General features: G+C 36.8%; 54 protein-coding genes, 5 tRNA genes, 1 pseudogene and 1 other annotated feature (2 of these 61 only partly in view). Of the genes and pseudogenes, 52 read left to right on the top strand and 8 right to left on the bottom strand.

Features of this window, described 5'->3' with window-relative positions:
* On the top strand, window positions 1-2298 hold the 3' portion of the coding sequence (locus DLJ74_RS08390) for a lamin tail domain-containing metallophosphoesterase family protein (protein WP_109984134.1). 3600 nt of this gene lie to the left of the window's left edge; the window shows 2298 of its 5898 coding nt (coding positions 3601-5898); its start codon lies beyond the left edge, outside the window; it ends in the stop codon at window positions 2296-2298.
* 66 nt (window positions 2299-2364) lie between these two features.
* On the opposite strand, the gene DLJ74_RS08395 is transcribed toward DLJ74_RS08390, so the two are convergent.
* On the bottom strand, window positions 2365-2721 hold the full coding sequence (locus DLJ74_RS08395; protein WP_109984135.1) for a hypothetical protein: 357 nt from the start codon (window positions 2719-2721) through the stop codon (window positions 2365-2367).
* A 155-nt stretch (window positions 2722-2876) separates the two neighbouring features.
* Window positions 2877-4634 carry a DNA ligase D gene (ligD, locus tag DLJ74_RS08400; protein WP_245902320.1) on the bottom strand — a complete coding sequence of 586 codons (1758 nt, stop codon included), beginning with the start codon at window positions 4632-4634 and terminating at the stop codon, window positions 2877-2879.
* 92 nt (window positions 4635-4726) lie between these two features.
* On the opposite strand from ligD, the gene ku reads away from it, so the two are divergent.
* Window positions 4727-5569 carry a non-homologous end joining protein Ku gene (ku, locus tag DLJ74_RS08405; protein ID WP_109984137.1) on the top strand — a complete coding sequence of 281 codons (843 nt, stop codon included), beginning with the start codon at window positions 4727-4729 and terminating at the stop codon, window positions 5567-5569.
* 18 nt (window positions 5570-5587) lie between these two features.
* Window positions 5588-5767, top strand: a complete 180-nt coding sequence (locus DLJ74_RS08410; protein WP_054859251.1) for an H-type small acid-soluble spore protein — start codon at window positions 5588-5590, stop codon at window positions 5765-5767.
* Window positions 5768-5860: 93 nt separating this feature from the next.
* Here DLJ74_RS08410 and comER read toward each other — a convergent pair whose 3' ends face one another.
* Complete coding sequence (comER, locus tag DLJ74_RS08415; protein ID WP_109984138.1) at window positions 5861-6685, bottom strand: late competence protein ComER; 825 nt, start codon at window positions 6683-6685, stop codon at window positions 5861-5863.
* A gap of 105 nt (window positions 6686-6790) precedes the next feature.
* Between comER and DLJ74_RS08420 the strand changes: the two genes are divergently transcribed.
* From DLJ74_RS08420 to DLJ74_RS08430, 3 genes and pseudogenes are all read left to right on the top strand, one after another.
* Window positions 6791-7381: a helix-hairpin-helix domain-containing protein gene (locus tag DLJ74_RS08420; protein ID WP_109984139.1), complete on the top strand. Its 591-nt coding sequence runs from the start codon at window positions 6791-6793 to the stop codon at window positions 7379-7381.
* Between the two features lie 73 nt (window positions 7382-7454).
* Window positions 7455-7898 (top strand): annotated as a pseudogene (locus DLJ74_RS08425) (ComE operon protein 2); the annotation flags it as partial.
* A 39-nt stretch (window positions 7899-7937) separates the two neighbouring features.
* Window positions 7938-10229 carry a DNA internalization-related competence protein ComEC/Rec2 gene (locus tag DLJ74_RS08430; RefSeq protein ID WP_109984141.1) on the top strand — a complete coding sequence of 764 codons (2292 nt, stop codon included), beginning with the start codon at window positions 7938-7940 and terminating at the stop codon, window positions 10227-10229.
* A 153-nt stretch (window positions 10230-10382) separates the two neighbouring features.
* Here the strand turns inward: DLJ74_RS08430 and DLJ74_RS08435 are convergent, their stop codons facing one another.
* The gene (locus DLJ74_RS08435; protein WP_109984142.1) at window positions 10383-10517 is read right to left on the bottom strand and encodes a YqzM family protein; all 135 of its coding nucleotides are present in this window, start codon (window positions 10515-10517) and stop codon (window positions 10383-10385) included.
* A 429-nt stretch (window positions 10518-10946) separates the two neighbouring features.
* Here DLJ74_RS08435 and holA point away from each other — a divergent pair, with 429 nt between their 5' ends.
* Window positions 10947-11987 carry a DNA polymerase III subunit delta gene (holA, locus tag DLJ74_RS08440; RefSeq protein ID WP_109984143.1) on the top strand — a complete coding sequence of 347 codons (1041 nt, stop codon included), beginning with the start codon at window positions 10947-10949 and terminating at the stop codon, window positions 11985-11987.
* 58 nt (window positions 11988-12045) lie between these two features.
* On the opposite strand, the gene rpsT is transcribed toward holA, so the two are convergent.
* Entirely contained in the window at window positions 12046-12312 is a 267-nt protein-coding gene (rpsT, locus tag DLJ74_RS08445; protein WP_109984144.1) for a 30S ribosomal protein S20, read from the bottom strand.
* A gap of 172 nt (window positions 12313-12484) precedes the next feature.
* On the opposite strand from rpsT, the gene gpr reads away from it, so the two are divergent.
* The 35 genes from gpr (at window position 12485) to DLJ74_RS08620 (ending at window position 48917) form a co-directional block, all read left to right on the top strand.
* Entirely contained in the window at window positions 12485-13576 is a 1092-nt protein-coding gene (gpr, locus tag DLJ74_RS08450) for a GPR endopeptidase (RefSeq protein ID WP_109984145.1), read from the top strand.
* A gap of 122 nt (window positions 13577-13698) precedes the next feature.
* On the top strand, window positions 13699-14880 hold the full coding sequence (spoIIP, locus tag DLJ74_RS08455; protein WP_109984146.1) for a stage II sporulation protein P: 1182 nt from the start codon (window positions 13699-13701) through the stop codon (window positions 14878-14880).
* An 11-nt stretch (window positions 14881-14891) separates the two neighbouring features.
* Entirely contained in the window at window positions 14892-15200 is a 309-nt protein-coding gene (locus tag DLJ74_RS08460) for a hypothetical protein (RefSeq protein ID WP_054787732.1), read from the top strand.
* A gap of 86 nt (window positions 15201-15286) precedes the next feature.
* Complete coding sequence (lepA, locus tag DLJ74_RS08465) at window positions 15287-17107, top strand: translation elongation factor 4 (protein ID WP_109984147.1); 1821 nt, start codon at window positions 15287-15289, stop codon at window positions 17105-17107.
* A 60-nt stretch (window positions 17108-17167) separates the two neighbouring features.
* Window positions 17168-18325: a radical SAM family heme chaperone HemW gene (gene hemW / locus DLJ74_RS08470; protein WP_109984148.1), complete on the top strand. Its 1158-nt coding sequence runs from the start codon at window positions 17168-17170 to the stop codon at window positions 18323-18325.
* Between the two features lie 77 nt (window positions 18326-18402).
* Entirely contained in the window at window positions 18403-19425 is a 1023-nt protein-coding gene (hrcA, locus tag DLJ74_RS08475) for a heat-inducible transcriptional repressor HrcA (protein ID WP_109984149.1), read from the top strand.
* Between the two features lie 129 nt (window positions 19426-19554).
* Window positions 19555-20136 (top strand): nucleotide exchange factor GrpE, encoded by a 582-nt coding sequence (grpE, locus tag DLJ74_RS08480; protein ID WP_054859258.1) that lies wholly within the window; start codon window positions 19555-19557, stop codon window positions 20134-20136.
* Between the two features lie 29 nt (window positions 20137-20165).
* A complete protein-coding gene (dnaK, locus tag DLJ74_RS08485) occupies window positions 20166-21998 on the top strand; it encodes a molecular chaperone DnaK (RefSeq protein WP_109984150.1) in 1833 nt (610 codons plus the stop codon).
* A 230-nt stretch (window positions 21999-22228) separates the two neighbouring features.
* On the top strand, window positions 22229-23350 hold the full coding sequence (gene dnaJ, locus DLJ74_RS08490; RefSeq protein WP_054787731.1) for a molecular chaperone DnaJ: 1122 nt from the start codon (window positions 22229-22231) through the stop codon (window positions 23348-23350).
* 47 nt (window positions 23351-23397) lie between these two features.
* Window positions 23398-24348 (top strand): 50S ribosomal protein L11 methyltransferase, encoded by a 951-nt coding sequence (gene prmA, locus DLJ74_RS08495; protein ID WP_109984151.1) that lies wholly within the window; start codon window positions 23398-23400, stop codon window positions 24346-24348.
* Between the two features lie 3 nt (window positions 24349-24351).
* Window positions 24352-25104, top strand: coding sequence for a 16S rRNA (uracil(1498)-N(3))-methyltransferase (locus DLJ74_RS08500; protein WP_109984152.1), 753 nt, complete (start codon window positions 24352-24354; stop codon window positions 25102-25104).
* 4 nt (window positions 25105-25108) lie between these two features.
* Window positions 25109-26446: a tRNA (N(6)-L-threonylcarbamoyladenosine(37)-C(2))-methylthiotransferase MtaB gene (gene mtaB / locus DLJ74_RS08505; RefSeq protein WP_109984153.1), complete on the top strand. Its 1338-nt coding sequence runs from the start codon at window positions 25109-25111 to the stop codon at window positions 26444-26446.
* A 129-nt stretch (window positions 26447-26575) separates the two neighbouring features.
* A complete protein-coding gene (gene rpsU, locus DLJ74_RS08510; RefSeq protein ID WP_018931586.1) occupies window positions 26576-26752 on the top strand; it encodes a 30S ribosomal protein S21 in 177 nt (58 codons plus the stop codon).
* Between the two features lie 17 nt (window positions 26753-26769).
* Window positions 26770-27216, top strand: a complete 447-nt coding sequence (locus DLJ74_RS08515) for a GatB/YqeY domain-containing protein (RefSeq protein ID WP_054859261.1) — start codon at window positions 26770-26772, stop codon at window positions 27214-27216.
* A gap of 393 nt (window positions 27217-27609) precedes the next feature.
* Complete coding sequence (locus DLJ74_RS08520; RefSeq protein ID WP_109984592.1) at window positions 27610-28908, top strand: NfeD family protein; 1299 nt, start codon at window positions 27610-27612, stop codon at window positions 28906-28908.
* Between the two features lie 12 nt (window positions 28909-28920).
* Complete coding sequence (floA, locus tag DLJ74_RS08525; protein WP_054787729.1) at window positions 28921-29922, top strand: flotillin-like protein FloA; 1002 nt, start codon at window positions 28921-28923, stop codon at window positions 29920-29922.
* Window positions 29923-29967: 45 nt separating this feature from the next.
* Window positions 29968-30462 (top strand): hypothetical protein, encoded by a 495-nt coding sequence (locus DLJ74_RS08530; RefSeq protein WP_109984154.1) that lies wholly within the window; start codon window positions 29968-29970, stop codon window positions 30460-30462.
* Between the two features lie 132 nt (window positions 30463-30594).
* Window positions 30595-30894 carry a sporulation protein YqfC gene (gene yqfC, locus DLJ74_RS08535; RefSeq protein WP_054787727.1) on the top strand — a complete coding sequence of 100 codons (300 nt, stop codon included), beginning with the start codon at window positions 30595-30597 and terminating at the stop codon, window positions 30892-30894.
* Window positions 30895-32109 (top strand): sporulation protein YqfD, encoded by a 1215-nt coding sequence (gene yqfD, locus DLJ74_RS08540; RefSeq protein ID WP_109984155.1) that lies wholly within the window; start codon window positions 30895-30897, stop codon window positions 32107-32109.
* Between the two features lie 2 nt (window positions 32110-32111).
* Complete coding sequence (locus DLJ74_RS08545; RefSeq protein WP_109984156.1) at window positions 32112-33068, top strand: PhoH family protein; 957 nt, start codon at window positions 32112-32114, stop codon at window positions 33066-33068.
* Between the two features lie 79 nt (window positions 33069-33147).
* The gene (locus DLJ74_RS08550; RefSeq protein ID WP_109984157.1) at window positions 33148-35283 is read left to right on the top strand and encodes an HD family phosphohydrolase; all 2136 of its coding nucleotides are present in this window, start codon (window positions 33148-33150) and stop codon (window positions 35281-35283) included.
* 1 nt (window position 35284) lies between these two features.
* A complete protein-coding gene (gene ybeY, locus DLJ74_RS08555) occupies window positions 35285-35749 on the top strand; it encodes an rRNA maturation RNase YbeY (RefSeq protein WP_054787724.1) in 465 nt (154 codons plus the stop codon).
* Window positions 35727-36107, top strand: a complete 381-nt coding sequence (locus tag DLJ74_RS08560; RefSeq protein WP_109984158.1) for a diacylglycerol kinase family protein — start codon at window positions 35727-35729, stop codon at window positions 36105-36107. The genes ybeY and DLJ74_RS08560 overlap by 23 nt, the downstream gene beginning before the upstream one ends.
* A 325-nt stretch (window positions 36108-36432) precedes the next feature.
* Window positions 36433-37338, top strand: a complete 906-nt coding sequence (gene era / locus DLJ74_RS08565; RefSeq protein ID WP_054859266.1) for a GTPase Era — start codon at window positions 36433-36435, stop codon at window positions 37336-37338.
* Between the two features lie 155 nt (window positions 37339-37493).
* Window positions 37494-37643: a YqzL family protein gene (locus tag DLJ74_RS08570; RefSeq protein WP_109984159.1), complete on the top strand. Its 150-nt coding sequence runs from the start codon at window positions 37494-37496 to the stop codon at window positions 37641-37643.
* Window positions 37644-37668: 25 nt separating this feature from the next.
* Window positions 37669-38418 carry a DNA repair protein RecO gene (gene recO / locus DLJ74_RS08575; protein WP_054859682.1) on the top strand — a complete coding sequence of 250 codons (750 nt, stop codon included), beginning with the start codon at window positions 37669-37671 and terminating at the stop codon, window positions 38416-38418.
* A 50-nt stretch (window positions 38419-38468) separates the two neighbouring features.
* Window positions 38469-38645, top strand: a binding site (T-box leader).
* Window positions 38646-38717: 72 nt separating this feature from the next.
* The gene (gene glyQ / locus DLJ74_RS08580; RefSeq protein ID WP_054859267.1) at window positions 38718-39611 is read left to right on the top strand and encodes a glycine--tRNA ligase subunit alpha; all 894 of its coding nucleotides are present in this window, start codon (window positions 38718-38720) and stop codon (window positions 39609-39611) included.
* Window positions 39598-41676, top strand: a complete 2079-nt coding sequence (gene glyS, locus DLJ74_RS08585) for a glycine--tRNA ligase subunit beta (RefSeq protein ID WP_109984160.1) — start codon at window positions 39598-39600, stop codon at window positions 41674-41676. Before glyQ ends, glyS begins: the two co-directional genes overlap by 14 nt.
* 25 nt (window positions 41677-41701) lie before the next feature.
* Complete coding sequence (locus DLJ74_RS08590; RefSeq protein ID WP_109984161.1) at window positions 41702-42553, top strand: pyruvate, water dikinase regulatory protein; 852 nt, start codon at window positions 41702-41704, stop codon at window positions 42551-42553.
* Window positions 42554-42915: 362 nt separating this feature from the next.
* Window positions 42916-44739 (top strand): DNA primase, encoded by a 1824-nt coding sequence (gene dnaG, locus DLJ74_RS08595; protein WP_109984162.1) that lies wholly within the window; start codon window positions 42916-42918, stop codon window positions 44737-44739.
* Window positions 44740-44753: 14 nt separating this feature from the next.
* Window positions 44754-45869, top strand: a complete 1116-nt coding sequence (gene rpoD / locus DLJ74_RS08600) for an RNA polymerase sigma factor RpoD (RefSeq protein ID WP_054787787.1) — start codon at window positions 44754-44756, stop codon at window positions 45867-45869.
* 165 nt (window positions 45870-46034) lie between these two features.
* A complete protein-coding gene (locus tag DLJ74_RS08605; RefSeq protein WP_109984163.1) occupies window positions 46035-46565 on the top strand; it encodes a hypothetical protein in 531 nt (176 codons plus the stop codon).
* Between the two features lie 129 nt (window positions 46566-46694).
* Window positions 46695-47048 (top strand): cytochrome c550, encoded by a 354-nt coding sequence (gene cccA / locus DLJ74_RS08610; RefSeq protein ID WP_054859272.1) that lies wholly within the window; start codon window positions 46695-46697, stop codon window positions 47046-47048.
* Window positions 47049-47122: 74 nt separating this feature from the next.
* Window positions 47123-47818, top strand: a complete 696-nt coding sequence (locus tag DLJ74_RS08615; protein WP_109984164.1) for a tRNA (adenine(22)-N(1))-methyltransferase — start codon at window positions 47123-47125, stop codon at window positions 47816-47818.
* Window positions 47802-48917 (top strand): Nif3-like dinuclear metal center hexameric protein, encoded by a 1116-nt coding sequence (locus DLJ74_RS08620; protein WP_109984593.1) that lies wholly within the window; start codon window positions 47802-47804, stop codon window positions 48915-48917. Before DLJ74_RS08615 ends, DLJ74_RS08620 begins: the two co-directional genes overlap by 17 nt.
* Window positions 48918-48956: 39 nt before the next feature.
* Here DLJ74_RS08620 and DLJ74_RS08625 read toward each other — a convergent pair whose 3' ends face one another.
* A complete protein-coding gene (locus DLJ74_RS08625) occupies window positions 48957-49907 on the bottom strand; it encodes a 4-hydroxy-3-methylbut-2-enyl diphosphate reductase (RefSeq protein WP_109984165.1) in 951 nt (316 codons plus the stop codon).
* Window positions 49908-50042: 135 nt separating this feature from the next.
* Between DLJ74_RS08625 and DLJ74_RS08630 the strand changes: the two genes are divergently transcribed.
* Together DLJ74_RS08630 and DLJ74_RS08635 are read left to right on the top strand one after the other, a co-directional pair.
* On the top strand, window positions 50043-51350 hold the full coding sequence (locus tag DLJ74_RS08630; RefSeq protein WP_109984166.1) for a DEAD/DEAH box helicase: 1308 nt from the start codon (window positions 50043-50045) through the stop codon (window positions 51348-51350).
* A 16-nt stretch (window positions 51351-51366) separates the two neighbouring features.
* A complete protein-coding gene (locus DLJ74_RS08635) occupies window positions 51367-52260 on the top strand; it encodes a deoxyribonuclease IV (RefSeq protein WP_109984167.1) in 894 nt (297 codons plus the stop codon).
* 33 nt (window positions 52261-52293) lie between these two features.
* Here DLJ74_RS08635 and DLJ74_RS08640 read toward each other — a convergent pair whose 3' ends face one another.
* Window positions 52294-52575: a DUF2624 family protein gene (locus DLJ74_RS08640; protein ID WP_054859275.1), complete on the bottom strand. Its 282-nt coding sequence runs from the start codon at window positions 52573-52575 to the stop codon at window positions 52294-52296.
* A 212-nt stretch (window positions 52576-52787) separates the two neighbouring features.
* Here DLJ74_RS08640 and DLJ74_RS08645 point away from each other — a divergent pair, with 212 nt between their 5' ends.
* Complete coding sequence (locus tag DLJ74_RS08645) at window positions 52788-53174, top strand: hypothetical protein (RefSeq protein WP_054859276.1); 387 nt, start codon at window positions 52788-52790, stop codon at window positions 53172-53174.
* A 37-nt stretch (window positions 53175-53211) separates the two neighbouring features.
* Here DLJ74_RS08645 and ispG read toward each other — a convergent pair whose 3' ends face one another.
* Window positions 53212-54315 carry a flavodoxin-dependent (E)-4-hydroxy-3-methylbut-2-enyl-diphosphate synthase gene (ispG, locus tag DLJ74_RS08650; protein ID WP_109984594.1) on the bottom strand — a complete coding sequence of 368 codons (1104 nt, stop codon included), beginning with the start codon at window positions 54313-54315 and terminating at the stop codon, window positions 53212-53214.
* A 222-nt stretch (window positions 54316-54537) separates the two neighbouring features.
* On the opposite strand from ispG, the gene DLJ74_RS08655 reads away from it, so the two are divergent.
* The 7 genes from DLJ74_RS08655 to DLJ74_RS08685 all read left to right on the top strand — a co-directional run.
* Complete coding sequence (locus DLJ74_RS08655) at window positions 54538-55167, top strand: NfeD family protein (protein WP_054859277.1); 630 nt, start codon at window positions 54538-54540, stop codon at window positions 55165-55167.
* A gap of 281 nt (window positions 55168-55448) precedes the next feature.
* Window positions 55449-57083, top strand: coding sequence for a Na/Pi cotransporter family protein (locus DLJ74_RS08660; RefSeq protein ID WP_054859278.1), 1635 nt, complete (start codon window positions 55449-55451; stop codon window positions 57081-57083).
* Window positions 57084-57227: 144 nt separating this feature from the next.
* Window positions 57228-57302, top strand: a tRNA-Asn gene (locus DLJ74_RS08665).
* A gap of 1 nt (window position 57303) precedes the next feature.
* A tRNA-Met gene (locus DLJ74_RS08670) sits at window positions 57304-57380 on the top strand.
* Window positions 57381-57395: 15 nt separating this feature from the next.
* A tRNA-His gene (locus tag DLJ74_RS08675) sits at window positions 57396-57471 on the top strand.
* Between the two features lie 22 nt (window positions 57472-57493).
* Window positions 57494-57570, top strand: a tRNA-Ile gene (locus tag DLJ74_RS08680).
* An 11-nt stretch (window positions 57571-57581) separates the two neighbouring features.
* Window positions 57582-57671 (top strand) — tRNA-Ser (locus DLJ74_RS08685); it runs 3 nt beyond the window's last position.

The following is a 57671-nucleotide window of genomic DNA, read 5'->3' on the forward strand; positions in this document are numbered from 1 at the left end:
GAAGATGGTTCTCATCGCGTACAAATTCTTCAAAATACTAAATTAATCGAAAGAAAGGTATTTGTCGATAACACGGCACCAATCATCAGCCCCAATATGGAAGAAAATAGGTCCTATAAAGGTGAGTTTGAGATCAATGCAGAAATAACGGACGAAATAGCTGGAGTGGACAGTTATCAAGCATGGTTAGATAACGAAGAAATCACCCTTCCATATATGACATCGTCTGGCTCCTTAGCACCTGGAGAGCACGTGTTGAAAATCAAAGCGATTGATAAAGTTGGAAACGCAAAAATCGAAGAAATAATGTTCCATACAGTAGAGGAAAATCCAACAGAACCAAACAACCAAACGGATACTCAAATTGGTGATCCGAAACTACGAGTCAAAGTCAAGGACCCAATGGGAGATCAATTAGATGTTGGTTTTTATCAGGCATTTCAATATAAACCATCCGATAAAAGCTCCGTTATATCCTATCAAAGTACAGCTAAAACGGAGCCACCTGCAACCAAGAAGATCTCCGCTCAGGCTGAATTGTCGGATCAAGAATTGAAGCTTGCTTCCGAACAAGATGGGAAATACTTAGTAACAGATTCTACGACTGAATTTCCTTATCATCGCTTTGATGTCACTTTAGATGAATCGGTTAATAACGATGATCAAGTAGAATTAGTATGGAATGGTCATTCATTAGAAGGTAGGAAGGTCTCCATGTATGCATGGAACATCGAAAAAGCGCAATGGGATTTGATCGACTACCAAATTGCAGGCACTGATGACTTTACGTTAAGTGGTTATGTGGAAGTGACTAAGTATGCAGACAACCATACCATTCATGTTATCATTCAGGATGAAATTCCTGCAAATCCAAATCAATATGATTATACCTTTGTTTGGATGTCTGATACACAATATTATTCGGAAAGCTATCCGCATATTTATGATAGACAAACTCAATGGATTGCCGAAAATCAAGAAAAAATGAACATCGAATATGTCTTTCATAGTGGTGATTTAGTCGATGAAGCAGACCAAGAATACCAGTGGTTACATGCGGATGAGTATATGAAGACATTGGACGATGCTAATATTCCATATGGGGTGCTTGCAGGAAATCATGATGTATTGCAAAAAGATAATGACTACACAGAATATTATAAATACTTTGGTGAGGATCGTTTTATGGAAAAACCGTACTATGGTGGTTCCTATCTCAATAACAGAGGACATTATGATTTAATTTCGGTTAATGGCAATGACTTTATTATGATGTATTTAGGCTGGGGTATTGATGAGGAGGGAATTGCGTGGATGAATGAGATACTAGCTCAATATCCCGATCGCATGGCGATATTAACCTTTCATGAATATTTACAAGCAACTGGAACACGCCATCCTTTAGGTGAAAAACTGTACAATGAAGTCGTTATTCCAAATGAAAATGTAATGGCAGTCTTGTCTGGTCATTATCATGAAGCTCAAACCTTGATAGATGAAATCGATGATGATGGAGACGGAACGCCCGACCGAACTGTTTATCAGATGTTAGCAGATTATCAAGCAGGACCTGAAGGTGGTCAAGGGTATATGCGTTTGTTACATTTTGATTCAACGAATAACCGAATTTTTGTTAATACGTATTCACCATATATGGACGATTACAATTACTATGATACAGATGAGTATCCGAACAAGGATGAATTTATGATTGATCTAGATCTAACACCAAAGGAAAAACGTGTAGCTACAGATTCCTTTGTGGTTAATGTGTACACCAATTCTGAGATAGGTACTGTTCAAAATGTTGCAAGTGGAGATACCGCAGAAATAACATGGTCTGGGTTAGAAGAGGGGAAGACCTACTACTGGTATACCCGAATTACAGATCAGTATTCTGGCTCTACAAGATCGTCTATTTGGTCTCTTATAAAAGGAAGGGATGATGTATCTGAAGGCGAGCATGATGAAAATAATCAAGATGAAGGTACAGGTACGGGGGATAATGATCAAGAGCAACCTCCAACCAAGCCAGAAGTTAATCCAATACAAGATGAAAAAGGGAATGAAATCGACAATCAGGATGAAATAGAGAAACATTCGGAATCAGATAAAATAATTCGAGTGAATAAAAATCAAGACAAAGAGCCTCTGACTAGTAAGCAGGGTATTTCGCTACCAGATACTGCGACAAACATATATAATCTTTTGTTAGGCAGTATGGTTCTACTCGTAATGGGAATAATCCTTTTCATATGGCAAAGACAGAAGCGGCAGAAGCAAAAGTATTCTAACTAAAATGGAGTAGAAATTTGTAAGAAAAAAGGAGCTTGCATTTCAAGTCAAGCTCCTTTTTACATTCAGCTAAAGGCCCCAATAAATGATAATGACGATTATTTCAAAAACTAGTGAAATAAATATTATCCAAATTATTTCTAACCTTAAAAAAGCATTCATTACGGTCCATTCTTTTATTTTTGCTAAGCGTCTAGCAACTTTCCAGTTGATAGGCACAAAAAACAATGAAAACAATAATCCAACGGAGAGTGAAATAGAAGAATGGATAACTCCTAAATTAGCAGTTAAATCAGCTACGGTATTGCCGATTATGTATATGGGAATACCTACCCATATAAAAAAGGTTAAGACCAATAATGGGATTACCATTATAACAATCATAAAATTCTTCTTCAGAACATCAAGATAAATTTTAGTATACATATATTCCCCCATAAGATTTATCCAAGTAACAACCACTCTTGCTATAAAACAGCCTGCTATCTAATCAGATGAAGTCCCACTAATATTTTAGCAAATTGTCGTAATAGGAGGAAATAAAGTAGACTTTCCTCACAGTATTATCAGAAAATGGTGTATTAATCCATCTTACTTGGAGGTGACATAAGAAAAGGGCAGCCTTTTTTTACAAGACGCTCAGGAACTGTATTTACCGTATAATCTCTCGGATCTAACTTCTCATCTACTTCCTCCCAAAACAAAGGTGTTGCGACAGTAGCTTCCTTGGTGGCTCGAGTAGAATAGGGAGCAATTATTGTCTTTCCCTCAGCGTGTTGTACATAGTCAATATAAAGACGATTTTTGCGTTTCTTTTTTAATCGTTCTATCGTAAAACAATCTGGATATTGTTGAACAAGCACTTCTGCTACAGCTCGCATAAAATCTCTCGTCTCCTCAAATGTCATCATTTTCTCTCGCAATGGTAAATGAATTTGTAGACCTGTCCTACCTGATGTTTTTATTAATGGAGTAAAACCTTCTCCTTCCACCATATCCTTAATCAAATGGGCGGCCATTACAGCATACGAAAAATACTCTAGACTTGGTGGATCGAGATCAAATACCATTTCATCAGGGTAAGCAGAGTGAACCGTTTGAAAAGGAATATGAAATTCTAATCCTCCATGATTACCGAACCATAACAAACTTTCAAGTGTATTACACAATAAATCCTTTTCCCCATCCTCAGATAAAATATAATCGATAAACTCAGGAGCATAATCAGGTAAATGCTTTTGATAAAAGGAATGTTGATCGATTCCATCAGGATAGCGGATCATCGTTAAACGTTTGTTTTGTAATCTAGGTAGTAAGAAAGGGGCGACATTCCTCAAATAGACAAGATAATCAAGTTTCGTGATCTGGGGAAATAGTTCTTTATTGGGCTTAGTTAAGTCAATTTCTTTAGGTAGCTGGGCTAACCCTAACCGAACCATCTCCACCGTACAATCTGTTGGAGATAGATCAAACCGAAAAGATCGAAAAACTGGTTCTCTTATCTCTCCGTCCTTCACATCTAAACAATTAATATCTATGCAAACACTAGGTGTTACGTACCAATGCGTGCCCTGTTTACGACCATTTGCTTGGATGAAATTAGTTAAGGTTTTTTTATCTTCTTGAGCAAAGCCATGTTTGATTTTTCCTAGTTCTTCATTCTTGTCTAATTTTACATCAAAATAATCATTTGTCAGATTCCATCCACTTATTACACCTTGTACAGTTCGATAATTTTTCCATTTTATCCATTGTCTCGTTCTTTTTCCTTCGATATAGGTTGAATGGATATTTTTTGCGACAATTCCCTCTGCTTGATGGAAGAAACTGATTTCTTCTATTTCATTGAGCTTCTTAAAGGAGTGAATGAGAAGTAGCTGCCTCTGCTCCACCGTGAATTGCTTAAATAATTGCTCTAATTGTTTTCTTCGGTCTAAAAGTGTTTGTGATTGAAGGGTTTGATCATTCAGCAGTAATAGGTCAAAACAGAGGAAGCTTACTGGTCGCTGTTTGCTTAATTGTTGTATTTTTACTTTAGAACGAGTTCTTCCTCTTGTCTGAATAGAAGAGAAGTTAGCTTGATATGGCGTTCTTAGGATAACAAGCTCTCCATCTAAAAAAATCGGAAGTTGCTTTTCAATATTCTTTTGGAGAATTAAACAAGTAGAGACGATTTCAGGAAATTGAAAGGTGAGATCCTTGCCATTACGGCTCCATAATGTGATCTTCTCTGCAGTCCACTCAATTCCGCAACGAAAGCCATCATATTTTATTTCATAGATCCAATCCTTCTGCTTATTTATTTCCTCAACAAGCGTCGGTAACATTGGTTTCCACATTGTCAACACCCTTTCTCCTTATATATTTGCTTATTTTTGAATTTTTATTAAGACATTGCAAATGCTAGGAATACAAGAGGAGTGATGAATGCATGCATACGATGTGGAAAGGTACGATAAGCTTCGGTTTAGTTAATATTCCGGTTAGTCTTCATTCCGCAACAGAGAACAAGGATATTTCTCTACGAAATCTTCATAAGGAATGTCATTCCCCATTAAAATATGAGAAAGTTTGTCCTGTTTGTGATAAGGAAGTAGGGAATGAAGATATTGTGAAGGGCTTTGAGTACACAACCAATAAATTTGTTATTTTAGAGGAAGAAGATTTAAAGGCGATTAAGGACGAAAAACAGGATAAAACTGTTGAAATCATGGATTTTATAAAATTAGAAGAAATTGATCCGATTTATTTTGATAGGAGTTATTATCTTTCACCAAATGAAGGTGGTACCAAAGCATATGCGTTATTACGAGAAGCTTTAAAAGATACGAAGAAAATCGGATTAGCTAAAATCACGATTCGTTCAAAGGAGCATTTAGCGATCATTCGTTTTTATCAAAACACACTTGTGATGGAAACCATTTATTTTCCTGATGAAGTGAGAGATTTTAAAGAGGTACCAAATGTTCCGGAAGAAACCGATGTAGCCGGAAAAGAACTTGATACGGCTAAAATGCTTATAGATCAATTAACAACAGAATTTGAACCGACCAAATATAAGGATGAATATCGTTCTGCATTACTTGAACTGATCGAGCGCAAGAAGAATGGTGAGGAGATCTCAACAGCGAAGGAACCGAAGAAAAAGGACAATGTAACAGATCTTATGGAAGCATTGGAGAAATCATTAAAGAAAACGAAAACTACTCAGAAGAAAGGTACAAAACGGAAGACAACCACCAAAAAGAAAAAATCGACGACAAAGACAGGATAATAAGAAGGAGGTTAGACGATGGATGCCAAAAGAGCACAAGAAATTGCGAATGCAAGCGAAATGTGTCAAGTTACTTATAATGGGACAAATGTCTATATTGAACATGTCGACCAAAATAGTGGAAAAGCGACTGTTCATCCATTAAATAATAAAACAAGCAAATGGAGTGTAACAGTAGACGAGCTATTAGAACAATAAAAAAGAAAACTCGGCATTACAAAAACTTAACAAAACTAATGCCGAGTTTTTTATATAGAAATACTATCCATATCTAGTAAACTGTAGTATAATTTAGGAGTAGTGAATGGAAGATTGTATATGTGCTTTTTCTGTGTGAAACTTTTCATGTGTTCCCTTAATTAAATGATGAAAAGGATTATCTGTATGAGCCTCTATCGCTGCTATACCAACCCCTGTAATACCACCCTTTACACAAACCTTTTCGATTAATTCCGGTAATGTAAATTGTTCTGTTGCTAGAAGCTTTCCAAAGCCAATAAACATTTTCTCCATTAGCAATGTGGCATCTTCTTTTGTGATTTCCGTTAATTCATTTGCATTCTCAATAAAACTTTGAGCTAAAAAGGCGAAAAATGCTGGTCCACAAGAAACAATATCAGAAGAAATCCTCACAATATCTTCCTTTATCTCCAGTGGTTCCGAAAAACTTCGACATCTCTTGATAAAAAGTTGCTTACGATCATGATCGATCTTTTCACTAAATGTTAGAAGTGAGACACCAGCAAGGGCTTGATTTGTAATGCTCGGAATCATTCTGGCTACCTGACAATCGACAAGGCTTTCAATCTCCTGAACAGATACCGGGCTTGTAATGGACACTAACAAATGATGTTGATTGAGTCGATGACTGATCTCTTTTAATAATGGAACCATATCCACTGGCTTTACACAGATAAATACAGTATCTACTGAGTCAATCAGTGTAAACGGATCATCTTTCACCTGGATATGAGGATATGTTTCCTTCAGCTCATATGCTCGCTCAACTGTTCGATTGGTTACAAATAAGTCTCTTTGATCCAATAACTTAGATTGTAGAAAGGCATGTATTAATACCTTTCCCATATTTCCCGTTCCGATGATTCCCCATTTCAATGTATTCGCCTCCCGCTTTTGTTTCAGTTTCCCACTTAGTGAAGGAAACAATCTTACCTTATTTTTATGATTAACTATACCATTCTATGATAAGGGGCTGATAATATGTATTGGTTAAAAAAATACTGGTATTTTGCTGTAATCATATTGGTTGTAGCTATTTGGATATACGTCAATCCTAGTGATACAAACCAATCAGAGAATTTTATAATGACAGAAAATACCGAAACAACTGTTGAAGAAATCGATCGTATAGAAAAGGGGAATGAAGAGCAAGTAGTCATGGTCGATGTGAAGGGTGAAATAGCAAAACCAGGCGTTTATCAAATGGAAGCAGTAGACAGAGTTCAGGATGTGATAAAGATCGCAGGAGGTTTAACTAAAAAAGGAGATCCGTCCGCAATAAACATGGCTGAACGTGTTTATGATGAGATGGTGATCATAATACCAAAGAAGGGAGAAGAGGGGAGTATTGGAGCTCAATCGGCAGTTCAATCAGACGGGAAAATTAAAATCAATACGGCTACAAAGGAAGAAATCATGCAAATACCAGGTATTGGGGAGGTAAAGGCAAATGCGATGATCGATTTCCGTGAGACGAATGGAAGGTTTGAAAAAATAGAGGACCTAACAAAGGTTAATGGTATTGGTGAAAAAACACTAGATAACATTCGCGATTTTGTTCAAATTCCTTAGCTCTTATTGACGCTTGTACAAGGAATCGGTACACTTTAAAAGATAGAAGTTTGAAAAACGAGGAGTGTAACCAATGGAAAGAATCTCATGGCATCAATATTTTATGGCACAAAGCCATTTGCTAGCATTAAGAAGTACGTGTGAGCGTTTAATGGTAGGGGCAACAATCGTTAGAGATAAACGTATTATTGCTGGAGGATACAATGGTAGTGTGTCAGGTAGTGTCCATTGCATTGATGAAGGCTGTTATGTGATTGATGGACATTGTGTGAGAACGGTTCATGCAGAAATGAATGCCCTTCTTCAATGTGCTAAATTCGGAGCACCGACTGAAGGTGCTGAGATTTATGTGACACATTTTCCTTGTCTTAATTGTTGTAAAGCAATTATTCAAAGTGGCATCAAAACCGTTTACTATGCAGCCGATTATAAAAATCATCCTTATGCTATTGAACTTTTTGAAGAGGCAAATGTAAAGGTGGAAAAAGTAGAGCTTGATCATCATACTATTGAGCTTATTCCAACTGTAAAATAAAATCTGATAGGAGGAGAAGGTTTGCTTGCTTGGATTCATTGGTTTGTGATTATTTATGTAATAGCGGTTTTTGCTAGAATGGATCAGAGTCCTTGGATCGTCCTCCTTCTTATCCCTCCTTTGATCTATTTTGTACGAACCCACAGAATGCCTCTCTGGTTAGTCTTTTCCTTACTCCTATGCTTTATTTTCTTCTATAATCAAACTCCTTCAACGGATAGACAAAATCTGGATTCCTCCCATAAGTCAATGATTCAGGGTGATATTATTTCTGAAGTCAACAAAACAGATACATATGTTTCTTTTTTGCTTAAAGAATATAGAAGCACCAACAAAGTGAAGGTTCAACTATTTCATCAAAACGAAAGAGCAGAAGATTTATTTATCCAAAAATTAAATAGGGGAAGTAGATGTCAACTAGTCGGTACATTTCAGGAGATGATAACAGCTACAAATCCTGGTCAGTTTGATTATCAACACTATTTGCATAATCAAGGCATAAGTAGTCAATTTCTAATTAATGATAGTACGGCATCGAATTGTAGCGAATCATCCTTTTATCAAATGCTTTATAATGCTCGAAATCAACTTTTGGAGCATCTGGGGGGTTACGTCAATCCTTTCACTTTTTCTTGGATCAATGCACTTCTATTTGGCAACAAAGATTTGTTATCAGATGAAACGATTACGTTGTTTCAAGATTGGAATCTTTCTCACTTATTAGCAATCTCTGGATTGCATGTTGGATTACTGATGACCTGTCTCTACTTTTTTGGCTTGTATATCGTAAAACTATCCGTAGAACGTATGCAGCTTATCCTCTTCTTATTTCTACCAATATATCCTCTTCTCTCTGGAGCTGCGCCTTCTGTATGGCGGGCAAGCCTTTTAGCATTGTTCCTGCTCGTGCTTCGAAAACTAAAGATAAAGCTCCCTACAACCAGTATACTAAGCATCGTCTTTTTTGTTATGGTGCTGACAAATCCTTATCATGTGTATTCTATTGCGTTTCAATTTAGTTTTATTGTTACGTATGCGATTTTGTTCTCTCGAAAGCTCCTATCAGGTGATATTGGATTTGTTTGGATTTCTCTACGGATTAGCTTTATCAGTCTCATGGTATTATTGCCTATTCAAATACAATTATTTTATCAATTCCAACCATTGTCTGTTTTAGTTAATTTAATAGTTGTCCCATATTTTACACTGTTTGTTTTACCTTTTTTATTGTTAATTTGTTTCAGTGCGATGATCCCTTCGTTTCTTCCGATATGGTCTCATGTATTTCAATTTATTCATTCCCATTTTCTAACATTGATGCGTTTGATTGATGAAGCCATTTCATGGTCTTGGACGATTGGCCAAATACCTAATCCATTGATAATTGGATACTATATTTGTTTGTTATTATTTTTACTTTATTTTGAGCAGGGAAAACAAATAAGAGCTTTTAGTTATGGTCTTGGGTTAGCGGTTTGCTTAGTATTAGCATCAATCCTTCCCTATCTTAATCCTTATGGATCAATCACCACACTTGATATTGGTCAAGGAGATGCTATTGTTATTGAATATCCCTATCGAAGAGGTGTCGTTATCATAGATGCGGGAGGTAAACTAAAGAAGCATTTTACTGAACCTTCTAGTGATGTCTATGATCAGATTATAGATGCATTTCTTCGGTATCGTGGTATAAGCGCGGTGGATGCCATGATCCTTTCCCATGCTGATCATGATCATATTGGAAGTGTTCCTTATATTCTTGACGATTATCAAGTGGATTACCTTATCACTTCCCCTTATTTTGATCAGAATTTGCTCAAACAATATCGTGAAAAGAATAAGCATTTTCAACATATAGAGGGGGAAGAGGGAAATAAATTACGTATTAAGGATCATATCTTTCATGTGCTGCATCCCTCTCTGGATAATGGTGATAAAAATGAAAATTCATTGGTTCTATATAGTAAATTTGGTGAGTTTAATTGGTTATTTACAGGAGATATCGGAGAAAAAAGTGAGCAATATTTAGCCTCGAACTATCCGTCTCTTCCTGTTGATGTTCTAAAAGTAGCTCATCATGGAAGTCATACATCTAGTTCTATTCCTTTTATTGAACAAATACAGCCTGAGGTAGGCATCATTTCTGTAGGAAGAAACAATGGCTATGGTCATCCTCATCCTAAAGTATTAAGGACATTGAAAAGAAGAAAGGTTCGAGTTTTTCGGACAGATAGGATGGGGGCGATTACTTTCCAATATGATGGAACCATTTCAACCTTTCTTCCATATGATAATGTAAAGTCTAAACGATAGAATTTTTATTGATATTTCCTCTATTTTCTATACCTGTATAGTATAATTTCACCATGCTAGAAGGTGCTGAAAAGTACGTAAGCAAAAAGAAGTAAGTTTAGCGAAATCATTGGTTTTGTCTAAATTAAAAAAACGAGACTTTTTGTCTCGCTTTTAAGAACCAATGGCATCAAATATAACCGCAATAAAGAAAATAATCATGAAAAATAGAAATGAAAAAATAAAACCAGCAGCTGCATCAAAAAGGTCATGACGCTTGGATTGAACTTCTTTTTCGAATTCGTTCATAATAGCATACCTCCTTATTTCAAAAAAATAGTTCCTTCATTCTACAGGATTCCCTTACTTAGCAAGAGTTAACACCAATATAATTCATCAATACGGTCAATCTATATAATAAGAAAAACATCGTAGCTTCGTTAGTTACCCGGGGCTAATGAAGTTGCGTTAATATAGATTGCGAAGGGAAGGTACTTTTCTTTCCCTTCTTTATTTTTGTCGATACAATTTAAGCACTTCCATTCAACCCAAAGTGCTGTTAAGCCCAATGTATATCTAATATAGTGGTTTTTTGGACTTCTGTTTCAAAAGTATGTAATCAATGAAGAAACCTTTTCTTAACATGAATCTTATTATACAATAAAACATATTTGTTTTTTTTTCAACACTTATTATACGTATATAATGGAATTTTTTATACATATTGGAGATGGAATCATGAGTTATTTAAATGTAATGGAACAAATAAAAAAGGGTCAATTTTCTCCTGTTTACTACATGCATGGAACAGAAACCTATATGATGGAAGCAGTTAAACAATCCCTTTTAAAGCATAGTATTGAGGAGGAAGACAGGGATACAAATGTGTCATTATATGACCTGGAGGAAATATCGATTCAAGATGTGATTAATGATACAAATACATTTCCCTTTTTAGGTGAAAAAAAATTAGTGATCGCCACTAATGCTAGCTTTTTGAAAGCAAAACCACCTAATCTTGATTTCACTCATCAAATAGAGACATTAATTAATTATATACAGAATCCAGCACCATATAGCATTCTTGTTTTAATAGCACCATATGAAAAAGTGGACGAAAGAAAGAAAGTAGTGAAACAATTAAAGAAGGAAGCAACTGTTATTTCTTGTGAACCGTTAAAAGAATGGAATATGAAAGAAGCCATTGAGAAGATTGCACAGGAGCATCAAGTAATTGTAAAGGAAGAGGTTGTGGAATATATACTGGAGGAAATAGGTACTAATCTGATGATAATAAGCTCCGAAATGGAAAAATTAGCGTTATATGTTGGTCCTGGCAATACGATTCGATTGGAAGAAGCAGAATTACTTCTTTCACATCAAGAAAATAGTACTGGCTTAAAATTAGTGGATGCCATTATTGAAAGTGATCTTGCAAAAGCAATTCATATCGCAAAAGATTTAGAAAAGATGAATGAAGACCCGATTGCACTTGTAGCTCTTGTTTCTTCTCAATTTCGAACATTGTTACATGTCAAATCATTGAAGCAAAAAGGATATAGTCAGCAGCAAATCGTAGGTCAACTTAAGATACATCCTTATGTTGCAAAGCTTTCTTTAAATAGGCAACAAAAATTTACCAAAGAAGAACTTCACCAAGCATTAACCATTCTTGCAGAAACTGATGCCCAAATTAAAACAGGAAAGGTTGATAAATCACTTGGCCTAGAACTTTTACTATACCAAATAATTCAGTTACGCCAAACGACAAGAGTATAAACAGAAAAAGAAACAAAGCAAAAACCTGCTTCCAATATGGGAAGCAGGCTTTTTTACTTTAGGCACTTAATTCATTAACTTTTTTCGCTAATCGTGACTTTTGACGATTCCCTTTGTTTTGATGAACTAAACCTTTTCTTACTGCTTTATCAATTTTTTTCACAGCTGTTTGAAGTGCTACCTTTGCATTTTCGACATCTTTACTTTCCACTAAAGCCTCAACTTTTTTAATATGTGAACGCATATCTGTTTTAATGGATTGATTGTGTAAACGGCGATCTTCGTTTGTACGTACACGTTTAATTGCAGATTTAATATTTGCCATTATCTTCACCTCCGTAAGCTTCGTACCATTTCATTTGTTAGGTCAAAAGACATTTTATCAAAGCTCGTCAAACTTTTCAATAAAAATTATTTCAAAAACTATATGCATCAATTCACAAGAGGCGGTAAAACTACTTTCAAGTTCAATCATATTTGAAGGAGGAGGACAAAAAATGGAAGAGGAAAAATTTGAAGTCCGTACCGATCTTGCAGTAGAAGCAAAAGATATGTATGTAGAGAAAGAAAATCAAACAGAAGATCGTATTAAAGGGGTGAAGATGAAAGAGGAAACCGATGGAAATATTCGGATTTCTTATGTCGAAATTAATGAAGAAGGCGCAAAGAAAATTGGGAAGAATCCAGGTTCCTATCGAACGGTTTACTCTGATGCGATCAAAAAGCAAGATACTGCACTACAAGAAGAGACCGCCAAAGTCATGGCAAAGCAACTTAGCGATTTAATGAAAAGAAATAAAATTGATAAGGAAGCTACCGGACTTGTTGTTGGGCTTGGCAACCGAAGTGTTACACCTGATGCCCTCGGCCCTCTTACGATTGAGAAAGTTTTAGTAACCAATCATTTATTTGAACATGAACCACAATATGTTGCAGATGGCTATCGAAGAGTTGCTTCAATTAATCCCGGAGTCATGGGTATTACAGGGATTGAAACGAGTGACATCATTAAAGGAGTAATTGATAAACTAAAGCCTGACTTTGTCATCGCAATTGATGCTTTAGCTTCTCGTTCCATGGAAAGAGTAAATACGACCATTCAATTATCAGACTCAGGCATCCATCCAGGATCTGGTGTTGGTAATAAACGAAAAGAATTGAGCAAGGACACATTAGGAATACCAGTTTTTGCAATTGGAGTTCCAACTGTAGTAGATGCTGTTACCATAACTAGTGATGCAATCGATTATGTATTTAAACATATAGGCAAAGAATTTCGAGAAAAAGATAACCCCTCTAAATCTTTAACTCCTGCTGGAATGAGCTTTGGAGATCGTTCTTTGTCAGAGGAAGATATGCCAAGTGTCGAAAAAAGAGAAAAAATTTTTGGGATGATTGGTTCACTCAATGATCATGAAAAAAGAGCATTAATGCGAGAGGTATTGACTCCACTTGGTCACAACCTTATGGTCACACCAAAGGAAGTGGATGGCTATATGAAGGACATGGCTCATTTATTGGCACAAGCAATTAATGCTAGTCTCCATGATAAAGTGACGATCCGAAATTTCGGTACGTACACTCGTTAGCAGAATAACCTTATCACAAGCTGCTGTAATAATAAAAAAATTCTCGGCAGAAAGGTTCTACTTTCTATTGATCGCTCATACATTCTAGTAAATGTAATAGAGCTAATAGAAAGGGGAACAACATGCGCCGAAAAATTAGCCGTAATAGACGTGTATTATTACTTTCTAAACATAAAGTGTTTGTTATTCTATCGTTCTTCATTGCAGGCTTTTTTGCCGTCTTCATTCTTGTAGGCATCATGACTAGCTTAGAGCCGAATTACCGTGTATCTTCATCCACTGTTAAGAAATGGACAACAAATGTTGATGAAATTCATTTTCTTTCATTGATGTTGTTAGAGAACCGACTATTTAAAGAGGCAATTCCTGAGGATAAAGCAGAATTCTCGCCATGGAAGTTCATATTTGAAGTAGGTACGAATATAAGACTGCATGATGTACGAAGCTTAGTTAGCCGAGAGCTTCCAGGCTTTGACCTCTATGATCGACAAATTCTGATCGCGGGGGAGGGAACCGATTATACGAATTTAACCGTGGAATCGACACCTCCTCTGGATATTGTCCTAGAAGAAAGAGAAGCAACCGTCCCAGAAGAAAAGAAAGAACAAGAAAAACCAGCAGAAAAAGAACCGAAACAACAAACGACTGGAGAGAAAGAGGTTGTATTTATTTATAATACACACAATCGAGAATCTTTCCTTCCATATTTACCGAAAACAGATAATCCAAATGATGCCTTTCATCCAGAAGTAAATATTACGAAAGTTAGTGATCAGCTAGCAAAGGATTTAGAGAGAAATGGAATTGGCTCAACTGTTGACCATACGGATATTGGTTCGATTTTAGTGGATAAAGGTTGGAACTACTCTACTCATTCCTACACTGCCTCTAAAGAAGTAGTAGAGACAGCGCTACAATCGAACAAGGATCTTAATTTTGTCTTTGATATTCACCGCGATAGTATGAGAGCAGATGTCACGACAAAGGAAATCAACGGAAAAGAATATGCCAAAATAATGTTTGTCATTGGTGGAGACAACCCTAATCACGAAAAGAATTCTGCTTTAGCTGCCGCTCTCCATGAAAAGCTAGAGAAAAAATATCCTGGCTTAAGCAGAGGGGTGGAGATGTATGCCGGGGCCGGACGCAATGGTGTATATAACCAAGATGTTTCTGAAAATGCGCTAACCATTGAAATGGGGGGCGTAGATAACACAATGGAGCAGCTTTATAACACGACTGAAGTTTTTGCAGAGGTTTTTAGCGAATACTACTGGAATGCGGAAAAAGTATCTACAGAATAGGGGAGATTAATGTGAAGTTTCTATCCTTTTTATTAGTAATATGCGTCATATTTTCATTTGGACTATATGTTGGTATGGACCGCACGGATTCTACAAAAGCAGTGAGTCATCAAGAAGAAGTGATCGATAAAGGTAAACAAGATGATGATGTAGTAGATCGTGAAGATATTATTGATGAAATTAATGGAGATGTACCAGAAGTGGGTACCCCAGGCAATTCTCCACTATTTGCGGTTGCAAATAGTGGAGAAGAAATAGTGAGTAAGGTATGTAATAAAATTGTTGGTGTTACACATGCGATCATAGATGAATTATTTTAAAGGCATCCTCATATTTTTGATTGAACATCGTTCCTTTCACTGCTATAATCTATCCTAGTATATTGTGCTTGTCACATAGGAGTTGAATGATATTGACTAACGTAAGAAATCAGAGTAAGGTACGAAATTTTTCTATTATTGCCCATATCGATCACGGTAAATCAACACTAGCTGATCGAATATTAGAAAAAACTCAAGCACTAACGGCGCGTGAAATGAAGGAACAGTTTCTAGATGCTATGGACCTAGAGCGTGAACGTGGTATCACGATAAAACTAAATGCTGTCCAGTTAAAATATCAGCGTGAGGATGGAGAAGAGTATTTGTTCCATCTCATTGATACTCCAGGGCATGTCGATTTTACATATGAAGTATCACGAAGTCTTGCTGCATGTGAAGGAGCTATCCTAGTAGTAGATGCCGCCCAAGGAATAGAAGCACAAACGCTAGCAAATGTCTACTTAGCGTTAGATAATGATCTGGAAATTATTCCGGTTATTAATAAGATTGATTTACCTAGTGCAGATCCTGGTAGAGTAAAACAGGAAATAACAGATGTGATCGGGATCGATGGGGAAGAAGCTATTTTAGCAAGTGCTAAATCTGGAATCGGCATTGAAGAGATATTAGAAGAAATTGTAGAACGAATACCAGCTCCTGTTGGTGACCCAGAAGAGCCGCTTAAAGCATTAATCTTTGATTCATTATATGATCCCTATCGTGGTGTAGTTGCTTATGTTTGTATAAAAGAAGGATCTGTTAAAGTTGGCGACAAGATCAAAATGATGGCTACAGGAAAAGAATTTGAAGTCAATGAAGTAGGGGTATTTAATCCGAAGCCAATCAAACAGGATAAATTGACGGTTGGCGATGTCGGTTATTTAACAGCATCGATTAAAAATGTTGGTGATACAAGAGTTGGGGATACGATTACTCATGCAAATCGCCCAGCAGAAGAAGCTTTACCAGGTTATCGTAAGTTAAACCCGATGGTATTTTGTGGATTATACCCCGTTGATGCGGACAAATATAATGATTTGCGAGAAGCTTTAGAGAGATTAGAATTGAACGATTCTTCTTTACAATATGAAGCGGAAACCTCTCAAGCATTGGGATTTGGCTTCCGTTGTGGATTTTTAGGTCTATTACATATGGAGATTATCCAGGAACGAATTGAGAGGGAATTCGGTATTGATCTAATCACAACAGCACCAAGTGTTATTTACAAGGTGATTAAGACAGATGATGAAGAACTAACTATTGATAATCCATCCTTTATGCCAGATAACCAATCCATCAAAGAGGTGCAAGAGCCTTATGTAAAAGCAACGGTGATGGTACCAAATGACTTTGTTGGTCCAGTTATGGAGATTTGTCAGAAGAAGCGTGGGGATTTCATTAATATGGATTATTTAGACGAGAATCGTGTTAATGTTGTTTACGAAATCCCATTATCCGAAATCGTCTATGATTTCTTTGATCAGTTAAAATCACAGACAAAGGGCTATGCATCATTTGATTATGAATTGATTGGCTATAAGCCTTCTAACCTCGTGAAAATGGATATTTTATTAAATGGGGATACAATTGACGCACTTTCCTTTATTGTTCATCGAGATTTTGCATTTGAGCGTGGGAAGCAAATAGCTGACAAACTAAAAACATTGATTCCAAGGCAGCAATTTGAAGTGCCAATTCAAGCAGCCATCGGTAATAAAATTGTCGCAAGAACGAACATTAAGGCAATGCGTAAAAACGTATTAAGTAAGTGCTATGGTGGTGACATCTCTAGAAAACGGAAATTGCTCGAAAAGCAAAAGGAAGGTAAAAAACGCATGAAAATGGTGGGTTCTGTGGAAGTTCCACAAGAAGCCTTCATGGCAGTATTGAAAATGGATGATGAATAGGAGAAAAACCCTTGTCATAAAGGCAAGGGTTTTACACTGTTAGAAAAGGGGGAAGGCATCATGATAACATCAGCGTATATTCATATACCTTTTTGTGAAAAAATATGTCATTATTGTGATTTCACTAAATTCTTCTATGAAGAAAAAATGGCAGACGAATATTTAGTTGCACTAGAAAACGAAATAGCAACAACGATAAATAAACCGAGGCAAAAAATGAAGACAATATTTGTGGGTGGTGGTACACCTACAGCATTAAATAATCGGCAATTATTGAAGCTTGTTCAAATGATTGAGCATTATTTTGATGTGGATCAAGTCAGTGAGTACACCTTTGAAGCAAATCCGGGTGATTTAACTAAAGAAAAGATTAAAATCTTAAAAAACCATGGCGTTACACGTATTTCCATGGGAGTGCAAGTCATGGATGATAAAATGTTGGAACAATTAGGAAGACTTCATCGTATCAAAGACGTTTACCAAAATGTTAATGACTTAATACAAATCGGTTTAACGAACATTAGCATTGATTTAATGTATAGCTTGCCAAATCAGAGCTTTGAAGGCTTCTCGAAAACACTAGAGGAAGCACTGCAATTTAACCTTCCTCATTATTCGGCTTACTCGCTCCAAATCGAGCCTAAAACTATCTTTTATCAGCGTTATAAAAAAGGTACCCTTACAAAGCCCCCAGAAGAAATAGAGGCAGACATGTATGAACATTTACGTAAGGAGATGAGAGACCACGGGGTATATCAGTATGAAATTAGCAATTTTGCTAAGCCCGGATATGAAAGTAAGCATAATCTAACTTACTGGAATAATGAATATTATTATGGCTTCGGAGCTGGTTCTCATGGATATTTACCAGGAAAGCGTGTGATCAATATTAGACCACATCCACAATATGTTCAAGCAGCAATCGATACAGGAAAGCCTGTATTACATGTCGAAGAGATCGGTTTAAAGGAACGGATAGAAGAGGAAATGTTTCTTGGCCTACGGAAAAGTGGAGGAGTTTCACTAGATCAATTTGAGCGTAAATATCAGTTGAAAATGGAAACACTATATAAGGAAGAACTGATTACTCTCCAACAAAGAGGATGGGTTATCATCGATGAAGGCTTTATTCGTTTAACAGAAGAAGGTAAACCTTTTGGAAATGAAGTGTTCCAAGCATTTTTAATGGACTCAAATAAATTAGAGTTTCTTCATTGACAATTAACGATCGATTTGATAATTTATTAATAGATTTAGCACTCGTGATATAAGAGTGCTAACAGAGGTGATCATCGATGCTAACAGATAGGCAGCTACAAGTTTTACAAGTCATTATTGATGAATTCATCCAAACAGCACAGCCGATTGGATCGAGAGCTATTGCGAAAAAGGAACAAGTTACTTTTAGCCCCGCAACGATCAGAAATGAAATGGCTGACCTAGAGGAGCTTGGATTCATCGAGAAAACTCATACTTCATCTGGTCGTGTGCCTTCTGAAAAGGGATATCGTTTTTATGTGGACCATTTGCTCTCACCATTTCAATTGTCTAATAAAGAGTTGTCACTGATTACAAATGCCTTTGAAAGAGAGTTGTTGGAATTTGAGAAGGTTGTACAGAAGTCAGCGCGAGTATTGTCTGATTTAACGAATTACACTTCGATTATTCTAGGACCTGAGGTATTTAAGACAACATTAAAGCAAATTCAAATTATTAGCCTTTCGGATAATACCGCTGTCGCAATTTTAGTCACAAATGCTGGTCATGTAGAGCATCGTCATTTTACAATACCACAGTCAATGCAAGCTACCGATATCGAGAAGCTTGTTAATATATTGAATTCGCGGTTAATCGGTGTGCCAATTATTAGACTACAAGAGAAATTATACGGTGAGGTTGCTGAACTTCTTCAACAATTTAGCAGTGATTTTGAAGCAACCTATGCCTATTTAAAAGAAGCATTATTAGAGAAAAAACCTGTTAAGCTGTACATGGATGGTAAGACAAATATACTATTACAGCCCGAATTTAATGATATCCACAAAATTCAATCTTTATATACTGTTATGGAAAAAGAAGACGAAATGGCCAACATATTAAGAAGCTCACATAAAGGCATTAAGGTATCGATTGGTCAAGAGAACAAATTAGATGAAATGCAGGATTGTAGTTTAATTACAGCTACCTATTCCTTAGGAGGAGAGCAATTAGGCACTATTGCTTTACTAGGGCCGACAAGAATGGAGTACTCTAGGGTAATCTCTCTGTTAAATGTACTTTCTAAACGATTGACTAAAACGTTTAATTCTTGGTACTAGTTTCCATATAATTATCCATCAATAGAGAAAGGAAGCGAATAGAAAACACCTTTCTCTGCTATGGTTTTTATTTGCTTTTTTTAGTAAGGTATGTTTTGCTATACAATGGTTCTTTAGGAGGTGACAGGAATGGAAGAAAAAGATCTACAAAATAATGAAGCAGAAAATAATGAACAATCAGAAAATATTGAGGAAGAAGTAGTTCAAGATGTAGAGCAAGAGATTGTAGAAGAAGAAAACATAGAACAAGCACAAGTCGAAATAGCTGACTACGAAAAGCTGCAGGAAGAGAAAGCACAACTAGAGGATCGTCTTCTACGAATACAGGCTGAATATGATAATTTTAGAAAAAGAACAAAAAAAGAAAAAGAAGCAGACTTAAAATATAAATCCCAAGCAATTGTAACGGAACTCTTGCCGGTGATCGATAATTTTGATCGAGCACTAGCCGTCGATATTGAAGACGAGCAGGCAAAAAGTGTCGTGGAAGGCTTGGAGATGGTGTACCGTCAATTGAAAACCGTTCTAGAAAATGAAGGTGTAAAAGAAATTGAAACTGAAAATCAAATGTTTGATCCACACCTTCACCAAGCGGTAATGCAAGTTTCAGAAGATGGTTTCGAATCTAATCAGATTGTGGAAACCTTACAAAAAGGTTATCAATTAAAGGATAAAGTAATTAGACCAGCAATGGTAAAGGTAAACCAATAACTACATAGCTATGTGAAGGAGTGTTTTTTATGGGTAAAATTATTGGAATTGACTTAGGTACAACAAACTCATGTGTTGCAGTAATGGAAGGTGGAGAAGCAAAGGTTATTCCTAACCCTGAAGGTAACCGTACTACTCCATCTGTCGTATCATTTAAAAATGGTGAACGTCAAATTGGGGAGGTTGCAAAACGTCAAGCAATTACAAACCCTAATACGATTCAATCAATTAAGCGTCACATGGGAACAGATTACAAAGTAGAAATTGAAGGAAAAGAGTATACTCCTCAAGAAATTTCTGCGATCATCTTACAGCACTTGAAGTCATATGCAGAAGATTATTTAGGGGATACTGTCGATAAAGCAGTTATTACAGTTCCTGCATATTTCAATGATGCTGAACGTCAAGCGACAAAAGATGCTGGTAAAATTGCTGGACTTGAAGTAGAGCGTATTATTAACGAGCCGACAGCTGCTGCGCTTGCATATGGAATAGACAAAGCAGACCAAGACCAAACCGTCCTTGTTTATGATCTTGGTGGTGGTACATTTGATGTTTCTATACTTGATATTGGTGAAGGTACTTTTGAAGTAGTTGCAACTGCTGGCGACAATCGTCTTGGTGGTGACGATTTTGATGAAGTATTAATCAATTATATGGTCGAAGAATTCAAGAAAGAGAATGGTATTGATTTATCTCAAGATAAAATGGCCCTACAACGCCTTAAAGATGCGGCAGAAAAGGCGAAGAAAGATCTTTCAGGTGTTACTCAAACACAAGTATCACTACCATTTATTACGGCAGGAGATGCAGGTCCATTACACTTAGAAATGAACATTACAAGAGCTAAATTTGATGAGCTTTCTTCTGATTTAGTCGAGCGTACAATGGAACCAACGCGTAAAGCATTACGTGATGCCGACCTTTCTGCTAGTGAAATTAATAAAGTTATTCTTGTTGGTGGTTCTACACGGATTCCAGCCGTCCAAGAAGCGATTGAAAAAGAAATTGGTAAAGAACCGTCTAAAGGGGTAAACCCAGATGAAGTAGTAGCAGCAGGTGCTGCAATTCAAGGTGGGGTCCTGCAGGGTGATGTCAAAGACGTTGTATTACTTGATGTTACACCACTTTCATTAGGTATTGAAACAATGGGTGGAGTGACAACAAAATTAATCGAGAGAAATACAACCATCCCAACAAGTCATTCTCAAGTGTTCTCAACAGCTGCAGATAACCAAACAGCAGTAGACATTCATGTATTACAAGGGGAACGCGAGATGGCTCAAGACAACAAGACATTAGGTCGTTTTCAATTAACTGATATCCCACCAGCTCCAAGAGGGGTTCCTCAAATCGAAGTTTCCTTCGATATTGATGCAAATGGTATTGTCAATGTACGTGCTAAAGATCTTGGTACAAACAAAGAACAATCTATTACGATTAAGTCTTCCTCTGGTCTTTCTGATGATGAAGTAGAAAAAATGGTCAAAGAAGCAGAAGAAAATGCAGAGGCAGATAAAAAACGTCGTGAGGAAATTGAATTACGTAATGAAGCAGATCAATTAGTGTTCCAAACAGAAAAAACATTAAAGGATCTCGGTGATAATGTAACCGATGAAGAAAAGCAAAAAGCAGAAGCAGCTAAGGACGAACTGAAAAAAGCGCTAGAGGACAATGATCAAGAACAGATTAAAGCGAAGAAAGAAGCTTTAGAGGAGCAAGTTCAAGCATTGACGGTTAAATTGTATGAACAAGCCCAACAACAAGCACAAGCGGATCAAAGTGGTGACCAAGCGCAAAATTCAGATGATGATGTTGTAGACGCGGATTACGAAGAAGTAGACGACGAGGATAAAAAGTAAGCAGTTATAGGAGAAAAGAAAGTCAAAGTCAAAATTAATGGCTTTGGCTTTTTCCTTGCCAGATCAAAAAAATATAGAATTACAAGTATAAAGGATGATCAGCCGAGAAGTAAACAGCTTATGGCACATATACTGTTGAAGATAATCGGAAGCTTATTTTGTTTGCTTACAATGGATATTCAATGTTATGATTAGTTTTATGCAATAATGACCGGGAGCGTGATTTATCAGTGAGTAAAAGAGATTATTACGAAGTGCTTGGTGTTTCCAAGGATGCATCAAAAGATGAAATCAAAAAGGCTTATCGTAAGCTTGCGCGTAAATATCACCCAGATGTAAACAAAGAAGAAGGAACTGATCAAAAGTTTAAAGAAGTCAAAGAAGCGTATGAAGTTTTAAGCAATGAGCAAAAACGCCAGCAATATGACCAATTTGGGCATGCAGGTCCACAAGGTCAAGGATTCGGAGGCTTTGGTGGAGGCGAAGACTTTGGTGGTTTTGGAGATATCTTTGATATGTTCTTCGGCGGTGGCGGCAGAAGAGATCCTAATGCACCACGTCAGGGAAATGATTTACAATATACCATGACACTTGATTTTGAGGAAGCTATTTTCGGTAAAGAAACCGATATTCATATTCCGAAAGAAGAAACTTGCTCTACGTGTAATGGATCAGGAGCAAAGCCAGGAACAAGCCCTAAAACATGTTCACATTGTAATGGAAGTGGTCAGTTAAATGTAGAACAAAACACTCCATTTGGAAGAGTGGTAAATAGAAGGGTTTGTCATCACTGCCAAGGTTCAGGTAAGATCATTACAGATAAATGTTCTACGTGTGGTGGGAAAGGAAAAGTCAATCAACGTAAGAAAATACATGTTAAAATTCCAGCAGGTATAGATGATGGTCAACAAATTCGCGTTTCAGGCCAAGGAGAGCCAGGGAAAAACGGTGGCCCTGCAGGAGATTTATACGTAGTCTTTCAAATAAAGCCTCACGAATTTTATCAAAGAGAAGGAGATCATATTTATTGTGAAATGCCGATAACTTTTGCTCAGGCCGCTCTAGGTGATGAGATTGAAGTACCAACCCTTCATGGCAAGGTGAAATTAAAAGTACCAGCAGGAACTCAAACTGGTAAGACCTTCCGTTTAAAAGGTAAAGGTGCTCCAAATGTTCGCGGCTATGGTCAAGGTGATCAGCATATCCAAATTCGTGTCATTACTCCACAAAATTTAAATGAACGTCAAAAAGAACTCTTAAGAGAGTTTAATGAGATTAGTGGCAATCAACCAACAGATGAACACGAGGACTCCTTTTTCCAGAGAGTAAAGCGAGCTTTTAAAGGGGAGTAGGCGTATACCCAGTCGAATAAAATATTTTATAAAGTGAGTTGATCTGTTTGAAGTGGACAGAGCTTTCGATCTATACGACAAATGAGGCAATTGAACCGATCTCCAATATTCTGCATGAAGCGGGTGCAAGTGGTGTTGTGATTGAAGATCAACAGGATTTATTTACTGAAAGAGATGATGAATTCGGAGAAATCTATGAGCTCAATCCAGAGGACTATCCAGAAGAAGGCGTTCGATTAAAGGCCTATTTACCTGTTAATAGTTTTCTAGGAGAAACTGTTTCAGAAATTAAACAAGCAATTAACAATCTATTGCTATATAATATCGACATTGGATTGAACAAAATTACGTTAAGTGAAGTAAACGAAGAGGATTGGGCTACTGCATGGAAAAAATATTATAAACCAGTTAAAATCTCTGAAAGAATCACGATCACCCCAACATGGGAAGATTACCAGCCTGTCTCTTCAGATGAATTGATCATTGAGCTTGATCCTGGTATGGCGTTTGGTACAGGCACACATCCTACAACTGTTCTTAGCATTCAAGCTTTAGAAAGACTAATAAAGGCAGAAGATGTGGTGCTTGATGTAGGATGTGGTTCTGGTGTGTTGAGCATTGCTTCGATTTTACTTGGGGCGGAAAAGGTTTATGCTTACGATTTAGACGATGTCGCAGTACAAAGCACGAAATTGAATGTGAAAGTAAATAAGGTTAGTGATTATGTAACGGTTAAACAAAATAATTTATTAGATCATATAACTATCCAACCAAATATTATTGTAGCGAATATATTAGCTGAGATTATTCTCCGTTTTGAGCGTGATGCGTATCGCTTACTCCAGCCAGGTGGAATGTTTATTACATCAGGCATTATCCAAGCCAAAAGACAACAAGTAGAATCAGGTTTAGAAGCTGCTGGCTTTGAAATTATGGAAGTCAACCAAATGGAAGACTGGATTTCCATTATCGCAAAAAAACCGGAAGAGAGTAGGTAGATCATGCAACGATATTTTGTACAGGCTGACAAATGGACAGAATATAAGGTATCGTTAAATGGCGATGACTTTCATCATGTTGTAAATGTCATGCGGATGGTTGTTGGAGATATCATCCTTTGTAGCCACCCAGATGGAATGACAGCTAAATGCAAAATTCAACATATTGGAACGGAAACAGTAAATGCTAAAATAATAGAATGGATAGCAGATTCTGCTGAATTACCTATTAAAGTTTCCATTGCTCAAGGCTTACCAAAAGGTGACAAATGGGAGTATATTTTGCAAAAAGCGACAGAATTAGGCGCTTCCGAATTAATTGCTTTTCAAGGAGATCGCTCTGTTGTAAAGTGGGATGAAAAAAAAGTAATTAAAAAAAGACCTCGCTGGGAAAAAATTGTGAAAGAAGCGAGTGAACAAGCACACCGTAATAAAATTCCAACCGTTTCAGGGGTTTGGACGTTCGATAGTCTATTGGAAAGAAGTGTCCATTATGACTGTAAATTTTTTGCTTATGAAGAAGAAGTGAGAGATCGTCAAAGCAAGAAATTACACGACTACTTTTCCAATATAAATCAAGGAGCTTCTATACTTATTTGTATTGGTCCTGAAGGTGGTTTTTCTGAGCAAGAAGCAACTCTTTTAAAGAAATCATCCTTTCAACCGGTGCGTTTTGGACCAAGAATATTGCGAACAGAAACTGCGCCACTTTATGCATTGTCTAGTTTATCCTATTATTTTGAAGAAATGAGGTGATCCAATGCCTACAGTTGCATTTCATACATTAGGTTGTAAAGTGAATCATTATGAAACAGAAGGTATTTGGCAGAAATTTAAAAACGAAGGCTATGAACGTGTAGAATTCGATCACCATGCAGATGTTTACGTTATTAATACTTGTACTGTAACGAATACTGGTGATAAAAAAAGTCGGCAAATTATCAGGCGTGCTGTTAGGAGTAATCCTGAGGGTATTGTATGTGTAACAGGTTGCTATGCTCAAACGTCACCTGGAGAAATCATGGAAATTCCAGGTGTAGATATTGTGGTTGGAACCCAAGATCGCGGAAAGATGATTCAATATATCGAGGAACATCAAGAGCATCGTGAGCCTATTAATGGTGTTTCTAATATTATGAAAAATAGAATGTTTGAGGAGATGGATGTCCCAGCCTTTACGGATCGAACACGTGCTTCATTAAAAATACAAGAAGGCTGTAACAATTTTTGTACCTTCTGTATTATCCCATGGTCAAGGGGATTACTTCGTTCAAGGGATCCGGAGAATGTGTTAAAGCAAGCGCGACAGCTTGTAGAAGCTGGTTATAAAGAAATTGTTTTAACAGGGATTCATACTGCTGGCTATGGTGAGGATATGAAAGACTATAATTTTGCTCAATTATTACGTGATTTAGAAGCAAAGGTAAAAGGTTTAAAACGAATCCGAATTTCTTCTATTGAGGCAAGTCAGATTACTGATGAAGTGATTGAGGTACTTGATCAATCAAAGAAAATTGTTCCACATCTTCACATTCCATTACAGTCTGGATCAGATACCGTATTAGAGCGGATGCGTCGTAAATATTCCACTGATTTTTACCGGAAGCGTGTCGCGAAAATTCAAAATGCATTGCCGAATCTTGCTATTACATCTGATGTAATTGTTGGCTTTCCTGGAGAAACAGATGAGGAGTTTCAAGAAACTGTTGATTTCATCAAAGAGATTGGATACTCTGAATTGCATGTATTTCCATTCTCTAAACGAACCGGGACTCCTGCTGCAAGAATGGATAATCAAGTAGATGAAGAATTGAAAAATAATCGCGTACAGAAATTAATAGACCTATCAAATGAACAAGCCTTTGCCTATGCGAAGCGATATGAGGACGAGGTAATAGAAGTTATTCCTGAAGAAACGATGGATGAAAATCATCCAAACATGCTTGTCGGTTATTCTGATAACTATTTGAAGGTTAGATTCGAAGGAACAAAGGATATGATTGGTGAAATAGTAAGAGTGAAGATTACGAAAGCTGGCTACCCGTATAATGATGGTAAATTTGTTCGTGTGATGGATGATGCAACATTACAAGTATAATGGAAAATAAACATAAAATTGTTGACCTAACAATAGTACTATATTATAATTGCTAGGAGACATATGTAGCCATTTTTGTACATATGTTAGATTAATTTTTGTTGTATGCTTCGGAGGGAGGGAAATTGCATGTCTAACACAACTCGCGTTCGTAAAAACGAGTCACTTGAAGATGCTCTTCGTCGCTTTAAACGTAGTGTATCAAAATCTGGTACATTATCTGAATATCGTAAGCGTGAATTTTATGAAAAACCTAGTGTTCGCCGTAAGAAAAAATCGGAGGCAGCTAGAAAGCGTAAATTTTAAAGAGGGTGTATGAATCAATGGCAATCGTTGAACTTTTGAACCAGGATATGAAACAGGCGATGAAGGACAAAGATAAATTAAAATTAGGCGTAATAAGAATGGTCAAAGCATCGATTCAGAATGAAGCCATTAAGTTAAAGAAGGATGCATTGTCAGAAGATGAAGAATTAACGGTTTTAGCTAGAGAGCTGAAACAACGAAATGATTCCCTCCATGAATTTAAAGAAGCTGGACGCGATGATCTTGTAAGTAAAACAGAAGAAGAAATCAAAATACTACAAGCATATATGCCTGAGCAACTATCTGACGAGGAATTAGAGCAAATAGTTGTACAGACAATTGATGAAGTTCAAGCAGAATCCATGAAAGATATGGGAAAAGTGATGAGTGCTTTAATGCCTAAGGTTAAAGGTAAGGCAGAAGGAGCAAGAGTGAACCAATTTGTTCAAAAGCATTTAAAATAAATGATAAGAATACATTGATTCCTTTTAAATATCACAATATTTAGGCCTTTTCTCTGAGCCTAATTTAATAAGATTATATTATTCCAAATATAAACTGTGAATGTGAGAGAGTAACCACCCTCTTAGCATTCACAGTTTATTTTTTAGGAATGGAACTATTTCTGTTGCTAATAAAATGGCTACTTATTCATAGCACATAATAAATTTTAGTAAAACAAAAATCAAATGTTGTAGGATATTTTTCCTTCCGCAATGAAAATATGGTAAACTGTATGCGATTAGTCTTTTTTGTTTAAATTTTGAAACCTTTTACAGCTTTCAATCGTAAATGTAAAATAGCCTGAAAAGAAGGGAGGAGGGAATTTGTCACGTATCCTATTAAAAGCAAGTGCAATGGTTTTTATACTTTTTAGCTGTTTAAGCTTTTTTACCTATATTCAAGCTGCTGAAGGAGAGGGAAAGCTAGTCTATGTTATTCCTATCGAAGACACAGTTGAAAGAGGTTTAGAGGCATTTGTTAAACGGACAACAAATGAAGCGAAAGAAGCAAGTGCTGATCACATTATATTTGAAATCAATACACCTGGTGGCAGGGTAGATGCAGCCAAAAATATTGGCGAGATATTACAAGACTTAGAGATTGAAACGACTTCCTTTGTAACGGTAGAAGCATTATCTGCAGGGTCTTATTTAGCCCTCAACACTGACAATATATATATGAAACCCCAAGCAAGCATGGGAGCTAGTGGTGTCATTAATTCAGATGGAACTGCTGCAGATAAAAAAGCTCAATCAGCATGGATCGCCAGTATGAAAAGTGCTGCAAGCTCTAAGGATCGGGATCCGCTTTATGCGGAAGCAATGGCCAATGCTAATGTCGACTTACCAGATTATGGTGCGCCAAAAGGCGAGTATTTAACCTTAGATGCAGAAACCGCAGTAGAGATTGGTTATGCAGAAGACATAGTAGATCATCGAACTGCATTATTACATAGCTTATCGCTTTCTGATGCTGAAGTGGTTGAAACGAGTCCTACATTTGCCGAAGGTCTTGCTCGTTTCCTAACAAATCCAGTTGTTGTACCGATCTTGTTATCCCTTGCAAGTATTGGACTTGTTGTAGAATTGTATTCACCTGGTTTCGGTATTCCTGGTTCCATTGGCTTAGTATCTTTAATCCTGTTTTTTTACGGCCATATTATTGCAGGTCTTGCCGGATATGAGGCGATAGTTCTATTAATATTAGGAATTGTCTTGATTATAATCGAAATATTTGCACCTGGTGGCATTTTGGGATTTATCGGCCTTGCGGCTATTGTTGTATCCCTGTTTATGTCAACAGACAATATAGGTCAGATGTCGATCAGTATTTTAATTGCCATTTCATTAGCAATTATTGTAGCGGTTGTTCTGTTTAAAACGATTGGACTTGAGAAGGGAATCTTTCGACATGTCATATTAAACGATGCAACCACAACAGAGCTTGGTTATGTATCAACAGTAAATCGAAAAGAACTAATCGGTCGAGAAGGGATAGCAGTGACACCTCTTCGACCCTCAGGAACAGCTGAATTCAACGATGAGCGTTTAGATGTTGTTTCAGAAGGGGCTTTTATTGACATGAGTCGACCTGTTAAAATCGTCAAAGTAGAAGGTTCCCGAATTGTGGTAAGACCAATAAAAAATGATTAGGAGGAAATGAAAATGGATGCAGGATTTGGAGGATTTTTACCAATTATACTCATTGGGTTAATTGTTATCGCAGTTGCTATACTGTTTACATTTATTCCTGTAATGCTATGGATTAGTGCACTAGCAGCAGGGGTAAAGGTCAGTATCTTCACACTTGTTGGAATGCGTTTAAGAAGGGTTGTCCCATCCCGTGTTATTAATCCATTGATTAAGGCACATAAAGCAGGACTTGGAGTTACCACGAACCAACTAGAGAGTCATTATTTAGCAGGTGGTAATGTAGACAGAGTGGTAAATGCATTAATTGCAGCACAACGAGCAAATATTGAATTAAGCTTTGAACGCTGCGCAGCTATTGACTTAGCAGGACGTGACGTATTAGAAGCAGTCCAAATGAGTGTTAATCCAAAGGTAATTGAAACACCATTTATCGCAGGTATTGCAATGGATGGAATCGAGGTAAAGGCAAAGGCTAGAATTACTGTTAGAGCGAACATTGATCGACTTGTCGGTGGTGCTGGTGAAGAGACGGTAATTGCTCGTGTTGGGGAAGGGGTCGTTAGTACAATTGGTAGCTCGGAAGCCCATACGAAAGTATTGGAAAACCCTGATTCTATCTCCCAAAATGTTTTAAACCGTGGGTTGGATGCTGGTACTGCGTTTGAAATTCTATCTATTGATATTGCCGATGTAGATATCGGTAAGAACATTGGAGCTATTTTGCAAACAGACCAAGCAGAGGCAGACAAAAACATTGCGCAGGCAAAAGCAGAAGAACGACGTGCAATGGCGGTTGCTCAAGAACAAGAAATGTTGGCAAAAGTCCAAGAAATGCGTGCCAAAGTAGTAGAAGCAGAAGCAGACGTACCACTTGCTTTAGCAGAGGCGCTACGTTCTGGGAAAATGGGTGTAATGGACTATATGAATTACAAAAATATTGGAGCAGATACCGATATGAGAGATGCAATTGGTAAATTAACGGACACGGATAAAGACGATGATACCAATCAGTAGTTTTATTAATTCATCAGCCAACTCTTACTGGAAAGGAAGAGAATAATGGATGATATTTTAGGCTTTCTTCCCGCTATCATTGCAGTGCTCTTGTGGGTTTTCGGCCTCTCCAAAGCTAACGAGAAAAAGAATAGCAATCAACCTAAGCAAATGAAAAGAGCTTCTACAGCTCAGCATCAATCTCGAGAAGAACAACAGACGAGCGTACCAGAGGAAACCTTGCAGAGTGAGCCGAAAATAGAACCTATTCCAGCTAGTGGAGAGGCTAGCTTTCAAGACCAAAAACGTGACCAGATGGAACGTTTAAAAGAAAAGCTTCAGAATGCGCAGGACGTTCGCCAGCAGCAATTAGGTGAGCATGATGCTTTACCTAATAGATCAAGCCTTAAAAGACAAAGTGAAAATAAGAAAATTGCTAGTCTTTCACTCAAGAGCAATTTAACAACGAAGGGGATTGCCCAAGGGCTGATTATGGCAGAGGTATTAGGTAAACCGAAAGCATATCAAAATATTCAGAAGAAAAATAGCTATAAACCGTAACTGGTTTATAGCTATTTTTTATTTTAGTAAAGTAAGTAAGATACACAGCATTCTAAGCTCAAAGTAAACGTACCTATTCAAGCATATAGCTAACTAACTTTTCATACAATGAAATGAAGGGGGCGTTGTGCTGTGCGGCAATGGAAAGATAAGCTATCAAGATTCGTAACTAAAACATTTGATCTTCCTTCTGAAGTCATGTTGGAACTCCCACGTATTACCATGATAGGTTCCATTCATGCCTATATCGAAAATCATCAAGGTTTAATAATCTTTCAATCCAATGAACTTTTGCTGAAGGTGCACAATGGCTTTATTAAGATTATTGGATCTGATTTTGTACTGAAAATGATGGTCGGACAAGAGATCTTACTAGAAGGGAAAATTACGGATGTAACTTTCCAAAAAGAGATAAATGGAGGGAAAACATAGATGTTTCTCGAGAAAAAAAGCTGGTTAAAAGGGTATGTCACCATAAAAGTGATAGGTGAATATCCAGAAAAATTTTTTGAGTTATGTGCGAAAAATGGCATACAATCATGGGATATAAACAAAATAAATAGGACAACTTGCACTGGTATTGTTAATGTAAAGGATATCCCTAAGCTACGCAAAGTTAAAAGGAAGACTATTCATAAGGTTTATTTCCGTGACAAAAATGGTTTTCCTTTTTTTATGAAGCATACCTTATACCAAAAACCACTACTCATTGGATTTATGATTGCAGTGTGTTTTATTTTTTTCCTTTCTAACATGGTCTGGCGAATCGACATCAATGGATTAGATAATGAATTGGATAAAAAAGTCATGGAGCACCTCACCGAGTATGGTGTGACAAAGGGGAGCTTGCAATGGAATATAGCTTCACCAGCGGAAATTCAAAAAAAGCTCCTAGAGGACATTCCAGAGTTATTGTGGATCGGCGTAACGAAAAGAGGGTCAAACTTCCATTTAGAGGGTGTTGAAAAAACACTAGTGGAAAAGCCTGAAGAGGAGGAGCCAGGCCACCTAGTTGCTGCGAAAGAGGGGGTAATTGTAGATCTTTACGTTGAAAACGGACAACCTCTTGTAAAACCAAATGATGTAGTAAACAAAAACGATATCCTCATTTCTGCTTATTTAGGTGACCAAAAAGAGGAGGACAAGAAGGAAGAGGAACAAGCTCCAAAGCCTCTTGTTGCTAAAGGGGAAGTGATTGCTAAGGTTTGGTATAGAAGTGAAATTGAGCTTTCGATAGACGATAAGTATGAAGTGCTAACAGGGGAGAGTGAAAAGAAGCATTATTTGAAGGTTATAGATTGGCTCATACCTGTTTGGAATTTCCGATATCCTGATTACAAAAATAGCCAAATGGAGGTAAATGAACGATCTTTCTATTTCTTGAAATGGAAGCTGCCAATAAGTTATGTGGAACAGACTATATTTGAGAAAGAACAAATCGAGGAGAAACGGTCAGAGGATGAAGCGAAAAAACTTGCACTCCAACAGGCGAAAAGAAGGTTGAAAAAAAGCATACCAATTGATGCAGAAATAATAGATGAAAAAATTTTGCACGAACGAGTAGAGCATGGTAAAGTTAAATTAACAATATATTACACCGTTCTAGAAGACATTGTAAAAAGACAAACAATAAATCAAGGAGATTGATTATGTCAGAGGATTTTAAATTAATTAATTTACAACTAGAGAACCCAAACGAAGCATTAAATTTATTCGGTACAGAAGACCGCCATCTCAAACAATTAGAAGAACAGTTACAAGTTTCCATTGTTTCAAGAGGAGAACAAGTAAGCGTTTCTGGAACAATGGAAGATAGAAAAATGATCCAAGAAGTGTTAGATGGATTACTTCACATCATTCGAAAAGGGATTGCGGTAACAGAACGCGATGTTATTTATGCTGTAGATTTAGCAAAAAGAGGAAAAATCGATCAACTTGAGACATTATTTGAAGACGAGATTACAAAAAACGCTAAGGGTAAATCAATTCGGGTAAAAACGCTCGGTCAACGAAATTATTTGCAAGCAATGAAACGAGATGATTTGGTTTTTGGAATTGGTCCAGCCGGTACAGGAAAAACCTATTTAGCCGTTGTGATGGCAGTATCTGCTTTGAAAAGTGGTAAAGTAAAAAGAATCATCCTAACAAGGCCTGCAGTAGAAGCAGGGGAAAGCCTAGGATTTTTACCAGGAGATTTAAAAGAAAAGGTTGATCCGTATCTACGTCCACTTTATGATGCATTACATGATGTGCTTGGCAATGAACATACGATGAGATTAATTGAACGTGGAACAATTGAAATTGCACCACTTGCTTATATGCGAGGGCGAACATTAGATGATGCTTTTGTCATTTTAGATGAAGCGCAAAATACGACTACCGCTCAAATGAAAATGTTTTTAACAAGACTTGGATTTGGGTCAAAAATGATTATCACTGGTGACGTAACTCAAATTGATTTACCAAAAGGGGTTTATTCAGGATTAGTGGAGGCAAGGGAAAAGCTCCAAAATATGAACGGAATAAGCTTTGTTACTTTATCTCAGTCAGATGTAGTCAGACATCCAATCGTGCAAAAAGTCATTGAAGCCTATGAAAAGAAATAAAAAGCGCAAATGTAAAATCTCATGCGTGTAAATAACTAATGATTAAACCATTCTTTGAATAATCAAAAGAGGGATGATGATGAGAAAACAAAACATAACAAAGGATATACATAAATACTTAAAATATGATTGGATACAATTTTTACTAACATCCCTCATTTGTGCCTCTATTTTTTTTCTGGTGACGTATTCCAATGTATATACGGAAACATATGACATCGAGAAATTTTCAACAGCAAATGAAACGATTCGTTCCCCTATCACCATTGAAAACACAAAGGAGACGGACAGTCGTATACGAGAAGCTGTTCAATCAGTAGAGGATCACTACGAGATTTCATTAGAAGTGGCAGATGAAAGGGTCTCTGCTGTCCACGAAATATTTGAAGCAATTGAAAAAGTGGAATCAGAGGATTTGAAGAAGACACTATCACTTCCATCCGTCACAATCGATGACAAAATTTCCTACTTGAAGGACCTTGTTCAAGATGAAGCCATTCGTGAAATTGATGATCAAGTATTTCTCTCCTTATTCGAAGCAAGTCCAGAGAATAGAATGCTTGCTAAAGAATTATTGACGACTGCATTAAATGATGCTTATCATACAGGGGTTCAAATAGAAGAAGAGAACAAGGTAATAGAGTCAATCCAACAAAAGCTGCATTATTCAACACTAGATAATAGCTTTGTACGGTCTTTATATCCACTTATTTCCTATGGAGTCGAACCAAACTCCTTTTTCTCAGCAGATAAAACAAATGAAGCCCAACAAAGAGCTAGAGAGAATGTTGAGCCTGTCATGATTCGTGCTGGTGAAATCATTGTTGAAGAAGGAAAATTAATTACGAATGAAATTTATGAAGAGCTTAAGATTACAGGGCTTTTAAATGAAGAGAGGAATATATTCCCGTTAATTGGGCTATCGCTTTTATTACTTCTCCTAGCGTCCATGATGTTTTTGGAGATGTGGCATGCAAAGAAAAAGAAAGCATTGAAGCTTAGTTCGTTAATTGCCATTATTATTATTAGTATTTTTATTGCTAGTTTAATGAAGGTCGTCAGCTTTTATACGACTACGGTAAATCCTCTTTATTTTGTCGCGCCAATTGCTGTAGCATCTATGCTTTTAAAAATCTTAGTCAGTGAGCGGCTAGCAATCGTTTTTTCTATTTTTTATGCAATGGTAGGTAGTGTCATTTTTAATGCGAACATACCTGGCCTGCTTAATATGGAGGCAGGAGTATACTTTTTGATTACACAGCTAGCTAGCATTTATTTTTTAGCCAATGTGAAGGATAAAATGGCGATTTTAAAGGCTGGCATCAGTATCTCGTTATATAATATTGTCACTGTATCTTTATTTTTATTATTATCGTTTGAGAAATATGACTGGTTAGACTATTTAATGTTTAGTGGATATGGCTTTCTTTCTGCCATGTTCTCAACCGTGTTAACAATTGGAATGCTTCCATTTTTTGAGTCAGGATTAGGAATTATTTCAGATTCAAAGCTTTTGAGCCTGTCTAGTCCGAATCAACCGTTGTTGAGGAAATTATTGATTGAAGCACCGGGTACCTACCACCATAGTATTATGGTTGCCAATTTAAGTGAAGCAGCTTGTGAAGCAATTGGTGCGAATGGATTACTTGCACGAGTAGGTGCTTATTATCACGATTTAGGGAAAACCGTTCGACCACATTACTTTATTGAGAATCAAATGGGAATGAAAAACCCCCATGATTTTTTGGACCCTTACGAGAGCGCTGAAATCATTCTTCAGCACCCTTTGGATAGTGCAGAAATGTTAAGAAAAGATAAGCTTCCAAAAGAAATCATTGATATTGCCCTGCAGCATCACGGTACAACCTTGTTAAAATTTTTTTACTATAAAGCAAAAGAGGTTAATGAGAAGGTTCCAGAATCCGAATTTCGTTATCAAGGTCCTAGGCCTAGATCAAAGGAAGCCGCAGCAGTATCGATTTGTGACTCAGTAGAAGCTGCTGTTCGATCACTCAATCATCCAAACCAGGAAGAAATAGAAAATATTGTAACATCCATCATAAAGGATCGTGTGTTAGATGGGCAGCTTAACAATAGTTCTTTAACATTAAAAGAATTAGAAACAATGAAAAGCGTCATCTGTGAAACATTAAAAGGTATTTATCATTCAAGGATTCAATATCCAAAAGAAGAGTCGATCAAGGAGGCAAAATAACATGGAGATTGATTTTATCGATGAAACAGAAAGTATTAAACAGGATTATCTGGAACTTATCAGTCGATTATTAAGTTATGCAGCAACAGAGGAGAAAATACCTGACAATGCTGAATTATCACTCACATTCGTAGACAATGAGGAAATTCAACGATTGAATAAAGAATACAGGAGTCTTGATCGACCTACTGATGTGCTTTCCTTTGCATTAGAGGAGGAACAAGAAGGAGAATTGGCTATAAATGGTGAAGGATTGCCTCTTGTTTTAGGAGATATTATCATTTCGGTAACCAAAGCAGAGGAACAAGCAAAGGAGTATAATCATAGCCTATCAAGAGAACTAGGTTTTCTTGCGTTACATGGCTTCTTGCATTTACTTGGATACGACCACATGGAGAAGGATGAAGAAACAAAAATGTTTTCAAGACAAGAGGAGATCTTAAATGGCTTCGGATTATCGAGGTAAGAATAGGTTCCATTTTGGGTTTCGTTATGCATGGAAAGGATTAAAAGTCGCCATATTAACCGAGCGAAATGTCAAAATACACCTATTAGCTATGATAATGGTGATCATTATCGGTCTGATAACTAAACTATCCACAGTGGAATGGGCTATCCTTTTTCTAACCATTGGTGCGGTCATTAGTATGGAAATAATGAATACTGCCCTCGAAAGAGCTTTAGACTACTTAGAGCCAAAAAAACATACCGCCATAGGTACCGCAAAAGATCTTGCTGCAGCAGCTGTTTTAGTTACGGCAATCATTGCCATCATCATAGCATGTCTAATTTTTTTGCCAAAATGGTTAGCAATTTTAGCATAGTGCTATCAAAATTAGAGATTATACGAAAGGGAAAGTGAACTTATTTAGGAAGCTTTCCTTTTTCAATTTGTACAAACTTAAAAGGGAGGCGAATGAAGCTTGTTTGAGTTTCTAACCTCTAGATAATGATAACCAACCTTCCAAAAAACAACATCACATGTTAGAATGTTTAAACAATGCCAATTCGTGTAGAATATTAGGGAATACATCCTTTTTACAGGTTTTAAAAAACATTACCACTAGTTTTGTCGAATGCATGAAATACACAGCAATTTATAGTATGATATACATATAGCAGCCAACAAGAGAATAGCGGAGGAACAGTATGGAAAACACTTTCAAATCAGGATTTGTAGCTATAATTGGAAGACCTAATGTCGGGAAATCTACCTTTATGAATAGAGTAATTGGTCAAAAAATTGCCATTATGAGTGACAAGGCGCAAACAACGAGAAATAAGATTCAAGGTGTATACACAGATAAGGAAAAACAAATTGTTTTCATTGATACGCCCGGAATTCACAAACCGAAGCATAAACTAGGCGATTTTATGGTCAAAATTGCAGAGAACACTTTAAATGAAGTGGATGCAATTATGTTTATGATCAATGCTGATGAAGGGTATGGTCGCGGAGATCAATATATTATCGATCGACTAGCAACTAATAAAACACCAGTTTTTTTAGTCATTAATAAAATTGATCTCATACATCCCGACGAACTTTTGCCACTTATTGAATTATATAAGGACAAGTATCCATTCCAAGAAATTATTCCAATTTCAGCATTAGAAGGTAATAATGTATCCCATTTAATGGACATTTTTACAGAGTATTTGCCTGAAGGACCACAATTTTATCCAGAGGACCAAGTAACCGATCATCCAGAAAGGTTTATCATTGGAGAATTAATTCGTGAAAAGGTTCTTCATTTAACAAGGGAAGAAATTCCACATTCTGTAGCAGTGGTCATAGACCAAATAGAGAATCGTGGAGATGATCAAAAGCTCTTGATACAAGCAAGTATCATCGTTGAGCGAAAATCTCAAAAAGGTATTATTATAGGCAAGCAAGGTAAGATGCTCAAGGAAATTGGAAAAAGAGCAAGGCAGGATATTGAACGTTTACTTGGTTCGAAGGTTTATTTAGAGCTTTGGGTAAAGATCCAAGAAAATTGGCGAAATAAACCGCATCAGCTCCATGAGTTCGGTTTTAAACAGGATGAATATTAACGAATGGAGTAGCTTTCTTCATCATTTTACTATGATAAATGTATGATCATTGAAAATCATACATGGTAAATATTATTACTAATTGAATGACTGTTTTGGGTAATTCTATTAATGAGCACAATGATTAATGACCAAAAGGAAAGGTGAGATTTATTGTGATCGATGTACCATGGAAAATTTTCAGTCAAACAGGTAATATTGAAGCATATTTATGGATGAAGCAAATGGAAGTAGAAGAACCAATAATGGAGGATGATTCTTCCGACGATCAGCAAGAATCTTTACTAAAAGATACACATTTTTAATTGTAGAAAGGGAAAGGTGAAGCTTGTGTTCGAAAAAGTAGAAGGCTTCATTCTTAAAACACAGGATTACGGAGAAACTCACAAAATTGTGACATTACTAACGCCAACAATGGGGAAAATTGGCGCAATAGCACGTGGTGCAAAAAAAACAAAAAGTAGAATGGCTGCTATCACGCAGCCATTTATTCATGGTAATTTCTTAATCCAACCTGGTACTAGTCTAGCCACGATCCAACAGGGTGAAGTCCTATCTTCTTTTCGAGGAATTAGAGAGGATATCTTTAAAACAGCTTATACAAGTTATTTAGCTGAATTAACGGATAAGCTAATTGACCCAAAAAAATATAATCCGTTTCTTTATAAACAGCTTCTTCAAACGGTTAGATGGATTGACACTGACAAGGATGCTGAAGTCTTGACGATGATATATGAGTGGAAAATGTATCAAGAGGCGGGTTTTGCGCCTATCGTTGACAAATGTGTTCACTGTGGCCGAAACGAAGGGCTTCATTATTTTTCTGTACATGAGGGAGGGGTGCTGTGTTCCGCATGTTCTTATAAAGATCAGTATGCCTTTTATGTTTCAGAAAACTTACATCGACTACTTGTTGTTTTTTCCTTAATTGACATGGAACAAATAGGAAACATCTCTATCAAAGCAGAAAATAAACGCTTATTACATCAAATAATGGATCAATATTATGAACAGCATGGTGGCTTTTATCTTAAATCGAAAAAGTTTTTAAAGCAGATGGATCAATTAAAAAAACCTTAGAAGTTGACAATGGATTAGATTTCTCTTATTATGTAGAATAATGGAATGACGTTTCTGCGTGGAGAGAGAGTAGTACTTTTCATCCATTCTTAAAAGCGAGTCTAGGTTGGTGGGAGCTAGATAGGAATGCGTTAAGGAAGGCGCTCTGGAGCAGTTTTTTTATAAAGTGGTTATCCTATAGAAATGGATAACAAATAGGGTGGAACCGCGGGCAACCCGTCCCTATGCTTTATCAGTGGATAAAGCATAGGGACGGGTTTTCACGTTAGAGAACGCGATTTTTAATGGGGGTAGTGAACATGAATATTCAAGAAATGATCTTAACATTACAGAAGCATTGGTCAGATCAGAATTGTATTCTGATGCAAGCATATGATGTGGAAAAAGGAGCTGGTACCATGTCTCCTATGACCTTATTGCGTAGTCTTGGGCCAGAGCCTTGGAATGTAGCTTATGTAGAACCATCCAGAAGACCTGCTGATGGAAGATATGGACAAAATCCAAATCGTCTTTATCAACATCACCAGTTTCAAGTGATTATGAAGCCATCACCTGCAAATATTCAAGAGTTATATTTGAAATCACTCGAAAAGCTTGGTATAGATCCGAAAGAGCATGATATTCGTTTTGTAGAGGATAATTGGGAAAACCCAACTTTGGGTGCAGCTGGCTTAGGTTGGGAGGTTTGGTTAGATGGAATGGAAATTACGCAATTTACGTATTTTCAACAAATAGGTGGTCTAGAGGCAAAACCAGTAGCAGTGGAAATTACGTATGGTATTGAGCGTCTTGCATCCTATATTCAGGATAAAGAGAATGTTTTCGAATTAGAATGGACGAAGGGTGTAACAGTAGGAGACATTTTTTATCAACCTGAATACGAGCACTCCACCTACACGTTTGAGGAATCAAATACAGAGATGCTGTTCGAACTATTTTCAACCTATGAGGATGAGGCAAAACGAACAATGGAAAAAGGATTAGTATTTCCAGCATATGATTATGTCTTGAAATGCTCTCATACGTTTAATTTATTAGATGCCAAAGGGGTTATCTCTGTGACAGAGAGAACTGGCTATATCGGAAGAGTGAGAAATCTTGCTCGAGAAATCGCAAAGCTTTATGTAGAAGAAAGAGAGAGGCTTGGTTTTCCGATGTTGAAAGGAGAGAGTAACGTAAATGAAAACAACTAATGTTTTATTCGAGATTGGCTTAGAAGAAATGCCTGCTCGTTTTATGGACAATACAGAGAAGGAATTAAAGGAAAAGACAATAAATTGGTTAGAGGAAGTCAGATTATCCTACCAAAAAATCAACACATACATTACGCCAAGACGATTTGCTGTATTAATCGAAGGACTTCAGCTGAAACAAGAGGATCAAGTAGAAGAGGCAAAAGGTCCTGCAGAGAAAATTGCAAAAGACGAAAATGGAGGCTGGACAAAAGCTGCAATTGGTTTTTCAAAAGGTCAAGGTAAGACCGTTGAAGACTTATACATGAAGTCAGTTAAAGGTACTAACTATGTATTCGTGAAGAAGTTTATTGAAGGCAAGAGTACGGTGGAGCTTTTACCACAATTTAAGGAAGTCATTTTAAACTTACACTTTCCAAAAAGTATGCGTTGGGCAAATGAAAGCATTCGCTATATCCGTCCAATCAAATGGATCGTTGCCTTACAGGATCATGAAGTAATTCCACTTAGTATTGCCGGAGTTAAATCTAGTAATATAACGTATGGACACCGCTTTTTAGGTGGAAAGATTACCATCGATCAACCACTTCAATATGAACAGCTTCTAGAAAGGGAATATGTAATTGCAGTAGCACATAAACGTGAGCAGCTTATTTTAGAAGGGATCAAAAGACTAGAAGAGCAAAACAATTGGCAAATTCCAGTTGATCAAGACTTACTAACAGAGGTGAAAAACCTTGTAGAATTTCCTACAGTCTTTAGTGGTAAATTCCATGAATCTTTTTTACATTTACCAAAAGAAGTGTTAATTACGACGATGAAGGAACACCAACGATATTTCCCTGTTCAATCTACCGAAGGAGAATTGTATCCTTATTTTATCGGTGTAAGAAATGGTACAGCAGAACATATCGATACCGTTGCACGAGGTAATGAGAAGGTGCTACGAGCTAGACTACAAGATGCGCAATTTTTCTATGAAGAGGACCAAAAGCAATCGATAGAACGGAATATAGATAAGCTAACTCGGATGGTTTTCCAAGAAAAACTTGGAACAATTGCAGATAAGTCAAAAAGGATAGTGAATATCTCAGAAATAATAGTGGACCATCTTGGTTTATCAGAGAAGGACAGAACACTTGTAAAACGAGCCGCAGAAATCTGTAAGTTTGATCTTGTTACAAATATGGTAACGGAATTTACGGAGCTTCAAGGAATTATGGGAAGAAATTATGCCTATATTTTTGGTGAGGATCCAGCAGTGGCCCAAGCAATAGAGGAACAATATATGCCACGCCATGCGAATGCAGCATTACCTGAAAGCATTGTTGGTACAGTAGTCAGTATTGCCGATAAGCTAGATACTATTGTTGGTTGTTTTTCTGTCGGGTTAATCCCTAGTGGTTCACAGGATCCTTATGCTTTAAGGCGACAAGCTTTAGGGGTCATTCAAATGATCGCTCATCAAGGATGGAGCTTGAATTTGGATCGATTAGTGAAGGAAGTACAAGCTTTATATTCTACTAAGGGTGACAATAAGGTACTATCTCAGCTAGAATCATTTTTTAAGCAAAGAGTTGCATATATTATGAAGGAGGATAATATTGAAGCAGATGTGATCGATGCCGTCTTAATTAATGAACTTGTCAATATTTCCTTTGTAAAAAGAAAAGCACTCGTACTAAGCGAAAAAAGAAATGATCCTACTTTTAAAGCAAAACAAGAGGCCTATGTTCGCGTCATTAATTTAGCCAATAAAGCAGAGAAGATCGATTCCGTTAGGCCAGAATTATTTGAAAATGAGCAGGAAAAGCAACTCTTCGGTACTTATCAATCGATCCAATCAGCATACTTAGAACTCCTTCAGCAACAAAAAGCTCAAGAAGCGTTAACTGCTTTAGATCCGCTTGTTCAGCCAATTCATCAATTTTTCGATCATACCATGGTTATGGCAGACAACGAAATGGTCCGAGCAAACCGCTTATCTCTACTGAGTGTTATTGCCAAAGATATTAAAAAGTTTGCTGATTTAACACTGATCCAATGGAAGCAAGTTCAAGGTTAGTGAGACCCAGGGGGCTAAAGAGGTAATGGAGAAAAAAATAATCTATGTCGTTTCGGATTCGGTTGGTGAAACAGCAGAATTAGTGACAAAAGCAGCATTAAGCCAATTTTTGGATGAAACCGATTATGATCTGTATCGTATACCATATGTAGAAAGCTTTGAAGTTTTGCGTGGTGCTGTCTACCACGCAAAGCAATTAGGAGCACTCATCGGATTTACTTTAGTAAATAATGAATTAAGAGATTTTCTCGTAGAGGAGGCAGCTTCTAAACAAGTTGAATGTGTGGATATTATGGGACCAATGCTTAGGGCAATGGAGCGGAAGTTTAGCTTGAAATCTAAGCAAGAGCCAGGCAATATTCATAAATTAGACGAGGATTACTTTAGAAGAGTGGAAGCAATAGAATTTGCTGTCCGGTACGATGACGGGCGAGATCCACGAGGGGTGATGCAAGCAGATATCGTATTAATTGGTGTCTCAAGAACTTCAAAAACACCATTATCACAATATTTAGCACACAAAAAATTAAAAGTAGCGAATGTCCCAATTGTGCCAGAAGTGGACCCACCAGAATCACTTTTTCAAATTCCCACACATAAATGTATAGGATTAAAGATAAGTCCTGAAAAACTTAACGGGATACGTAGAGAGAGACTAAAGTCTCTAGGGCTTAGTGATGGAGCAAGCTATGCCAATTTAGATAGAATCGAAGCAGAACTTAACTTCTTTGATAATGTAATCCAAAGATTAGGTTGTCCAGTTATCGATGTTTCCAATAAAGCAGTCGAAGAAACAGCGAATATTATTTTAAATATGATTAACCAACCATATTGGAATTTAGAAAATGATAATGGTGAAAAAATCGATGAATCATAAAGGAATAGAAAATTATTTCGAATTCCTCGTATTTATTATTGGAAATTAACACATAATTGTTTTATAATAATATTTTGTGTAAAACAAAATATAAATTTATTATAACCTTTTTTATAGTTTTTCTAGGAATAATTTTAAGGAAAAGCAGGAATTTGCTAATTTTTGTAGAATAATTTAGCATAAGGGTTCATTTTTTTTACGATTGCCAAACAAAAATCCTAATAACAAAGGTTGTTTTAGTTAGTGCAAAAAGAGGTATTATGATATTAAAGGGGAATTCTCTTTTTCTTCACAGAATGAGAAATTTGTCGAATGTTAAAATAGAATATGCTTTTATAATTTGATTAGAATTGGTGATAAGTATGGCTAATCAGTATACAGATGAAACGATTGCGTCTGTTCAAGCCGCAAATGATGTAGTAGACATTGTTGGCGAATATGTCCAACTAAAAAAGCAAGGCAGGAATTTCTTTGGACTATGCCCTTTTCATTCTGAAAGCACCCCATCTTTTTCCGTAAACCAGGAGAAACAAATTTTTCATTGCTTTGGCTGTGGTAAAGGTGGAAATGTTATTACATTTATGATGGAAATCGAAGGCTTTTCCTTTCGACAGGCCATCGAATTTTTAGCTGATAAATCTGGTCATACCTTACCAAAAGCTTCCGAAACAAATAAAAAAGAACCTTCTACGGAAGAACAGGCGATACTAGAAGCGTATCAATGGCTAACTAAATTATACCATCATCTCCTGAGACATACAAAAGATGGGAAAAAGGGCTTGGAGTATTTGTATCAAAGAGGTTATTCTGATGAATCTATAGATACATTCCAGCTAGGCTACTCACCACAATCCAAAGATTTCATTTTGCAATTTCTAGAAAATAAAGGTTTCCATCGTCAAACAATGGTGAAAGCAGGACTCTTAACAACAAATGATCAACAAAATTATGTGGATCGTTTTCAAGGAAGGATTATTTTCCCTATTCGTAATGCAATTGGAAAAACAGTCGGTTTTGGTGGAAGATCGATTAATGGACAGGATCCCAAGTATTTAAATAGTCCTGAATCACCTGTCTTTCAAAAAAGTAAATTACTTTATAATTTTGACTTGGCACGAAGTGAAATTCGCAAGAAAAGTGAAGCCATATTATTAGAAGGTTATGCAGATGTTATTGCTGTCCATCAAGCAGGTGCAAAAAATGGTATTGCATCATTAGGAACGTCTTTAACAGATGCACATGCAAGTATTCTCCGAAGGTATGTTGATACGGTTTTAATTTGTTTTGATGGCGATGATGCCGGTCAAAATGCAACGTATAAAGCAATCAAGCTATTAAAGAATGCTGGATGTACAGTGAAAGTAGCTAACTTACCAAAAGGCTATGACCCAGATAGTTATATTCAAGAATTTGGTGCAACTAGTTTTAAGGAAAACGTACTCCAGGCGAGTTCATCAGAAATGACTTTTCTTATTAATCATTTGAAGAAAAATTTTAATCTTCAACATGAAGGAGATCGGATTAGATATGTAGAAAGTATTATAGGAGAAATTGCTTTACTAAAAAGTCCGATCGAAAGAGATCATTATATCCGGGACTTATCTGATCAATTTGATTTATCTTATGATGCATTAAATCAGGATTTAATGTCAAGGATACGTAACAACAGTAAAAATGATGATAACCGTCAAGACTTTGGTCATACTAAAGATGGAAATCATCTAATGAATCGACGGAATCAAAAAGTATTATCAGCGTATCAGAATGCAGAGAGAAGACTTATTGCTTACATGCTACAAAATGCTCATGTTGCAGAAAGAGTAAAAAATAGACTTGGATCAAAGTTTAATCTAGAACAACACCAAATTATTGTTACCTATCTTTATGGCTTCTATGAGGAAGGAAATGAACCAAATTCAAGCCATTTTCTCACATATATAGAAGATGAAACGATTCGTAAGCTAATTGTTGAATTGTCCATGCTTGATTGTAGCTGGGAAATTACGGATAAAGAAATGGATGACTATATTAGAACCATCTTAGCTGAACAGACGGATCATGTTCGGATTAAACAACTAGAACAGGAACAAAAGCTACTAGAGAAAACAGATCCGGTAAAAGCAGCTCAAATTGCGATGGAAATATTAAAGATAAAGCAACAATCAAAAAATGGAGCAAGTTTTTAGAAGGAGGGGCACTCATGGCAAATAATAAACCATCACGTTCAAAGGAGCCTGAACTTACATTAGAACAAGCAAAAGAGCATTTAATGGAAATCGGTAAAAAGCGTGGTGTTTTAGCATATGAGGAAGTTGCTGAAAGACTATCAAATTTTGAATTGGAATCAGATCAGATTGATGAATTTTATGAGCAATTGAACGAGCAAGGTGTGGAAGTAATTGGAGATAATGATGAAGATCCAACTTTACAACAGCTATCAAAAGAAGAGGAATTTGATTTAAATGACCTAAGTGTACCTCTAGGTATTAAAATAAATGATCCTGTTCGGATGTATCTAAAGGAAATTGGTCGTGTGGACTTATTATCGGCAACAGAGGAAATAGATCTAGCGAAACGAATCGAAGAGGGCGATGAATATGCCAAGAAACGTTTGGCTGAAGCCAATCTACGACTTGTTGTAAGTATTGCAAAACGCTATGTCGGTAGAGGAATGCTATTCCTTGACTTAATTCAAGAAGGGAATATGGGGCTAATTAAGGCAGTTGAAAAATTTGACTTCCGGAAGGGATTTAAATTTAGTACGTATGCCACTTGGTGGATTCGCCAAGCCATTACAAGAGCGATTGCCGATCAAGCACGAACCATCCGCATTCCTGTGCATATGGTTGAAACGATCAACAAATTAATTCGCGTGCAACGTCAATTATTACAGGATTTAGGACGGGAACCTACACCAGAAGAAATTGCTAAAGACATGGATCTTACACCTGATAAAGTGAGAGAAATTCTTAAAATTGCTCAAGAGCCCGTTTCTTTAGAGACTCCAATTGGGGAAGAAGACGATTCGCATCTTGGAGACTTTATAGAAGATCAAGAAGCTACCTCGCCATCCGATCATGCCGCTTACGAATTACTAAAAGAACAACTAGAAGATGTATTAGACACGTTAACTGATCGAGAGGAGAATGTTTTACGCCTTCGCTTTGGACTTGATGATGGAAGGACTCGAACACTAGAAGAAGTTGGAAAGGTGTTTGGTGTCACAAGAGAACGTATCCGTCAAATTGAAGCAAAAGCATTGCGAAAGCTTCGCCATCCTAGTCGTAGCAAGCGATTAAAAGACTTCCTTGAGTAGGGGATTTGAATGACCTTCTGTGTACTTACGCAGAAGGTAGCTTTTTTATACGGAAGTAAATAGTTGGCTTTTACCACCGTTTATGCTCTAATAAAAGTGACTTCATTTCCTTAACACAAGACCGATATAAATAAAGAAAGAATTTCGTTGTTCGGGGATGATCTAATGGATGAAGCTAGAAAAGAAACGGTGATTAAGGAAATCAATTACTGGAAGACACATCAATTGCTTCCAGAGCATTATTGTGATTACCTGCTTGCATTATATACCGAAGGAGAAGGAGAAAAGCTTGCTAACAAACAGTCGACACCATATTATTTATTGATTTACTTTTTTAATGCATTATTGTTCTTGTTTCCTGTGCTTATTTTTCAGCTGACTGATTCTCTTTTTTTACAAATTGTAGGCGTTTTAGTAGTATTAGGTATAAGCGGTAGTTTTGTTCGTCTAACTACAAGAAAAACTTATTTAAAAGAAACCTTTTCTATCCTTATTTTCTTTATAAATTTCTTATACAGTACCGTCATTTTTTTAAACATATACATTGGCATAGATTGGATTACGATAATATTGATTTACTTAAATGGGATTACATGGATTCTATTTGGTAAGGTAAAAGGCAAGTTCTTTCTACAAGCAGCAGGTGTTTTTGTTGTAATCATTGCCAGCATTTTCGTCGGGTTCGAATATTTTTAGTCAAATTATCGAAATTTAATTAGAATCACTTTGCTTAAATGAGAATTTACAGTAAAATAGATATGGATTTGTATTTCTAATACATAACGATGAGACAAGCAATACATGTTACATAAGGAGGAACTAAAAATGAAAAAAAATCCTGTTATACCTTTTGCATTGATTGCTGTGTTAGGTATCCTAGCAATGGTTATTTTATCGGTACAAGGACTAAATCAACAGGAAGAGATTGCTAATGGTGGTGGCGAAGAAGTCGCCCTCGATCCTGAAGCTATTGCCCAAAACTGTATAGGCTGTCACGGTGGTGACCTAGAGGGTGTGGAAGGCTCTGGACCAAGCTTACAGAAAATCGGAAGTAAATATTCAGAGGAAGAAATCAATGAAATTATTATGAATGGTATTGAAGGTACGGCAATGCCTGGAGGATTAGTATCGAGCGAAGAAGCACAAGTCTTGGCTGAATGGCTTGCTCAAAAACAATAAAAGCGTAGAATAAGCTTTCTGTTTTCATAACAGAAGGCTTTTTTCTACACTTATACGGAAGGAATTATCATGTTATGCTGTCAAAAAGATTAGAGAAAATAGCAAAATACTTAGTAAAACCAATCAAATTTGCCGACATTGGTTCAGACCATGCCTACTTACCATGCTATGTTTGTCTTCAAGATGCTACTGCAATTGCCATTGCAGGAGAAATTAATCAAGGTCCATACCTTCGAGCGATTGAAACGGTAACAACCAACCAGTTGGAGAATAGAATACATGTCCGTAAAGGAAATGGATTAGAAGTGGTAAACGAAGGCGAGGTATCACAGATTACGATTGCAGGAATGGGTGGGAAATTAATCAAAAATATATTAGAGGAAGGGAAATCAAAGTTAACGGGTGTAAAAAGACTTATACTACAACCAAACTTAGATGCCGATATTGTTAGAAAATGGTTGTATCAGCACCGATATGCCCTTATTGCAGAAGAGATTATCGAAGAAGATGGCTATATATATGAAATTTTAGTTGCTGAACAGGTTCATTTCACACCGAGGATAACAGAAAAAGAATTAATGTTTGGGCCATTTTTATTAAACGAAAATAATTCTATTTTTCAAGAAAAATGGTGGAGGGAAAGAGATAAAAAAGAAATACTTCTGAATGAGATGCGTAAGGCAACCCATACTCCAAATGAAAAAATACAACAATTTACAAAAGAGATTCGTTTAATAGAGGAGGTTGTTGATGATGGAAACAACAGTTAAAGCCATTATTCAATTATTCGAAAAATGGGTTCCGAAGGATTATGCAGAATCTTGGGATAATGTAGGACTTCAAGTGGGAGATTTAGAACAGAGCGTACAAAATTTACTAATTACACTTGATGTAACAGATGAGATAGTAGAGGAGGCGATAGAGCATCAAGTACAGCTAATCATCGCCCATCATCCCTTATTATTTAAAGGTCTAAAACAAATTGATGTGAACGATTCAAAAGGAAGGATTATTCAGAAACTATTAAAAAACAATATTTCTGTCTATGCTGCACATACGAATTTAGATATGGTGAATGGTGGGGTAAATGACCTGCTTGCAGATAAATTGTGTTTAAAAAATCGTCAAGTTCTTGTACCTTCCATAACGGATAAACTATATAAATTTATGGTATATGTCCCAAAAAGTCACGCAAATGTGGTAAAAGAAGCAATTGGTAAGGAGGGTGCAGGTCATATAGGTAATTACAGTCATTGCACCTTTGAAACAGCTGGAATGGGTGCATTCAAGCCATTGGAAGGAACCAATCCATTCTTAGGAAAGAAAGGAAAAATCGAAGAAGTCGAAGAGATTAAAATAGAGACGATTGTAAAAGAAAAGCAGTTAAGTAAAATAATTGAGATGGCTAAACAAAGTCATCCATATGAGGAAATGGCCTATGATGTATTTCCTTTAAATAATTCAACGGAAACGCTTGGACTCGGACGAATTGGTTTAGTGGAAAAGGAAATGACCTTAAAGGAATATCTTTCTTTTGTGAAGGATGCTTTAGATGTTCCATTTGTGCGTTTTGTCGGGGATGAAAATAAGATAGTAAGGAGCGTAGCTGTCTTAGGAGGTAGCGGGAAAGGCTATATTATAAATGCAATAAAAATGGGGGCAGATGTCTATATTACAGGTGATTTAAGCTTCCATGATGCACAGGATGCAGAGCAGGCAGGTATTTGTCTGATTGATCCAGGACATCATGTAGAAAGAGTGATGAAAGATGGGGTAAAGTGCTATTTTGATCACCACCAAAAAGAATTACCAGCACCGGTTAATATAATCACATCCACCATCTCAACAGAACCGTTTAAATGTTATTAACGATTGTAATAAAAAGAGAATCAGTGGGAACTGATTCTCTTATTTTGCCTTGGCTTTTACCTTCGGCAATATTTTATTTTTGTCTACTTTTGAGTCCTTATCCCATGTGTCCGAATTGTTTGGATCAAATTGTTCAATAAACTTGATTACTTCTTTTGTTATAGGGGTAGGTGTTGATGCACCAGCAGTTATAGCTACTTTTTTAACTCCCTCTAACCATTCTAATTGAATTTCAGAAACATCGGCTATCCGATATGCTTGTGTACCGGCGAGTTCGATCGAAACCTGTGCAAGACGGTTCGAGTTATTACTTCGAGGATCTCCTACCACTAAGGTTAGGTCAGCATCCTTCGCTTGTTCGGCAACGGCTTCTTGTCGTACTTGGGTAGCCATACAGATCTCTTGTTCCATTTCTGTTTGCGGATATTTTTCTTTTACCTTTTGCATGACATCATAAACATCCCATTGACTCATGGTGGTTTGATTCGTAACAAGAATCTTATCAAAGCTCGATAAGTCAAGCTCTGAAACATCTGCTTCTGTTTGGATCAAATGAACATGATCCGGTGCAACTCCGATAGCACCTTCAGGCTCTGGGTGCCCTTTTTTGCCAATATAGACAATTTCATAATTTTCTTTTACTTTTTCACGGATTAAATCATGTGTTCTAGTTACATCAGGACAAGTAGCATCAAGAACCATTAAGCCCTTGTCTTCTGCTTTTTTCTTTACTTCTGGAGAGACTCCATGTGCAGTGAATATGACGGTTCCTTCTTCGATATCATCAAGCAGCTCTGAACGGTTTTTACCATCCAATGTATAGACACCTTGCTCCTTAAAAGCATTGGTTACGTGTGAATTGTGAACAATCATACCTAGTATATAGATTGGTCGAGGTAGATTGGGATCCTTAACTGCATTTTGCGCAATGACCATTGCATCGACAACACCATAGCAATAGCCACGTGGAGCGATTTTAATTACTTCCATTCTGGTTCCCCCTCTGTACTTTCTTGCATAGATCAAGTAAAATATTACATAATGGAATAGAAAATTGTCCAATACTTTTATTATAAAGGTATTCTTAGCAATTGACAAAGATTTGTTAAGCAAAAGGAGATCAAAATGAAAAATCATTTATTTAAGCAGTATCAGCTAAAGGAATCCATGGATCACATAATAGATCAACTCGGCTTTTATGAACCAACACCGATTCAAGCAAAAGTGATTCCAGAAGCTCTAAAAGGAAATAGTATCATTGGACAATCTGAGACAGGCTCTGGAAAGACGCATGCATTTCTTATTCCTCTGTTTAATAATTTGACGGATGATAATCATACGCAAGTAGTGCTCACCGCTCCTACAAGAGAATTGGCGATCCAAATCTACGACGAAGTGAAGAAAATGATCAACTATGCTGATAAAGAGACGGAGTGGAGAGCGAAGCTTTTGATAGGTGGAACGGATAAGAAACGAATGGTCGATAAATTAAAAGAACCGCCACATATCATCGTAGCAACTCCAGGAAGATTATTAGATCTAATACAAGAGGAAGTAGTGGATATTTTCCAAGCTAGCACCTTCGTAATAGATGAAACAGATTTAATGCTGGAATTAGGCTTAATTGAGGAAATCGATCGGATATTAATGAGAGCTGATTCATCTATACAAATAATGGTATTCTCAGCCACCATACCAGAGAAGCTTCAGCCATTTTTAAAAAAATATTTACATGCCCCAAAATTCATTCAAATCCATGATCGATTAGCTCCGGAGAAAATGGAGCACCGTATGGTTGCCCTAAAGCATCGTGAACCAGCCCAAGTAATATGGCAAATTTCTAAGCTAATTCAACCATATCTTGCGATCATCTTCACGAATGGAAAAGATCGAGCCGATGAGCTAGCAGCTTCATTACAAGAAAAGGGACTAGATGTTGGTTTAATCCATGGAGGATTATCCCAAAGAGAACGTAAACGAGTGTTGAAAGAAATTCAGCAATTAAAGTACCAGTATATTGTGGCAACAGATCTTGCAGCTCGAGGAATAGACATTAAAGGTGTCAGTCATGTGATTAATGCAGAGCTTCCAAAAGAGGAGAGCTTTTATATTCACAGAGTAGGGAGAACTGCTAGAGCAGGAATGGAAGGAACGGCAATTAACCTTTATCGAGAAGATGATTTGGGACTTATTCAAAAATTGGAAAAAAAAGGAATTCAGTATACGTTCTATGATATCGTCAAAGGGGAATGGCAAGAAACAAAAGCATGGAATGCCAGACAGACGAGAAAAAAGCAAGAAAATGAAGTGGAAAAAAAAGCATGGCAACAGGTGAGAAAACCAAATAAAGTAAAGCCTGGTTATAAGAAAAAAATGAAGCAACAGCAAAAGAAAGCAAAGAGAAAAATTCAACGCAATCAATTCAAGAAATAAAAAGGGTGGAGAATAAATGGTGAAGATAGGATCACATGTTTCAATGAGTGGAAAGAAAATGTTATTAGCTTCAAGCGAAGAAGCAACATCGTACGGAGCAAACGTATTTATGGTGTACACAGGTGCCCCACAAAATACTAGAAGAAAACCGATTGAAGAATTAAATATTGAAGCAGCCCAAGATCATATGAAGGAAAATGGCATAGAAGAAATTGTTGTACATGCTCCTTATATTATTAATATCGGTAATGCTGTCAAAAAAGAAACCTTTGAGCTAGGGGTCAATTTTTTAAGAAACGAAATTGAACGAACAGAAGCAATCGGTTCAAGACAAATTGTGCTTCATCCAGGTGCACATGTTGGGGAAGGGCCTGAAGTTGGAATTGCCAAAATTATCGAAGGATTAAATGAAGTATTAGATCCCAAACAAGAGGTTCAAATTGCACTTGAGACGATGGCTGGAAAAGGGTCCGAAATTGGAAGAAGCTTTGATGAGCTAGCTAAAATCATCGATGGGGTCAAATATAACGAAAAGCTCTCTATTTGTTTAGATACGTGTCATATCCATGATGCAGGCTATCAAGTGGTCGAGGATTTCGATGGTGTATTAAATGAATTTGATAAAATTATCGGTTTGGATCGATTAAAGGTTGTCCATGTGAATGATAGTAAAAACGAGCAAGGTGCAAGAAAAGACCGACATCAAAATATCGGTTTCGGTTATTTAGGATTTGATGTATTAAACAAAATCGTTCATCATCCACAACTGGAACATTTACCGAAAATTCTTGAAACACCGTATGTGGGTACGGACAAAAAGAATAAAAAACCACCATACAAATTCGAAATAGAAATGCTAAAGAATGGTACATTTGTACCTGATTTACAAGATCAAATAATGAATCAATAAAAGAGGCTTGGGCGATCGCCCAAGCTTTTATATTTAAAACAAATCTTTTATTCCATATTCACTAGCCAACTTTTGAAATATTTGTTGGCATTTTTTTGCTGTTTCAAGGTCGGTAATTTGAGCAAGCTTTTTCAACATTCGGGCACGATCTGATGCATTGGTTGGATCATATTGATTCTGTTTAAGGTGATTAGCAATGTCTGTTGCTTGTTCGAATGTAACATTTAGTTTATACATTTTAGCATAGTCATACAATGTATTTGGGTCTACTTGTTGAAGCTTCATCATAATCATCCTTTTAGTAAATCCGTTCATTTAGGCACTCCTTTGTCTAGAAATGAAATCATTATTTTATTTTATGCAAGAATTGGTTAAAAGTGTACTTATTCGGTAAATTATTACATAACAAAAATTAAATAAGTACATAAAAGTGTTGTTTCCAAAGCGTAGAAATTACCAAGTAAATCATCAAGGAATAAAGACATACTAAAGAATGTACCTCTAACTTATGAAGAGGAGGGTTGAGTATGTCAAATCATGATGATCAAAATAGAACTGACGGTGTGGATAAACAGTCCAAGCAATTTGCTGAAACGGATGAACTATATGCTGCAAACAAGGACTACAGTCGTGAGGCAGAAGCTTCGCAAGAACTTACAGCTAACGAGTTTAACCGAGCTGTTGAGACAGAACAAGGAACTAGTATGCAGACAGATGTGAATACAGTTTATGGATGGATTGGATTGATCTTATCGATCGCTTCATTCTTCGTTTGGCCATTACTAATGGCTATTGGGGGGATCGTATTAGGCTTCATCTCCAAAAAACAAGGAGCAGATACACTAGGAAATAGTGCTATTGTTATTTCCATTATTTCCTTGTTACTGTCCTTGATATTTGTACCATTATTTTAAATGAAAAAAGCTAGCCCATTTTGAAGGGCTAGCTTACTTATACTTCCTGTGTTTCCGTTTTTTGTTTTTCAAAATACTCTTCTGCAATTTTATCGACTTCTTTCTTTAATTCCTCTACCATTGTTTCTTCAGGGACTTTTCGAATGATTTCTCCATGACGGAATAGTAATCCTTCTCCTCGAGCACCTGCAATACCAATATCTGCTTCTCTTGCTTCACCAGGACCGTTAACAGCACAGCCAAGCACGGCAACTTTAATTGGTGCTTTAATCGTGGAAATATATTCTTCCACCTCATTGGCAATTTTGATTAGGTCAATTTCTATTCTTCCACACGTAGGACAAGAAATTAGTGTTGCCGCATTGGAAGCAAGACCAAATGTTTTTAGCAATTCTCTTGCTACTTTTACCTCTTGTACGGGGTCTGCACTTAACGAAATTCGCATCGTACTACCGATTCCTTTACTAAGAATGGCACCCATTCCTGCTGCACTTTTGATACTCCCAGCAAATAAAGTACCTGACTCAGTAATACCTAGGTGAAGTGGATAGGAGATTACTTCTGCAGCCTTTTCGTATGCTTCAATCGCTAGGCTTACATCAGAAGCCTTGAGTGAGACAACAATATCATGAAAATCTAGGTCTTCTAATATTTTAATATGGTGTAATGCACTTTCTACCATACCATCAGCAGTAGGATAGCCGTATTTTTCGAGTATATGACGTTCTAATGAACCTGCATTGACACCTATACGAATCGGAATGCCTTTCGCTTTTGCCGCATTGACAACTGCCTCTACTTTGTCTCGTTTCCCAATATTACCTGGATTAATTCTAATCTTATCAGCTCCACCTTCTATTGCTTTAAGAGCTAGCTTATAATTAAAATGTATATCAACCACTAATGGGATGTTAATTCTTTTTTTTATTTCTGGAATGGCATTGGCAGCACGCTCATCAGGACATGCTACACGAACGATTTGACAACCTGCATCTTCTAGTCTTTTTATTTCTTCAACGGTTGCTTCAACGTCATGTGTTTTGGTTGTAGTCATAGACTGAATGACTACCTCGTTTTTTCCACCTACCATTACGTTGCCAATTTTCACAGGTCGTGTATCCTTACGATGTGTTAAAGCCATAAATAAAATCGCTCCTTTATATTTCCACGTAAATAATCTAATTACTGTACCAACTTCCATTATAAAGGTTAACCTAGTAAATGAGAAGTGTAACACATTCAAATTTGCAAATTATTGAAACCTTTTCCTAGTAGGATCGTATTTTATATTAAGAGCATACAATTCAGTTCTAATCATTCGAATCATTTGATAAGATAAAGAAAAGCCGAGAGGTGAGTAGTCATGTTTGATTTTAATGCAGATTGGATAAGTTTTGTTATCTGTGGTTTAGCTACCCTGTTTCTAGTTGGGGAAATATTAGTCAATGTAAAAGGGATTTTTGCCATTCTTGGCCTTGGTTTTATTACAGTATATTTTTCTTCTTTTTTAGATCCTAGTATGTTTTTTATTATGATTGCTATTTATTTAATTGGTATGTTATTCATCGTAATCGATGGCAAAATACTGAATGATGGAACTTTAGCTGTCATAGGATTGGTCTGTATGGTGATATCTGTAGGGATGACAGCACCTAATTGGGTAGCGGGACTGTACGCTGTATTAGGGGTTTTTATAGGAGGAGCTGCTTCTTTACTATTTCTTAAGGTATTTAAGAAGCGGAAGATGTGGACGAAAATTACACTCTATGATCAATTAACAGATGAAGCAGGATATTCAAGTGTTAATCAAAGCTACAAATTATTAGTAGGGAAGGAAGGAAAAGCTATTACAGATATGAGGCCTACAGGGACCATCCGTATCGGAGAAAACGACTATAGTGCAGTCACACAAGGGAAGTGGCTGGAGAAAGATACCCGAATTGTGGTGGTGTCTGTAGATGGTACAAGAATATTAGTAAAAGGAAAAGTCTGAGAATTCAGGCTTTTTTGTTTTTAAAATTTATATTTTTTTAGAAAATCCAATAGTTGCTAATTTTAAAATAAAAAATTCATATTAATTAAATAGGATTATTGTTATAATATGAATGAATTGTTAAGAGAGTGTAAATTTTTATTAAAGACCTTTACAAATCATTCATGAAAACTTAATATTAAATTCGTATGTGCTTTGCGAAAAATGTCTTACTATGTCAAAGAGATGAGCATACATAAGGACAAAACGACGAATTTGCTTTTATGAAGGGATGAAAACTGTTGGATTTAAATGTACAAGTTATGATTTTTGAATTTATTGGCGGTTTAGGTATTTTCCTTTTAGGTATTAAATATATGGGGGAAGGGCTTCAAAAATCCGCTGGTGACAGATTACGTACCATACTTGATAAATTTACAAGCAATCCGTTTATGGGTGTACTTGCCGGGATGATTGTGACTGTGTTGATTCAATCAAGCTCCGGAACGACCGTCCTAACGGTTGGGTTAGTAAATGCAGGATTTATGACATTAAGACAATCCATTGGTGTAATTATGGGTGCTAATATTGGGACAACGATTACAGCATTTATTATAGGATTTGATATTGGCGCATATGCATTGCCGATTTTAGGTATTGGTGCATTTTTATTATTTTTCTTTAAAGAGAAACGCATTACCAATATTGGTTTAACCATTTTCGGATTTGGTGCCTTGTTTTTTGGTTTAGAGTTAATGAGCTCTGGACTTAAACCATTACGAGATTTACAAGCATTTCACGATTTAACCGTAAGTATGTCTAATAATCCAATACTTGGCGCTGTCATTGGGACTGTGTTTACCATTGCTGTTCAAAGCTCAAGTGCAACCATTGGAATACTACAAAGCTTGATGCTTGAGGATGCTATCCAATTAAAGGCTGCTTTACCGGTACTATTTGGTGATAACATCGGGACAACGATTACAGCAGTTTTAGCATCGATTGGAGCAACTATTGCGGCTAAACGTGCTGCATTAACACATGTAATCTTTAATGTAATTGGAGCAACGATTGTCATTACATTTATTCATTTTTATACGATTATGATGGAGCATATCCAGGCAGCATTAGAACTGAATCCTGCCATGACGATCGCTTTTGCACATGGAATCTTTAATGTGCTGAATACTATTATTCAATTTCCATTTATCGGATTATTGGCTCTGATCGTGACAAAGATTATTCCAGGAAAAGATACCGAAGTCGAATATAAAGCAAAGCATTTAGATCCAATTTTTATTCAACAATCGCCATCTGTTGCACTAGACCAAGCTAAATTCGAAGTCATTCGAATGGGTGAATATGCAATAAGAGGACTAGAAGAGACAAGCTCCTTTTTAAATACGAAAAATAGCAAAAATGCTGATATGGCGCAACAATTGGAAGGTGCGTTAAATAATCTAGACCGGGAAATCACAGCCTATTTAGTTCAATTGTCGGGGTCGACCCTATCAGACATAGAAAAGACCGATCACTCTGCATTAATTAATGCCGTTCGGGATATTGAACGCATAGGTGATCATTATGAGAATATTATTGAGTTGATTAATTACAAAATGTCGAATAAGGTAGATATTACAGAGCAAGGCATGATAGATTTAAATGAAATGTTCGATCTAACCATTATAACGGTAAAGGAAGCTATTAAAGCATTAGAGCAAATGGATAGGGAAGCTGCTTTATCCGTTGTACAGAAAGAAAATGAAATTGATAAAATGGAAAGAAGATACCGTAAAAAGCATATTATTCGTCTGAATGAGGGAGTTTGTACAGGAGCAGCAGGAATTGTATTTGCAGATATTATTAGTAATTTAGAGCGAATAGGAGACCATGCTGTGAACATTGCCGATGAAGTGCTTGGTGGCAAACATAATTAATCTTTTCGGGGTAACAAGCTTAGAAAAATGCTTGTTATCCCGAAATCCTTCTTCTTTAAATAAAAAAGTTCAAAAAAAGTATTGACGTTATATTTTTTATATGGTAAATTATTAAATGTCGCTTCAGTAAATACATAATTTTAATCCACAGTAGCTCAGTGGTAGAGCTATCGGCTGTTAACCGATCGGTCGTAGGTTCGAATCCTACCTGTGGAGCCATGGCGGTGTAGCTCAGCTGGCTAGAGCGTACGGTTCATACCCGTGAGGTCGGGGGTTCGATTCCCTCCGCCGCTACCAATTTCTTAGACGATGGCGGTCGTGGTGAAGTGGTTAACACATCGGATTGTGGTTCCGACATGCGTGGGTTCGATCCCCACCGGTCGCCCCATCATTATATATTTAGAGAAGAAGGACCCTTAGCTCAGTTGGTTAGAGCTATCGGCTCATAACCGATCGGTCGCAGGTTCGAATCCTGCAGGGTCCACCATATTTTTACACGGAGGAATACCCAAGTCCGGCTGAAGGGATCGGTCTTGAAAACCGACAGGGGCTTCACGGCCCGCGGGGGTTCGAATCCCTCTTCCTCCG

It is taken from the genome of Gracilibacillus dipsosauri, assembly GCF_003176895.1.
In the GTDB taxonomy this organism is placed as follows: Bacteria; Bacillota; Bacilli; order Bacillales; family Amphibacillaceae; genus Gracilibacillus; species Gracilibacillus dipsosauri.

Coding starts and splice junctions, on each gene's coding strand:
- DLJ74_RS08395 (WP_109984135.1), bottom strand. CDS start 2,721: ATGTATACTAAAATTTATCTTGATGTTCTGAAGAAGAATTTTATGATT.
- ligD (WP_245902320.1), bottom strand. CDS start 4,634: ATGTGGAAACCAATGTTACCGACGCTTGTTGAGGAAATAAATAAGCAG.
- ku (WP_109984137.1), top strand. CDS start 4,727: ATGCATACGATGTGGAAAGGTACGATAAGCTTCGGTTTAGTTAATATT.
- DLJ74_RS08410 (WP_054859251.1), top strand. CDS start 5,588: ATGGATGCCAAAAGAGCACAAGAAATTGCGAATGCAAGCGAAATGTGT.
- DLJ74_RS08420 (WP_109984139.1), top strand. CDS start 6,791: ATGTATTGGTTAAAAAAATACTGGTATTTTGCTGTAATCATATTGGTT.
- DLJ74_RS08435 (WP_109984142.1), bottom strand. CDS start 10,517: ATGAACGAATTCGAAAAAGAAGTTCAATCCAAGCGTCATGACCTTTTT.
- holA (WP_109984143.1), top strand. CDS start 10,947: ATGAGTTATTTAAATGTAATGGAACAAATAAAAAAGGGTCAATTTTCT.
- rpsT (WP_109984144.1), bottom strand. CDS start 12,312: ATGGCAAATATTAAATCTGCAATTAAACGTGTACGTACAAACGAAGAT.
- gpr (WP_109984145.1), top strand. CDS start 12,485: ATGGAAGAGGAAAAATTTGAAGTCCGTACCGATCTTGCAGTAGAAGCA.
- spoIIP (WP_109984146.1), top strand. CDS start 13,699: ATGCGCCGAAAAATTAGCCGTAATAGACGTGTATTATTACTTTCTAAA.
- lepA (WP_109984147.1), top strand. CDS start 15,287: ATGATATTGACTAACGTAAGAAATCAGAGTAAGGTACGAAATTTTTCT.
- hemW (WP_109984148.1), top strand. CDS start 17,168: ATGATAACATCAGCGTATATTCATATACCTTTTTGTGAAAAAATATGT.
- hrcA (WP_109984149.1), top strand. CDS start 18,403: ATGCTAACAGATAGGCAGCTACAAGTTTTACAAGTCATTATTGATGAA.
- grpE (WP_054859258.1), top strand. CDS start 19,555: ATGGAAGAAAAAGATCTACAAAATAATGAAGCAGAAAATAATGAACAA.
- dnaK (WP_109984150.1), top strand. CDS start 20,166: ATGGGTAAAATTATTGGAATTGACTTAGGTACAACAAACTCATGTGTT.
- DLJ74_RS08500 (WP_109984152.1), top strand. CDS start 24,352: ATGCAACGATATTTTGTACAGGCTGACAAATGGACAGAATATAAGGTA.
- mtaB (WP_109984153.1), top strand. CDS start 25,109: ATGCCTACAGTTGCATTTCATACATTAGGTTGTAAAGTGAATCATTAT.
- rpsU (WP_018931586.1), top strand. CDS start 26,576: ATGTCTAACACAACTCGCGTTCGTAAAAACGAGTCACTTGAAGATGCT.
- DLJ74_RS08515 (WP_054859261.1), top strand. CDS start 26,770: ATGGCAATCGTTGAACTTTTGAACCAGGATATGAAACAGGCGATGAAG.
- DLJ74_RS08520 (WP_109984592.1), top strand. CDS start 27,610: ATGGTTTTTATACTTTTTAGCTGTTTAAGCTTTTTTACCTATATTCAA.
- floA (WP_054787729.1), top strand. CDS start 28,921: ATGGATGCAGGATTTGGAGGATTTTTACCAATTATACTCATTGGGTTA.
- DLJ74_RS08530 (WP_109984154.1), top strand. CDS start 29,968: ATGGATGATATTTTAGGCTTTCTTCCCGCTATCATTGCAGTGCTCTTG.
- yqfD (WP_109984155.1), top strand. CDS start 30,895: ATGTTTCTCGAGAAAAAAAGCTGGTTAAAAGGGTATGTCACCATAAAA.
- DLJ74_RS08545 (WP_109984156.1), top strand. CDS start 32,112: ATGTCAGAGGATTTTAAATTAATTAATTTACAACTAGAGAACCCAAAC.
- DLJ74_RS08550 (WP_109984157.1), top strand. CDS start 33,148: ATGAGAAAACAAAACATAACAAAGGATATACATAAATACTTAAAATAT.
- ybeY (WP_054787724.1), top strand. CDS start 35,285: ATGGAGATTGATTTTATCGATGAAACAGAAAGTATTAAACAGGATTAT.
- DLJ74_RS08560 (WP_109984158.1), top strand. CDS start 35,727: ATGGCTTCGGATTATCGAGGTAAGAATAGGTTCCATTTTGGGTTTCGT.
- era (WP_054859266.1), top strand. CDS start 36,433: ATGGAAAACACTTTCAAATCAGGATTTGTAGCTATAATTGGAAGACCT.
- glyQ (WP_054859267.1), top strand. CDS start 38,718: ATGAATATTCAAGAAATGATCTTAACATTACAGAAGCATTGGTCAGAT.
- glyS (WP_109984160.1), top strand. CDS start 39,598: ATGAAAACAACTAATGTTTTATTCGAGATTGGCTTAGAAGAAATGCCT.
- DLJ74_RS08590 (WP_109984161.1), top strand. CDS start 41,702: ATGGAGAAAAAAATAATCTATGTCGTTTCGGATTCGGTTGGTGAAACA.
- dnaG (WP_109984162.1), top strand. CDS start 42,916: ATGGCTAATCAGTATACAGATGAAACGATTGCGTCTGTTCAAGCCGCA.
- rpoD (WP_054787787.1), top strand. CDS start 44,754: ATGGCAAATAATAAACCATCACGTTCAAAGGAGCCTGAACTTACATTA.
- DLJ74_RS08605 (WP_109984163.1), top strand. CDS start 46,035: ATGGATGAAGCTAGAAAAGAAACGGTGATTAAGGAAATCAATTACTGG.
- cccA (WP_054859272.1), top strand. CDS start 46,695: ATGAAAAAAAATCCTGTTATACCTTTTGCATTGATTGCTGTGTTAGGT.
- DLJ74_RS08615 (WP_109984164.1), top strand. CDS start 47,123: ATGCTGTCAAAAAGATTAGAGAAAATAGCAAAATACTTAGTAAAACCA.
- DLJ74_RS08620 (WP_109984593.1), top strand. CDS start 47,802: ATGGAAACAACAGTTAAAGCCATTATTCAATTATTCGAAAAATGGGTT.
- DLJ74_RS08625 (WP_109984165.1), bottom strand. CDS start 49,907: ATGGAAGTAATTAAAATCGCTCCACGTGGCTATTGCTATGGTGTTGTC.
- DLJ74_RS08630 (WP_109984166.1), top strand. CDS start 50,043: ATGAAAAATCATTTATTTAAGCAGTATCAGCTAAAGGAATCCATGGAT.
- DLJ74_RS08635 (WP_109984167.1), top strand. CDS start 51,367: ATGGTGAAGATAGGATCACATGTTTCAATGAGTGGAAAGAAAATGTTA.
- DLJ74_RS08640 (WP_054859275.1), bottom strand. CDS start 52,575: ATGAACGGATTTACTAAAAGGATGATTATGATGAAGCTTCAACAAGTA.
- DLJ74_RS08645 (WP_054859276.1), top strand. CDS start 52,788: ATGTCAAATCATGATGATCAAAATAGAACTGACGGTGTGGATAAACAG.
- ispG (WP_109984594.1), bottom strand. CDS start 54,315: ATGGCTTTAACACATCGTAAGGATACACGACCTGTGAAAATTGGCAAC.
- DLJ74_RS08655 (WP_054859277.1), top strand. CDS start 54,538: ATGTTTGATTTTAATGCAGATTGGATAAGTTTTGTTATCTGTGGTTTA.